Source organism: Tardiphaga sp. 215_C5_N2_1, from assembly GCF_052076055.1.
In the GTDB taxonomy this organism is placed as follows: Bacteria; Pseudomonadota; Alphaproteobacteria; order Rhizobiales; family Xanthobacteraceae; genus Tardiphaga; species Tardiphaga robiniae.
In genome coordinates this window covers 2,207,315-2,261,955 of the sequence record NZ_CP197240.1, presented here as the reverse complement: position 1 = coordinate 2,261,955, position 54,641 = coordinate 2,207,315, and the positions used below count along the sequence as shown (strand labels likewise).

Below are 54,641 nucleotides of genomic sequence, written 5' to 3'. Positions count from 1 at the left end.
GCAGGAACTGGACGAGATCGATGGAACGCTAGCCCGCCTGAGGTACGAATTGTGCGGGCTCAAATTGGAATTGAAGTTTCGAAGGTTGATCAATCGGAAAGCTGGATTCGACGCCGGTCAGCCGCGGGACGCCCTTGGCATGTGGACCGATGGTAGTGGAGGTGCGTCAGTCGACGAGACGGGCGAAAATCAGGTATCTGCAACATTCGCAGATCTGGCAAGCGTCCCGCGGTTCGAGGAATTTCTCGGCGGAAATGGCAGTAATACGACTGAAGAATTCCTTCAAAATATAGCGGCCACGATTACGCAGGATACCGCACGAACAGGAATCCCGACTATCGACGAAACAACCGAGAAGCTATCGGCCGATTTAATCCGAGTTATGGATGGACTAGAATTTATCCCCGATCAAACGCCGCAAGCATACGGGATTGCGGTGCATGTCGCGTTTGCCACAAGGGTCAGGGCCGCCGACTATCCCGGGATTGGCGAGGACGGAGTTGAACAAAGCTTCCTTTTCAAGGAGGTCGTCGAATATGGCATTGCCGGCAGTATACGAACCGACGTAGCTTTGAGGGATGTAGGCGGTGACGTGATCGCGATCTACGACTTAAAGACCGGAGGCGCGGTACTGAGCGCATCAAGGGCCGATGAACTGAGAGCGCATACAGGGGCGTTGCCAAATACACCGGTTATTGAATTGAACTTTTTTCGTGGATCACGGCTAAAGCATGAGCAGATCGCGGAAAATTTTCGAGTTGATCCAGCCCCGCGCAACGGGGACGGTTGTGTGCGGGAATTATCTGATTATCAAGCCGAGCGTCTACGTCGCTCGCGGCTTTTTTCTCGACACCACGCCGCATAAGAATCAGATGAAGCTCTTCCGGGTGGTTATGCCATTGTATCGCCCGGGAGAATATTTCTCGCTCAATTATAGTAATACGATTTCTGGCGAACACGCCGGGTTATTTCTTGTCGACAGAAAAGCCTACGCTGAGTCTGCGTCAATCGTGCTCGATAAAATCAACCCGCATATCGAACCCCTAAGGAATCTTCACGGCCCCCGAGAGTTTCTTGGTTATATCTCCTGGATGGCGAGCAACCGCATGATGCCCGTTCGTCTCGATTTCGGGTTGACGCATTATTTGCTCGGCAACTTGCAGCAAGCGACCGACATCTTTCGCGGCATGGAACGGGATCTCGCCGACTACAAGCCGCAAAGACAGGACAGGTATCGGTCGGTGATTACGCAGGTTTTGGATCTGCTGGAAAACGACCCCGCAGCATTGCAACCACTGCTCGACACCTGGCGCGATGAGCAAATCGAGAAACTTGGACTGTCAGCAAGCGTAGTGCCGCCGCGGCTCCGACTGGTGCCTTGATCGGTCCGCGGCATTCTTTGCGCGATCCGCAGCGTCGGGAACCATCCTGGTCGTTCTGTCCGGGACCGAGTCATTCCGGAAAGTTGTTTCTCTCAGTCAGAATACAAGTGCCGACCTTTCATCCGTCATTCCGGGGCGCTCTTGCGCGGGCCCGGAATCCATAGACACGATGTCAGTTGTTGAGTGGGGCGTCTGGCCGTCGGCGCGATCGCCAAGATAGCAATGCTCGCGTAGCATCTGAAACAAGGCGATCCCAAAGCAGGAATGCTATTTCAGCGGCAACTTCGCCGTCACCGCCATGAACCGCCGGTTCGGCCCGGCGTGAAATTCATGCGCGTCCACGGTCTCCACGAGCACCGCAAGCGTCTGCGTGCCGTCCTTGGCCAGGTGATGGTAGACCTCGGCGATCCCATAGGCGGTGACGCAGCGCCGGCGCTTCGGCAATTGTTTGTCCTGCGCCAATGTAACGGGTACGGCGCCGTCGATGCTCAGTTGCAGCTTCATGCCGGCGACGATGACGCTGCCAAAGGTGCCGCGGCCGCCGGCGCCGTAACATGACGCCTTGCCGAGGGCCTGATCGGAGATCGTCAACGCCAGCTTGCGGCCGTCGGACAAGATGATGGCCTGCGTGGTGGCGAGCGGCTTCGGGTCCATCTGATAGATGCCGATCTCGTCCAGATCCATCGATGGCTTGCCGGCGAAGCGCGTGCCGGGCTCAGTGATACCAAGCTTGCCCAGCAGCGGCTTGGCCCTGGCCATCAACTCGGCGCGCACGGCATCCACTTCGCGCTCGTCATCGTCTTTGGTGCGAATGGAGAAGGGCGTGCCCTTCGCAAAGTCGTCGGTGCGCGTGTCGATCACCTGGATCTCGGCGACGATCTCGGTCGCATCATAGAGCTGCGTATAGTGCTCGAAGGCGAAATGCGCGCCGTCCGGCGAGAAGCCGATCACTTTGCGCGCGGCGGCATCCCCGGCCTGCGCCGTGCCGAGCAAGGCGAGCGAGAGCAGGGGAGCGAGCAGGAAGCGGCGAAAGCCGGCGATTGAATGCTGTGTCATCCCGATTGGTCGCGCGACGTGTCGCGAAGTTCATGGCTATATGGGTCTTCGCAGGTATTGACAACATTCCTTTAAGGATTATTATCCGAATTGTCCGGTTCGCGAGGGGCGCTTCTAGAGGCGTCTTGAGGTGGAACAGGGATGCGGCGCCTGCGGGCGGGAGGGAGACGTTCCCTCACGCACTCGGGAGGCCTTGGGTCACCGTCCGGCCTCACTACGGGGGTCTGCCACTCATGCTGGCTGGACGTGGCATTGGTGAACGGCGGGAAACCGTCGGGATCAGCGGAGTGCGGAGCTCTGCGCCTTTGCCCGGAAGAACGGTCCCGGGGACAGAAATCGCCGCGGTGGCGCGCCGTGAGGCGTTGCGCGGTTGCAGCTTGCCGGCGTTCCGGCGGGGTGGATCGCGACAGAAACCACCCCTTGCGCCTCACGGCGCGCTGCCACCCCTCATCGTTTGAGGGGAGACTATCCAAACAACTCGGGCTCATTGAGCCGCGAGACTGCGGAAGCGTGGCTGTTTGATATTTGAATCCGGAGAGCGCTACACCATCTCGCCGCGGGCATTCGCTGCTGCCGCGCGGATGCCGTCGATATTCGCCTTGTAGCTTTCCACCGTGCCGCCCTTGAATACGGCCGAGCCGGCAACGAAGGCATTGGCACCTGCTGCGGCGAGTTGTCCGGCGACTGCAGCGGACACGCCGCCATCGACTTCAATGTCGATCGGACGGCCCGCGGTCATCGCGCGCAGGTCCGAGATCTTGCCGAGCGCGGACGGAATGAAGGCCTGACCGCCGAAGCCGGGATTGACCGACATCACCAGCACGAGATCGACGAGATCGATCACATATTCGATGGCGGAGATCGGCGTGCCGGGATTGAGCGAGACGCCGGCCTTCTTGCCGAGATTGCGGATCGCCTGCAGCGAGCGATGCAGATGCGGGCCCGCCTCGGCATGGACGGTGATGTGATCGCAGCCGGCCTTGGCGAAGGCTTCGAGATAGGGATCGCATGGCGCGATCATCAGATGCGCGTCGAAGATCTTTGTCGTGTGCGGGCGCATCGCCTTGATGACGTCGGGGCCGTAGGAAATGTTCGGCACGAAATGGCCGTCCATGACGTCGAGATGCATCCAGTCGGCGCCGGCGGTATCCACGGCGCGGACCTCTTCGCCAAGCCTCGCGAAATCAGCCGCCAGGATGGACGGGGCGATCACCAGCGGGCGGGGCGTGAAGCTCTGGGACATCGGGTTTCCTGAACGTTTTTGGGCGGCAGCGAATGGACCGCCTCGCGTAACATGGGGCCGGGGGACGGGCAACGCGCCAGCCACGGCCGCGCCATCGACGCGCTGCAGCAGGATAGTCCCGGCACATTCTGCCGCAAGGGCACGATTTGCCGGGAAACGCGCGCGGCCCGTGCGACCAAGGCCGTTGTTTTATCGAGCTTTTTTCGCTGGCATGGGGCTTGCTCCGTACTCCCCAGGGAATTCACGCCGCACGCTGCGGCATGATCAGGAATTTGACGATGCTGCCAGCCCTTGCTGCCGCCACCACCGCGATCGATGCGCTGCAGGCACTCACCAAGTCGAAGTCGAAGGCCGCGACCACCGCGACCGGTGTCACCCAGAAGACCGCCAGCCCGTTCGATGTCGCCAGCACGTCGACGGCGGCGAGCGCCACGTCATCGACGGCAACCTCCGCCACCAGCAGTACGAACAGCTCCTACAAGCTGGCCCCGGGCACCATGAGCACGCTGCTCGATGCCCAGAGTCAGCCCGCGACGGCAGCCTCTTCGGCGAAACGATCTGAAGCGCTGAGCAGACTGATGGGGATGCTCGACAGCGACGGCAGCGGCGGCATCAGCAAGGCGGAGTTCGAGAAGAAACTTGGCGCCGGCGGCACCAACACCGCCAATGCCGACAAGGTATTCGCCGAGCTCGACAAGAACGGTGACGGCTCGGTCAATATCGATGAACTGAGCCCGGCGCTGAATGGCGGCAAGGCACATCACGCCGGCGGCGGCGGTATGGGCGGTGGATCTGGTGGTGGCTCTGACACTGCTGGTTCGACCACAACGACCACGGTAAATGCTGATGGCAGCACCACGACGTCTATCGCCTATGCGGACGGATCGACGGTGAGTTCGACCACGGCCGTCCCCACGTCGTCCACGTCATCAACCGCAAGCTCGTCCTATAACGCAATCGAGAAGATGATCGCGCGTCAGGCGCAGCAGATCTCAAATGCGAAGTCGACGCTGGCGATCAGCGCCTGATCTGCGTTCCGATCCCGAACGCGGCAGTTCGCGATAGGCGAAGCGATCACGAATACGGTGATTGAAGAACGCGCCGCGTGACGCGGCGCTGCTGAAGGCCGCGTGAACTTCCGGCGGCACCTGCGCATAAGCATACCGGCGGCCGCTGGTGAAGGTGATGCGTAGTTCGCGGCTCACCGGATCATAAGTGACATGTCGAATCGCAGTCGACGGCATCGCAATCCTCCGAATGTCTCCCGGATAGAAACGATTACCGGCGCGATTGGTTGCGGAGCGATGACCTAGTTCCGGTCGCGAAACGCTGGAAGCGCGCCCGCAAACGGCAGCGCCGTCGCTTCATACACGCCACGCGCGATGGCGCGGGCGATCACATTGCCCGCGATCATGCCGAGCTCGGTCAAGCCCACCAGCGGATCGATCGGCTTCTCGCCCGTCGCGGCCGCAAACACGATGTCGCCGTCGAGCGGCGCATGCACCGGATAGATCGCGCGCGCAAATCCGGTCTGCGCCATCATGGCGAGACGCCGGGCCTGCGCCTTGGTCAGGATCGCATCGGTAACAACGACGGCAAGTGTCGTATTCTCAATCGAGGTTGCCGCCGGTCCGCCCTTGATACGCATCGCAAGCACCTCGGGCTTCAACTTGTTCGGCATGCCGTGTCCGCCGAACTCATTGCCGACTTCGAATGGCGCCGCCCAGAAGTGTGGGCCATCGTCGATGGTGACGCTGCCGACCGCATTGACTGCCGCGAGTGCGGCGACGCGCACGCCCGATGGCGTGACGGCGGAGGCCGAGCCGAGGCCGCCCTTGTAGTTGACTGTCGTGGCGCCCAGTCCTGCGCCGACGCTGCCGAGCTTGAAGTCATCGCTGGCTCCCGCCGCGGCGGCATAGCCGAGATCGCGATAGGGCGGAAAGCGGCCCCAGGCCTTGTCGCCGCCATTGAGCAGGTCGAACAGGATCGCGCCCGGCACGATGGGGATGACGGCATTGCCGATCTGGTAGCCGCGGCCTTGTTCGGCGAGCCAGGCCTGCACGCCGCCGCCGGCTTCGAGCCCGAAGGCCGAGCCGCCGGCCAGCGCGAGGCCGTGGATGGCATCCACGGTGTTCACAGGATCGAGCAGGGCGCTTTCGCGCGTGCCCGGTCCGCCGCCGCGGATGTCGACGGAGGCCACGGCCGGCCTGTCGAACAGGATGGCGGTGACGCCGGAGGCCAGTTGGGCGTCGTCCGCGTGGCCGACGCGAACGCCGGCGATATCGGTGAGCAGGTTCTTCATGGCGGTTCCCTCTTGGCCCGACCAGACCGCAGCAAGGCTGCCCGGTCAACCGATCACACATGATCACAACAGCCGGAAGTGGCGGGCATTTGATCCATCCCGCTTGCATCCCGTCATGTCAGCGGTGCATCTAGCCGCATGATCTCCGATGTCACGATCCCCGCCGCATTGATTGCTGGCATTGTCTCATTCCTGTCGCCCTGCGTGCTGCCGCTGGTGCCGCCCTATCTCATCTATCTCACGGGCGCGACCATCGAGCACGTCGCCAATGACGAGCAGGAAGCGGCCTCCCGGCGCGCGGTGATGATCTCGGCGGCCGTGTTCGTGCTGGGCTTCTCCACGGTGTTCGTGGCGCTCGGTGCCAGCGCCAGCCTGGTCGGCAGCGTGGTCCGCTCCTATGCGGCGGAACTGTCAATCGTTGCCGGCATCCTGATCATCCTGATGGGCCTGCATTTCCTCGGGCTCACGCGCATCGGGCTGCTGATGCGCGAGGGACGCCTGAGCATGCCCAGGCCGGTTGGCCTGTGGGGCGCCTATGTGATGGGGCTGGCTTTTGCGTTTGGCTGGACGCCGTGCATCGGTCCGATCCTCGCGGCGATCCTGTCGGTGGCGGCGGCGGAAGCAACGGTGACCAAGGGCGCGGGATTGCTCGCGGTTTATTCCCTCGGCCTCGGCATCCCGTTCCTGATCGCGGCCTTCATGGTTGAGCAGTTCTCCAGCGTGTTTGCGCGCATGAAGAAGCATCTCGTCCATGTCGAGCGCGCCATGGGCGTGTTGATGGTGATCACCGGTATCGCGTTTCTCACCGGCGCCGTGTCGAATGCCAGCATCTGGCTGCTGGAGACGTTTCCCGCGCTGCAGAATTTCGGGTGAGGGGCTCCCTCTTAACCTCGCCCCGCACTTGCGGGGAGAGGTCGGCGCGCAGCGCCGGGTGAGGGGCCTCACGCTGGAGATGACATAACCGATATCTATCGGGTCGGCAGATCAACAAAGTTAGCAACCCGCCCGGACAATATTCGATCCGATAGTCCGAGATGGGGCAGGTGCATACCATGCCCCTCACCCGGTCAGCTTCGCCGCCCGACCTCTCCCCGCAAAGAGCGGGAAGAGGTTAAGGGAAGCGCTCGCGGCGCCGCCTCAGGTTCCCTTCGCGTCGATCTGGGTGTAGTTGCCCTTGGCGTCCCACTTGTAGACGACATAGTCGATCGCCTTGATGTCGCCCTTGGCGTCGAACGCCATCTTGCCGAGCACGGTGTCCCATTCGCCGGCCTTGATCACATCCATCACCTTCTTGGTGTCGGTGGAGCCGGCCTTGGCAACGGCCTGCGACCAGACCTGGAACGCCGCATAGGTGTAGAGCGTGTAGCCTTCCGGATCGATGTTCTTGGCCTTGAACTTCTCGACGATCGCCTTCGCGGTCGGCTTGTTGCGCGGATCGGGGCCGAAGGTGAACAGCGTGCCTTCTGCCGCGGGGCCGGTGATGGAGGCGAATTCCTTGTCGTTCATGGCGTCGCCGGCCATCAATATGGTCTTGAGGCCCTGGTCGCGCATCTGGCGCAGGATCAGACCGGCTTCCTGATGATAGCCGCCGACATAAACCAGATCGATATTGTCGCGCTTCAGACGCGACACGATCGAGTTGAAGTCCTTGTCGCCCTTGTTGTAGCTCTCGAACATCTTTTCGGTGAAGCCGGCCTTGTTGAGCGCCTTCTTGGTCTCGTCGGCGAGACCCTTGCCGTAAGTGGTCTTGTCGTTGAGGATCGCGACGTTCTTGCCCTTGAAGTTCTTGGCAATGTAGTCGGCGGCGACAAGGCCCTGCTGGTCGTCACGGCCGCAGACGCGCAGCACATTGGCGAGCTTGCGTTCGGTGAACAGTGGGTTGGTCGAGGCAGGGGTGATCTGCAGCACGTTGCCGTCGGCATAGGCTTCGGAGGCCGGGATCGACGATGACGAGCAGAAGTGGCCGGCGACGAACGGCACCTTGGAGCTTGCGAACTTCTCGGCGATCGAGCGGGCCTGTTTGGGATCGCAGGCATCGTCACCAACCTGCAACGCCAGCTTCTTGCCGAGCACGCCGCCAGCGGCATTGAGATCGGCCACAGCCTGGTCCGCGCCGTTCTTCATCTGGCGGCCGAAGGCCGATTCGCCGCCCGTCATCGGGCCGGCGACCGCGACGTTGATGTCCTGTGCAAAAGCTGCGGTTGAGAGCAGCGACGCGGCAAAGGCCAGGCCGATTACATTCAATGGTTTCATGGGGATGATCCTCGCAAAGAGTTTTCGGCCACAAACGCAATCCGGCCGCCCGAACGATAGGATCATTCTCAACTTATTTTGATGCCGAGTCATCGGCAATTTTCGGCCGCAAACAGCCAGCCTGTGAGTCCGGCTGCGGCAGGTCGTCGCAAGAGCTTTCGCTGTGCGAGTCCGCTCCGGCGGATCAAAAAAGATGCCGAAACCGCCCTGGTGTGGGCAGTCGCGTCACGTCGGCTCCGCATCGACATCATGACGTGAGGCGAGCCGCACCTCTCGCTATGCGGGAGAGGTGCGGCCGGCAGGCTTACTGCTTCAGTTCGGCGTAGTCGCCCTTGGCGTCCCACTTGTAGACGACATAGTCGATCGCCTTGATGTCGCCCTTGGCGTCGAAGGCCAGCTTGCCGAGCACGGTGTCCCATTCGCCGGCCTTGATCGTGTCCATCACCTTCTTGGTGTCGGTGGTGCCGGCCTTAGCGACGGCCTGCGACCAGACCTGGAATGCCGCATAGGTGTAGAGCGTGTAGCCCTCGGGATCAATGTTCTTGGCCTTGAAGCGGTCGACGATCGCCTTGGCGGTCGGCTTGTTGCGCGGGTCGGGGCCGAAGGTGAACAGCGTGCCTTCCGCAGCCGGGCCGGTGATCGAGGCGAACTCCTTGTCGTTGATGGCGTCGCCCGCCATCAGCACCGTCTTGAGGCCCTGATCGCGCATCTGGCGCACGATGAGGCCGGCTTCCTGGTGATAGCCGCCCACGTAAACCAGATCGATATTGTCGCGCTTCAGGCGCGAGACGATCGCATTAAAATCCTTGTCGCCCTTGTTGTAGCTCTCGAACATCTTCTCGGTGACGCCGGCCTTGTTCAGCGCCTTCCTGGTCTCGTCGGCGAGGCCTTTTCCATAGGTCGTCTTGTCGTTCAGGATCGCGATATTCTTGCCCTTATAGTTCTTGGCAATGTACTCGCCGGCGACAAAACCCTGCTGGTCGTCGCGGCCGCAGACGCGCAGCACATTGGCGAGCTTGCGCTCGGTGAATAGCGGATTGGTCGAGCCCGGCGAGATCTGCAGCACATTGCCATCGGCATAGGCTTCCGATGCCGGGATCGACGACGACGAACAATAGTGACCGGCGACGAACGGAATGCGCGCGCTGGCGAATTTCTCGGCAATCGAGCGGGCCTGCTTGGGATCGCAGGCATCATCGCCGACCTGTAGCGCCAGCTTCTTGTTCAGCAGACCACCAGCGGCGTTGATATCGGCGACGGCGAGTTCGGCGCCATTCTTGAACTGGCGGCCGAAGGCGGATTCGCTGCCGGTCATCGATGATGCGACGGCGACAGGAATATCCTGCGCCGGTGCAACGGACGCCAGCGCAATCGAAGCACCCGCCGTCAGGCCGATGAGTTTGATGAATTTCATAGGAAGTCCCCGTGTTCCGTTCGAATGCAGACAAACGCGACGCCGTGACGGAATCGCGATTGGCGCATCATTCTACCTTCAAAATAGTGTCGATTGTTTGCATCGCTGTGCGTGTTCGATCGTCATGCGATGAAGCATATCGATCCGTCAGCCGTGCCGGCCGCCTTCGAGATAGGCGGAGCGGATTTCCGGGGCCTTCAGCAATTCGGCGCCGGTGCCTGACAGGGTGATCAACCCGTTGACCATGACGTAGCCGCGATGGGCTAGACGCAGCGCGTGATTGGCGTTCTGTTCGACGATCAGCACGGTCAGGCCGTCCTGCTTGTTGAGCACGCGGATCGCATCGAAAATCTGCTTGGCGATCAGCGGTGCCAGACCCAGCGACGGCTCGTCGAGCAGCAGCAGGCGCGGGCGGCTCATCAGTGCGCGGCCGATGGCCAGCATCTGCTGCTCGCCGCCGGACAGCGTGCCGCCGCGCTGGGTCATGCGCTCCTTGAGGCGCGGAAACAGCGTCAACACCTTGTCGAGGCTGACGGCGCGCTCGGCAGGACTGCTCTCATTGACGTCGGCGCCCATCTGCAGATTTTCCGCCACGCTCATACGCGGGAAAATCCGGCGGCCTTCCGGCGACTGCGCGATGCGCATCCGCGCGATCTCGTGGGTCGGTAGGTCGGTAATGTCCGTCCCGTCATAGGTGATCACGCCCGAGCGCGCCCGCGGCTTGCCGAAGATGGTCATCATCAGCGTCGACTTGCCGGCGCCGTTGGCGCCGATCAGTGCAACGATCTCGCCGTGCTTGATATCGAGATCGACACCTTTCAGCGCTTCGATCTTGCCATAGGATGCGTGCAGGCCGGCGATGGCGAGCATGGGGGCAGCGCTCACGTCTCGCCCTCCATCACCGCAATGGCTTCCTCTTCATCCGCGCCGAGATAGGCGGCGATGACTTTGGGATTGTCGCGGATCTGCTGCGGCGTTCCGTCGGCGATCTTCACACCGTAATCGAGCACGTTGATATGGTCGGAGATTTGCATCACGACGGACATGTCATGCTCGATGAGCAGGATCGATGTGCCATGTTCGGCGCGGATCTTGAGCAATAGCTCATTGAGTGCCGCGCTCTCGCGGGCATTGAGGCCGGCGGCGGGTTCATCGAGGCAGAGCAGTGCGGGTTCGGTACACATCGCACGCGCGATTTCGAGGCGGCGCTGGTCGCCATAAGGCAGGTTGCCGGCGGCATCGTCGGCGCGCTCCAGCAGGCCGATCTGATCGAGCCAGTAGCGCGCGAGGTCGATCGCAGCCTTCTCGGCGGCGCGATAGCTGGGCACGCCGAACAGGCCGAGAAGAGTGAAGCCCGAAGCGCGCATCAGCGTGTTGTGCTGCGCCACCATCAGGTTTTCCAGCGCGGTCATGCCGGGAAACAGCCGGATATTCTGGAAGGTGCGCGCGACCTTGGCGATCTTCGAGATGCGGAAGTCGTTCAGCCGCTCCAGCCGCCATTCACCATCGCTGTGGCGCAGCTTGATGGTGCCGGATGTCGGCTTGTAGAAGCCGGTGATGCAATTGAAGACGGTGGTCTTGCCGGCACCGTTGGGGCCGATCAGCGCTGTGATCTTGCCACGCTCGGCGGTGAAGGAGAGATCGTTGACGGCCACGATGCCGCCGAACCGCATCGTCAGATTCTCGACGCTGAGGATGTCGTTGATGTTCATCCGTGCCCCTCTTTGACGAGGTCGGACGAGATCACCGTGTTGCGTTCGAGAAAGACGGTTGGCGCGCGGTGGCCGATCAGGCCGCGCGGGCGCCAGATCATTAGCAGCACCATGGCGCCGCCGAACACCAGCATGCGGAATTGCTCAAGGCCTCTGAACAGTTCGAAGCCGCCGATCATCGCGAGCGCTGCGAGGGCCACGCCGAGTTGTGAGCCCATGCCGCCGAGCACGACGATGGCCAGCACCAGTGCGGATTCGTGGAAAGTGAAGGATTCCGGGCTGATGAAACCCTGACGGGTCGCAAAGAACGCGCCGGCGAAGCCGCCGAACATGGCGCCGGTGGCGAAGGCGGTGAGCTTCGTCGTCGTCGTATTGATGCCGAGCGCGCGGCAGGCGACTTCGTCTTCGCGCAGCGCCTCCCAGGCCCGGCCAATGGGTAGGCGGCGCAGGCGGATGGTGACCCAGTTGGTGAGCAGTGCGAGCGCGAGGATCAGATAGAACAGGAAGACGATGCGGTGGGTCGGCGAGAACTCGATGCCAAGGCGGTCAGCGAGGCCGCCATCGCCCGGCGTCAGCGGAATGCCGAACATGGTTGGACGCGGAATGCCGGAGATGCCGTTGGGACCACCGGTGAGAGTCTGCCAGTTGATGATGACGAGGCGGATGATCTCGCCAAAGGCCAGTGTAACGATGGCGAGGTAGTCGCCGCGCAGCCGCAGGACTGGAAAGCCGAGCAGCACACCGAAGAACGCCGCGAGGATACCGGCGAGTGGCAGGCAGATCCAGAACGACAGGCCGAAATTGGTGGCCAGCAGCGCGTAGGAATAGGCGCCGACGGCATAGAAGGCGACATAGCCGAGATCGAGAAGACCGGCGAGGCCGACCACCACATTCAGACCCCAGCCAAGCATCACGTAGGTCAGCACGAGAATGCCGAGATCGAGGATGTAACGCTCGTCGTAGAAGATCACCGGGACGAGAAAGGTGAAGATCAACAGCGCCGGCACCAGCGCACGGCCGGCGAAGGAAAATACTTTCTGCGCCGATGGCGGCACGACGCGCACGGTGTCCACCGGTCCCCACCAGTGGCGCAGCAACTCCATGACGATACTGCCGCCGAACACCACGGCGACCATGGCGGCGAGATCGCCGAAGCGCGTCCACCAGGTCAGTTGCCCGTCGGAGCCGGCCTCGGTGCGGATGCCGATCATCAGCGAGAACAGCACCAGCGCGACCAGTGCGGAGATCACGGCCTTCTTCAGGATGAATGCGGCGTCCGGCCCGCGGGCAGTCTTAGCTTGTGATGCGTTTGCTGCCACTTGGATCCCGTCAGACTTTTTCGACTTCGGGACGGCCGAGCAGGCCGGTCGGCAGGAAGATCAGCACCACGATCAGAATCGAAAAGGCGGCGACATCTTTGTATTCGGTGGAGAAGTAGGCGGCCCACAATGTCTCGATCAGGCCGATCAGCAAGCCGCCGAGCATGGCGCCAGGTAGCGAGCCGATGCCGCCGAGCACGGCGGCCGTGAAGGCCTTGATGCCGGCGACGAAGCCCATGAAGAAATCCACGAGGCCGTAATAGAGCAGGTACATCATGCCCGCGACCGCAGCCAAGGCTGCGCCGATCACGAAGGTCATGGAGATGGTGCGGTCCACATCGACGCCGAGCAGCGAGGCCATGGTCTGGTCCTGCTCGCAGGCGCGCATGTCGCGGCCGAGGCGCGTGCGCGCGACCAGCCAGGTGAACAGCGCCAGCAGCACGATGGTGGTGATGACGACGATGATCTGGATGTTGGACAAGCGTACGGCGAAACCGTCGGCGCCTTCATGCAGTGTGTAGCCGCCGGTGATGATCGGTGGCACCGGCTTGACGCGGGCGCCCTGTGCGACCTGCGAGAAATTGGTCAGCACAAAAGACATGCCGATCGCTGACAGCATCGGCGCTAGGCGGAAGGAATGGCGCAGGGGACGGTAGGCGATGCGCTCGATGGTCCAGCCATAGAGCGAGGTGATCGCCATCGAGACCAGGAGCACCAGCAGCAGGATCACCGGCACCGCGGTAAGGCCGATCGACACCAGGATGAGAAAAGTGATCAGCGCGATGAAGCCGCCGATCATGAAGATATCGCCATGGGCGAAATTGATCATGCCGACGATGCCGTAGACCATCGTGTAGCCGATCGCGATCAGGCCATAGATGGAGCCGAGCACGAGACCGTTGATCAGTTGCTGGGCGAAATAATCCATGCGCTGCCGAATTCGAGTGAGGCGCCACCATGATCCGGCAGCCGGATCATTGCGTCGTTGTATCGTTTTCTAACAGCGGCCATTGGAGGCGGCAACAGGGGCCGGTGCGGCTAAAGTAGCCTGTACATGCTGTTTTTCGCGGCGATTGGCGTCCGTTCACTTGCGCCGCAGCGCACACAAATCCCCGCCTTATTTGCGGCTGTTCCGGTGTCACAGTTGCGCCGTGCAACGGCCTTGCAATCATCACGCGGGAACCGAAACGAAGATCGGGGCTGCACGTTATCGGGCGTTGAATGGTTCAACACAGGAGATTGAAGAATGTCCAATCAGAACCAGCAAAAGCCCGGTCAGCAGAAGCCAGGCCAGCAGAGCCAGAACCCCGGGCAGCAGGGCCAGAAGCCCGGTCAGCAGCAGGGCGGTGGAATGAAGCCCGACCACGAGCAGGACCCGGGCCGGCAGGGCCAGAGATAGGCCGTCAGGCAGACATCAATCGAGATTTGGGTCGTTCTCAGCGACCCATGTGGAAGGCCCCGACGAAAGGCGGGGCTTTTCGTTTGGCAAGTCCCGATCGTATTTCCCCGCCGTTATCCCGGCAATTTTCGAATTAAGGTTACCAATTGGTTTACGTTGTCCGTCTGATTGAACGGGCGTTACGTCGGTGCAGGCGTGCGACTCCTGCGAGTCGCCGGCAGAGCGGTGGACGACGTGATGGATCAGAGCAGCGCAGACCAGACCGGAGCCCATCAGGGTGGAACTCTGCAGGCTGGCACGTTTCAGACTGGTACGTTTCAGACTTGGCGGATCAGCACGTTCACGGGCGCGCTGATCGCCTGCTATTTCATCCCGACCTGGACGATCTTCGCGTTCCGCATCATGGTCTCGCCGATCCAGGGCTTCTATGAGCGCCCCAATATTTCACTGGCGCTGTTTCTCAGCGACTACATGCAATTTTCCAGCATGGGCACGGTGCGCTATGCGTGGCTGCTCGCCGTCGGCAAGCTGACGGTGGTTGCTTTCTTCACGGTATTCCTGGTGTTCATCACACGCCCGAAAATCCGCAAGACGGGCGGCTGCGACGAAGCGTTGATGATGGCGCTTGGCATCGGCGGCGTGATCTCGTTCGCCAGCATGATGATGGCATCGAAGGTCGGCGAGATCGCCGCGATGCGGCTGCACATCACAGAATTGCTGTTGATGCTCGGCGCTGCAGTGCTGCTGGCGATCGAGCCGCCGCTGCGCCGCGCGGCGGCGCAGGAGCTTGATCCCGGGCAGCCGGGCAAGGCAGCCAACGACGCGGAGCTTTTACAGAAGGTCGCCTAAATAAAAGGTCGCCTAAATGGCCAGCCCGAGCTCTTTGATGATCGCGCCGGCTTCCTTGGTGGCGTGATTGGCCGCCGGGACGCCGCAATAGATCGCCTGCTGCAGCAGGATTTCCTTGATGTCATCCGGTGTGAAGCCGCCTTCGGTGAGGGCGGCGCGCACGTGCATGCGGAATTCGTCCCACTGGCCGAGCGCGAGCATGGTGCCGATCACCAATACGCGGCGCGTGCGGTCGTCGAAATGCGGCCGCGTCCAGATCTCGCCCCAGGCGTAGCGGCTGATCAGGTCGAGAAAATCCGTATTGAATGCGTTCTTCCCGGCGGCCGATTTGTCGACCCAGGCATTGCCGAGAACCTTGCGGCGTTTTGCGGTGCCTTCGGCGGCGCGCTGTTGCTCGTCCATCTTAGGTCTCCGTTCAGCGCTGTGTCAGGAAGCCAACGACGGCGTCAGTGAAGGCGTAGGGCTGTTCGACGTTCGAGATGTGTGCGGCGTCCAGGAGCGTCATGCTCGCGCCGGGGATGCTGCTGCGGATCAGTTCACCAGCCGCAACCGGTGTTGCGTTGTCCTGACGGCCGGCGATGACCAGCGTTGGGCTTTTGATCTTGGGGAGCAGCGCGCGCTGATCGAGCGTGCTCAGCGCCTCGCAGGCAGCAAGATAGCCTTCGACCGGTGAGGCGATCAGCATCGCCTTCATCTTCGCGGTGGTCTCGGGCTCGCGCTCACGAAAGTCAGCGGTCAGCCAGCCGCCGATGACGGCATCGGCCACCGCTTTGAGGCCACCCTCGCGCACCGCCTTGATGCGGTTGTGCCAGTTGGTCGGATCCGGGTAGTAGCAGCTGGTGTTGGCCAGGATGATCTTGTTGAAACGCTCAGGCGCGTTGGCGCCGAGCCATTGGCCGACCATGCCGCCCATCGACAACCCGCACCAATGCACCTTATCGATGTTGAGGTCGTCGAGGATCGCCAGCACGTCCTTGCCGTAGCGCTCCATCGAGGTCGGGCCGTTCATGCCGGACTTACCGTGGCCGCGCCGATCGTAGCGGATCACACGAAACAGCTTTGTCAGCGCCGGCATCTGCGGCTCCCACATCGCCATGGTACAGCCGAGTGAATTCGACATCATCAGCGTCGGCCCGCTGTCGCGGCCCTCCACGGAGACATTCAGTAGGCAGCCGTCGGCGTCGATCATGGGCATGGTGTGTCTCCCGAGTTTCTTCTTAACGGAGTGAGGCGAGCTGGCGGTCGATCAGGGCTTGCGAGATGCCCTGATAATCCATCGGTTCGAACAGTTTGGCGATCGCGGCAGCGCTAAGCTGCGCGCTGACCTTGGGATCGGCCGTGAGCACATCGCGCAGATGTTTCTTCTCGGCAACGGCGCGCTTGGTGGCGGCCTCGACCAGATGATGGGCGTCGCTCTTGCCGAGCTTTTCGGCGAGCGCAAAGGTCACGGCTTCCGCCATGATGAGGCCGTGGGTTTCATCGAGATTGAGGCGCATCCGCTCAACGTCGACCTCGAGCCCTTCGGCGATATCGACGATGGCGGCAAGGGCGCCCGATGTCACCAGCAGCAGCGTCGGCAGCGTCGGCCATTCGGCGTGCCACGGTCCGGCACTGCGTTCGTGATCCTGGATCTGAGCGGCAAAGATCGTTGCAGCGAGATTTGGCGCCATAGTCGCGGCGCCAAGCGCAGAGGCTGATGCCACAGGGTTACGCTTGTGCGGCATTGTCGAGGAGCCGCCTCGGCCTTCGCCAGAGGGCTCGAACGCCTCGCCGACATCGGTCTGCATCATCAGCGAGACGTCACGGGCGATCTTGCCGCAACTGCCGGACAGGATCGCCAGCACGGAAGCCACTTCGGCGATACGGTCGCGATGGGTGTGCCATGGCGCATCGGGCAGCGGCAGCTGCAATTCCTTGGCGAGTTGCTCTGCAACGACGAGCCCCTTGTCGCCGAGCGCAGCAAGCGTGCCGGCGGCGCCGCCAAATTGCAGTGCGAGACCTTCGGCGCGCAATCGCTTCAGGCGCAGGCGCGAGCGGTGCAGTGCCGAGGCATATTCGGCGAGCTTCAGCCCGAATGGCATCGGCAGCGCGTGCTGCAGCCAGGTGCGGGCGACCACAGCGGTGTTGCGGTGCTTGACCGCAAGGGCTGCAAAGCCGGCGATGGCGCGGTCGAGATCCGCGAGCAGAGAGTCAATGGCGGCGCGCAGGCCGAGCATGGTGGCGCTGTCGATGACGTCCTGACTGGTGGCGCCCCAATGCACGTAGCGCGCAGCCTCGGTATCGGCCTTCGCCACTTTGGCGGTGAGCGTCTTGACCAGCGGGATGGCGAGATTGCCGGAACGCGTGGCTGCATCGGCCAGGGCAGCCAGATCGAATTGGTCGGCTTTGCAGGCGGCCTCAATGGCCGTCACCGCGCTGGCGGGAATCACCCCGACTGCGGCCTCGGCCCGCGCCAGTGCGGCTTCGAAGTCCAGCATATGCTGCAAATGGGTGGTATCATCGCAAACCGCACGCATCGCGGGGCTCGACAACAAGGGTGCCAGCAGAGGGGACAGGGATGTGCTCATCTGTGCGGGACCTAACCATTCCGGCGAGAGTCTGCCAATCCCCCGCAATCTTCTTGTCGCCGTCCCCTGTTGCACTGCGAATAGGCATCGCCTCATCCCGCCGGACGGTCTTTCCTTTGCGCCGTCCGTGCATTACTTGGGATTGGGGGTTCAATCCCTTGGGGATGACAGCCTCAATTCCGGACGGCGACAAATTCAGGAGACAGACCCATGGCCATGACGATGAGCGGTGAAGTCCAGCTTGCCGCGCCCCGCGAAGTGGTATGGGGAAAGCTCAACGACCCCGCGGTGCTGAAGGCCTGCATCCCGGGCTGCGAAGAGCTCGAGACCACAGAGGAGGGCGGCTTCCGCGCCACGGCCAAGATCAAGGTCGGCCCGGTCTCCGCCCGCTTCAAGGGCAAGGTCACGCTGAGCGATCTCGATCCACCCAACGGCTACAAGATCACCGGTGAAGGCGAGGGCGGCGTGGCCGGCTTCGCCAAGGGCGGCGCTGTCGTCGGCCTGACCGACAAGGATGGTGGCACGCTGCTGACCTACAATGTGGAAGCCCAGATCGGCGGCAAGCTGGCCCAGCTCGGTCAGCGCCTGATCAACGGTTCAGCCAAGAAGATCGCCGACGAGTTCTTCGCAAACTTCGCCAAAGCCGTTCAAGGCTAAAGTGCGGAGCGTCTGATAGCGGCGATCAAGTGTGCTTGATACCGCAGAAAAACACACCAGAGACCGTCCCGACTTGAGGTTGCTCATTGCCGGGATGGGCCATATTATGCATTTGGAATGATTTTAATGACCGTGTCGCCACGCAATGGGACGCGGACCAAGAGAGTGCATATGGCCAAAATCTCGATGATCGTGAACGGCAATCCCGTCACCGGCAATATCGATCCGCGCACATTGCTGGTGCAGTTTCTGCGTGAGAATCTGCGGCTCACCGGCACCCATGTGGGTTGCGACACGTCGCAATGCGGCGCCTGCGTTGTGCATCTCGACGGCAAGGCCGTGAAGTCCTGCACCACGCTCGCTGTCATGGCCGACGGTCACGAGGTGAAGACCATCGAAGGCCTCGCAGCCGATGGAGCGCCGCTGCATCCGATGCAGGAAGCATTTCGCGAGCATCACGGTCTGCAGTGCGGCTTTTGCACCCCCGGCATGATCATGACCGCAGTGGACCTCGTGCATCGCAAGGGACATGATCTCAGCGATCACCTGATCCGCGAAGAACTCGAAGGCAATCTCTGTCGCTGCACCGGTTATCAGAACATCGTAGCGTCGATCGCAGCCGGCGCCAAGGCGATGGCGAAGTCCGATCTCGCATAACGACGCACAACGATAATCGCGCACCGCGAATCAGGGATCCCCACCCATGTACGAATTCAAATATCATCGTCCGTCGACCGTGCGGCAGGCCGCCAATCTCCTCATCAAGAACGAGGACGCCAAGCTGATTGCCGGCGGTCACACGCTGGTGCCGGTCATGAAGCAGCGTTTGGCGGCACCGCCGCATATCATCGATCTCTCGCACATCGAGGGTGTCGACGGCATCGAAATGAAGGGCCGTTCGCTGGTGATCGGCGCACTGGCCAAGCATGCCGCCGTCGCGGCATCGCTGATCGTTGGTGAAGCCATCCCGGCGCTGGCCGAGCTCGCCGGCCTGATCGGCGATCCCGCTGTGCGCCACAAGGGCACCATAGGTGGTTCGCTCGCCAATAACGATCCGACCGCGGACTATCCCGCAGCCGTGATGGCCCTCGGTGCCACCATCACCACCAACAAGCGCAAGCTGAAGCCAGAAGAATTTTTCCAGGGCTTGTTCACGACCGCGCTGGAGGCCGACGAGATCATTACCAAGGTCTCCTTCCCCGTGCCGAAGAAGGCCGCCTATATCAAGTTCCGCAACCAGGCCTCGCGCTACGCGCTGGTCGGGGTGTTCGTGGCGCGTCTGCCCTCGGGCGTGCGGGTCACGGTCACCGGTGCGGGCTCGGATGGCGTGTTCCGCGTCGAGGAGTTCGAGGCTGCGTTGCAGAAGCGGTTCTCGCCAAAGGCGCTGGACGGGCTTACGGTGCCGGCCGAGGGCCTCAACAGCGATCTCCATGGCAGCGCTGAATATCGGGCGCATCTGATCGGCGTGCTGGCCAAGCGTGCGGTCGAAGCTGCCAACAACCGGGCCTGATATTTGTCAGGTCCGCACTTTTCCGGATTGGTTCTCTCATGACTAAGCCATCGGCGCTCCCCACTTCCGTCGATGGCATGCTGGAATTGCTGACATCGCGCGGCTATCTCGCTGAGCGTTCGCTGGCGACAGTCACCTATCTCTCGCTGAAAATGGGCCGGCCGCTGTTTCTCGAAGGCGAGGCCGGCGTCGGCAAGACCGAGATCGCCAAGGTGCTATCGGCAGCACTCGGCCGCAAGCTGATCCGGCTGCAGTGCTACGAAGGCCTCGACGTGTCTTCCGCGGTCTATGAGTGGAACAGCGCCTCGCAGATGATCGCGATCCGTCTGGCGGAAGCGGCCGGCGATACCGACCGCGATCAGCTGGCCAGCGACATCTTCGCCGAGCGCTACCTGATCAAGCGTCCGCTGCTGCAGGCGCTCGAGCCGGACGTCAACGGCGCGCCGGTGCTCCTGATCGACGAACTCGACCGTGCGGACGAGGCGTTCGAAGCCTATCTCCTCGAAATCCTCAGCGACTTTCAGGTGACCATTCCTGAACTCGGCACCGTGAAGGCGCCGGCGCCGCCCATCGTCATCGTCACATCGAACCGCACCCGCGAGATTCACGACGCGCTGAAGCGGCGCTGTCTGTATCACTGGGTCGACTATCCCAACGCCGAGCGCGAACTCGCCATCGTCAAGTCGCGGGTGCCAGGCATCTCCGCAAAGCTCTCGCAGCAGGTGGTGAGATTCGTGCAGGCACTGCGCGATCAGGATTTCTACAAGTCGCCGGGCGTTGCCGAGACTCTGGACTGGGCGACCGCGCTGACCGAACTCGACGCCCGCTCGCTAACGCCGCAGGTGGTGGGCGATACGCTGGGCGCGCTGTTGAAGTATCAGGACGATATCCAGCGCATGCAGGGCGATGCGCTGGCGAAGGTGATCAAGGAAGCGACGAGCGATTAACACTCGTCATTCCGGGGCGCGGGCGGCGATAGCCGAACGCTAACCCGGAATCCCGAAGTAGTTGAACACATCGAGGTTCCCCACCACTCCAATTGGAGTGGCTGAGGTTCGGTCGCGCAAGTGGCGCGCCCGCCCCGGAACGACGGAGTTAGGTTTGCCCATCGACCATCTCAACCCACCGACTGGCCAGATGGCAGATAATGTCATCGGCTTTGCGCGTGCGCTCCGCGCCGCCGGGCTTCCGGTCGGGCCGGGGGCGGTGATCGATGCGCTCAATGCGTTGCAGATGATCGAGATCGGCAAGCGCGCCGACGTATTCACGACTCTGGAAGCGATCTTCGTCAAACGCCACGAGCACGCGTTGGTGTTTGCCCAGGCCTTTGATCTGTTCTTCCGCGCGGCCGACGAATGGAAACAGATGCTGGATTCGGTGCCGCTGCCCGACGATGCCAAGCGCAAGCCGCCGCCGGCCTCGCGCCGCGTGCAGGAGGCGATGGCGCAGCCGGCGCAGGGCCAAGAGCGCGAGGCGCCGCAGGAGCAGGAAATCAGGCTGTCGGTCTCCGACCGCGAGGTTTTGCAGAAGAAGGACTTTGCGCAGATGAGCGCAGCGGAGATCGCCGAGGTCACGCGCGCGATCGCCAATATGCGGCTGCCGCAAGCTGAACTGCGCACGCGCCGCACCCAGCCGGACAAGCACGGCGCGCGGCTCGATCTGCGGCGCACGCTGCGCGGCAGCCTGCGCACGGGCGGCGACATCATCGATATCCGCAGACTAGGCCTGATCGATAAGCCGGCGCCGATTGTCGCATTGCTCGATATCTCCGGCTCGATGAGTGAATATACCCGGCTGTTTCTGCACTTCCTTCATGCCATTACGGACGCCCGCAAGCGCGTCTCGGTTTTTCTGTTTGGCACCCGGCTGACCAATGTGACGCGGGCGCTGCGCTCGCGCGATCCCGACGAGGCGCTGGCCTCGTGCTCGGCCTCGGTGGAAGACTGGGCCGGCGGCACGCGCATCTCCGCGTCGCTGCACAACTTCAACAAGCTCTGGGGACGCCGCGTACTCGGCCAGGGCGCCATCGTGCTGCTAATTTCCGACGGTTTGGAGCGGGAGGCGGATTCCCAACTGGCCTTCGAGATGGACCGGCTGCATCGCTCCTGCCGGCGGCTGATCTGGCTCAACCCGTTGTTGCGCTTCGATGGGTTCGAGCCGAAAGCTCAGGGCATCAAAATGATGCTCCCGCACGTTGACGAATTCCGCCCGGTGCATAATTTGAGTTCGATCGACGGACTGATCAAGGCGCTGTCATCGGCGCCCCCGGTCCATCACCGCAGCCTGATCCGGCCCGCAGCTTAAGAGAGGCTTCCATGCTCAATCGCGATGAAGACATCCTGCAGGCCGCCGAGGCGTGGCAGAAGGCCGGGCACGGCGTGGCGCTGGCCACCGTGGTTGAGACCTGGGGTTCGGCGCCGCGCCCCGCAGGCTCGAATCTCGTCATCAACGACGACGGCACCTTCCTGGGCTCAGTCTCCGGCGGCTGCGTTGAAGGCGCCGTGGTCACCGAGGCGTTGGATGTGATTGCGAGTGGCGAGCCCAAATTGCTCGAATTCGGCGTGGCTGACGAGACCGCGTGGAATGTCGGCCTGTCTTGCGGCGGCACGATCCGTGTGTTCGTCGAGAAGGTCGGTCAGTCGTGAAAGCCGAGACACTTGCCACCCTGAACACGGAACGCGCCGCTCGGCGCCCCGTTATTTTGATCACCGATATATCCGACGGAACACAACGCCTGGTGAAGGCCGCCGATTTCGGTGCCGATCCGCTGCATGCCGAGCTTGAGAAGCAGCTCCGCATGGGCAAGAGCGCGATGGTTGAGTTCGACGGCAAGAAGCTGTTTCTCAACGTCTATGCGCCCACTGCACGGCTCGTGATCATCGGCGCCGTCCATATCAGCCAGGCTTTGGCGCCGCTGGCGCGGTCGCTGGATTACGATGTGACGGTGGTCGATCCGCGCACAGCCTTTGCCAGCGCAGAGCGTTTTCCGGACGTGAAGCTGATCGCTGAATGGCCCGAAGAGGCGCTGCCGGGCCTCAACATCGATCACTACACGGCCTTCGTTGCGGTGACCCATGATCCGAAGATCGACGATCCAGCGCTGCTGCACGCGTTCGAGAAGAACTGCTTCTATATCGGCGCGCTGGGCTCGCGAAAGACTCACGCCAAGCGCGGCGACCGGATGAAGGCGCAGGGCGTCAGCGAGGCTGACTTCGCGCGGATCAAGGCGCCGATCGGTCTCAATATCGGTGCTGTTTCGCCATCGGAGATCGCGGTCTCGATCATGGCCGAGATCACCGCCGAACTGCGCACGCCCAAGACGATACCCGCGGAATTGTCCAAAGTGAGCAACCCATGAAGTTCGGTCCCGCCAGTCCGGCGGATGCACTTGGCGGCGTGACCGTCCATACGCTGCGTCAGGGTTCGCTCGTTCTCAAGAAGGGCACCACTATCGGTCCCGATGAAGTCGCCGCGCTGACCGGCGCGGGGGTCAAGGACGTGGTCGTCGTGCGTCTCGAGGAAGGTGATGTGTCCGAAGACGTCGCTGCAGCCAGTATCGCGCAGTCAGTGGCGGGCGAGGGCGTCAATGTCGAGCGAGCCTTCACGGGCCGCGCCAATCTGTTTGCGGGCACGCCGGGCGTGCTGGTCGTCGATCGCGCCATCGTCGATCGCATCAATGCCGTCGATGAAGCCATCACCTTCGCAACGCTGGCGGCCTACAAGCCGGTTGTCGAAGGCGAAATGATCGCGACCGTCAAGCTGATCCCGTTTGGTGTCGCCGGTACGCTGTGCGACGCGGCCGTCCAGGCTGCCTCGGGCGGCGCAATGAGAATCGCGCCTTACACGGTCAAGAAAGTCGGCATCGTCTCGACGCTGTTGCCGGGGCTGTCGCCGAAGGTGATCGACAAGACACTGCGTGTGACCGAAGAGCGCCTTGCGCCTGCTGGTGCGAAGATCATCGCCGAGCGCCGCGTGCCACACGACGAGAAGGTGCTCGCGAAAACAATCAAGGAATTGCTCGGGCTCGGCGCCGAGCTGGTGATCGTGTTCGGCGCGTCGGCCATTGCCGACCGCCGTGACGTCATTCCGTCGGCGATCGAACAGATCGGCGGCGCCATCGAGCATTTCGGCATGCCGGTCGATCCCGGCAATCTGCTGCTGATCGGCAGGGCCGGCAACGTGCCGGTGCTGGGTGCGCCGGGCTGTGCGCGATCCCCAGTCGAGAACGGCTTCGATTGGGTGTTGATGCGGCTGCTGGCCGGTCTCAAGGTCACGCGTTCGGATCTCACAGGCATGGGCGTCGGCGGTTTGCTGATGGAAATCGTCACCCGGCCGCAACCGCGCGTGCCCGTCGGCAGCGATGGCAACAGCAACGTCGCCGCCGTTATTCTGGCCGCCGGTCGTTCGACCCGGATGGGGGGGCCCAACAAGTTGCTCGCCGAACTCAACGGCAAGGCATTGGTCCGGATAGTCGCCGAACAGGCGGTCGCATCGAAAGCGTCGAGCGTAACGGTGGTGACAGGTCATCAGGCGCCGGAGGTCGAGAAGGCGCTGGCCGGACTCAAAGTCACGTTCGTCTACAACCCTGATTTTGCTGATGGCCTTGCCAGTTCGGTGAAAGCCGGCATCGCGGCGGTCCCGGCCGATGCCAATGGAGCCGTGGTCTGTCTCGGCGACATGCCGCTGATCGATGCCCGCTTGATCGACCGGTTGATCGAAGCCTTCGCGCCGGATCGCGGCAACCTCATCGTCGTCCCTGTAAGCGAGGGCCGTCGCGGTAATCCCGTGTTGTGGTCTCGGCGCTTCTTCAATGAGTTGATGACGTTGGACGGCGATATCGGTGGCCGGCACCTGATCATGAAGCACGCCGAAGCCGTTGCCGATGTGGCCGTGGAAGGCCACGGCGCCTTCCTCGATATCGATACACCGCAGGCGCTGGAAGACGCGCGGAGCGGCTAACACATGGCGCATGCGGCGGGCCGCCGCATTGCACTTTCGTTCACCAAGTTGAAACGCCCTTCCTTTAGCGTCTGCCTCGATCGACCTCGGGGGAGGGGAAATTGTCACTGTTTGTTGCCGCGCGTCGTCGCGCGATTCTCGCCGTTGCCTTGTTGATGAGCGTCGGTGCCATGGACGTGGCTTCGGCCGCTGGTGCCCTCGCCGTGGGCAAGTGCGGTGCCTATGGCCAGGCCTTCGACTACCCGGCACAGGGGGCGGCGCTGGCGGCCGCTAAAAAGCAGTGCAAGGGCGAATGCACGACCGTAACGATGAACCGCGCCTGTGCAGCCTTCGCCGTGGATATGAAGAATCCCTGCGGCGCACACGGCTATGCCGTGGCGCCTCGTATTTCGAGTTCGCTGAATCAGGCGACCAAGAAATGCTATGACTACGGCGGTAAGGAATGCGTCATCCGCGCATGGGCCTGCGACGCCAAGGGCTAGAGCTCCCCGACAAATATCTCGTTCAATGCGCCTGCGGCAGCTAGACTGCTGCAATGATTCAATTTTTCCGGACACTTCTGAAGTCTGCCGCCGACGCCGATCCGTCCGTTCGCGAATTTCGCAAGGCGCTGAGCCGCGAGATGCTGTTGACCGAACGGTTGCGGGTCAAGACGGTCATTGGCACCGTGGTGATCGTGACGCTGTCGCTGTCCATTGCCTATCTGCTGGCGCCGTCGAGCTTCGCGCGCATATCCAATGGCCAGTTCGATCTCGCATCGTCTTTTATGATCACGGGCCCGCTGCTGCTGTTCGAATTCTTCGTTCTTTACAAGATCAATCAGCGCATCGCCGCAGGGCAGGATATTGCGCAGGGGCGACGCTATCTGAGCGCACTCATCGAGACCAGCATTCCAACGGCTGCACTGCATCTCCATATGGGCTGGATGGGGCCGGCGGCGGCGTTGGCATTTGCGGCGCCTTTGTCCTATTTCATCTTCATCATTCTATCCACGCTTCGGCTCGATTTCTGGCTGTCGACGTTTACCGGCTTTGTCGCGGCCGCCCAGATGCTTGCGCTGGCCATGCTGTATCATCCGGTGCAATTCGCCTCGGAACCGGCACCGGATTTTGCGTTTCAGCTTATCCGCAGCGCCATGGTCCTGCTCTGCGGTATTCTTGCAGGCGCCGTTGGCTTGCAACTCCGTCGCCAGTTCGAGGCGAGCATCGCGGCAACTTCGGCGCGCGATCGTGTCACCAATCTGTTCGGTCAGCATGTCTCGCCGCAGGTTGTGGAACGGTTGTTGGCGTCGGGAACGAGCTCCACGACCGAGATGCGTCACGTCGCGGTGATGTTCGTCGATATCCGTAACTTCACCGCAGCGACCCGTGTGCATTCGCCCCGCCAGGTGGTGGATCGGCTCGACGAGACCTTTGCTCTATTGGTCGACGTGCTGGATCGCCATTCGGGGATCGTAAACAAGTTTCTCGGGGACGGATTTCTCGCGCTGTTCGGAGCGCCCATTGAGGATCCGAATGCGGCGCATTGCGCCGTACAAGCGGCACGCGAGATGCTCATAGCTGTCGAGAAAAGCAATCGGGACAGTGAATGGCCCCTGCGCATCGGCATCGGGCTTCATATTGGGGCCGTGATTGCCGGCAACGTTGGCTCCCCGCGCCGCAAGGAATACACCGTCATCGGCGATACCGTGAACTTCGCGGCTCGGCTTGAGGCGCTCAACAAACAGTTCGGCTCGCAACTGCTGATCTCTGCCTCCATACGTGATGCCTTGGGCGACACTTGCAGCGATGCTGAGCTGCTCGGTGATGTGCCGATCCGCGGCTATGACCTGCCGCAGGCTATCTGGCGCTTGGGCTGAGTGCTGCCTCAGTTCTCGAAGAATGGCGCGCGGGGCGGTCGCATGACCATGCCGAAGCGTGCATAGACCCCCTGGCGCTCGAAATTGTCTCGCACATGTCCCGCGGCGAATGACCATTCGTAGGGGCCGGTGCGCAAGCCAGTCAGATGGCCGCCGATCCGGGTCTGCTGGCTGAAATAGTCGTTCGACAGTGCTGCCTCCGGGCCGATCCAGAACAAATCGAACAGGCGCCAGCCGGCTGCAATGCGCGTGGTATAGCCAGTATCGATGGTCGTGCCTGAGATGGCATATTGCAGCATCAGCTCGCGTGTCGGCTCCCACCAGACGTCCATCGTGCCCCGCGCGCCGAGCATCGCGCGAAGCCGAGAGCGGCGCTGATCGTGGTAGAAATAGTCGGCTTCCATATCGAGACCAGCCAAGAGCTGAACTTCCAGATTGCCGGTTCGGATGAGGTAGCCCGGCAGGATCGCCGCGCGGCTGATCTGGGTGTAGTCGGAGCGCGTGCCTGTCGTGTAGCGTTCGAGGTTTTCCGACAGAAAGAAACGCAGAATGAAACCGTCCTTGTTCAGGCCGGCGGGGGCCCATTGCAGGCCGCCATAGGCGCCGAGGCTCCAATGCGACGCATCGACACCGCCGAAATACATCAGACGGTCCGGCATGCCGCCGGAGAGAAAATCGAAGGCACGCCGTTTTTTGATACGCATGTCGAACAGGGGCGACCAGAAGCTCGATGAGCCGGATGCCGGTTCGATCGTGGCGTCGATCTCACCGATATCCTGAGCCGAGGCCATGCCGCAGGAATATGCGGCCGCCGCAACGCATAAAGCGCGTAACGCCAGTCCCCAACGCATCGAGCCCCCACCCAACGCAACAGAAACACAACAAAATAATACAATTCAAGGTAGATTATATTGGGGATAAGCCGCCGTCCAGTGTGGATAAGTAATAATCTGAAAAAAAAACTGCTGTGAGATCGTCGCGCGGCTTCAAAGCTGCGAAGGCAGCAGGTTCTGAACCTTGGCACCTTCGCGCTCCTCGATGATCTCGGCGATCCAGCGCCGATGACAGTGTTCGTGGTCGCGCTCGTAGCAGAGGATGCAGACCGGTCCGGACTTCGTCACCAGCGCCGCCAGCTCATCCATCGCCTCGCGTGCCTGCGGTGTCTTGAGATGAGCCATATAGATCTTCTCGAGCGCTGCGAGCTTGCCGCTACGTGCGGCTTCGCGGCCGTCCTTGGGCGTGCCCAGTCCGCGCAGATGGATGTAGCCGATGCCGCGCTCGTCGAGGCCGGCAGCGAGCTGATTCTTGGAGAAGCCCGGTCGCCGCGATGCGGCGACGGCACGCACATCGACCAGCAGCTTGACGCCGGCATTTTGCAGTTCATCGAGCACGGCTTTCGCTGGCGTCTGCTCGTAACCGACGGTGAAGAGGCGAGGTATCTTGCGGGCCATGTGAGCACCCCGTGATCGACAGATGATTGGCACAATGTCGCGGCCAGCCGCGAGGCGTTGCTCCCATTTGCAACATGGCACATAGTCAACTCAACAAACTCCGCCAGTTCAATGGCCGATATCACCGGGGGAATGATGGCTCGCATGGTTGGTGCGTTAGGCGCAATCGCGCTCGCGCTTGTGTCGTTTCAGTCCACATCTCTGGCGCAAGGCGCATATCCGGATCGTCCGGTCAGAATTATCGTGCCGATCGCGCCCGGCGGCAGCTACGATCTGGTCGGGCGGCATCTCGCCGATGCGCTGGCGAAGCGAACGGGGCAGGCGTTCTTTGTCGAGAACAAGCCAGGAGCGGGCACCGTCGTAGGCACGCAGGCTGCGGCCCAGAGCGAGGCCGACGGCTATACGCTGATGGTCGGCGGCCTTTCCAACATGGCCTTCAACTCCGCGCTCTACGCCAAGCTCGCCTATGACCCGCTGAAGGATTTCGTGCCGGTCGCGCTGGTCTACAAGTTCGGCTACGTGATGGTCGGCCGTAAGGATCTGCCGCAGCAGACCCCAAAGGAAATCGTTGCCGCAGCACTGGACAAGCCGGGGTCGATCACCGTGGCGACCGCCGGCGTCGGGACCGGACAGCAACTGGTGGCCGCAGCCTTTATGAGGTCCGCCGGCGTCAAGCTGCAGGAAGTGCCTTACCGGGGATCTCCACCGGCCTTCGCCGATGTGCTGGCAGGCCGCATCGACCTGTTCTTCGACTCGATCGCCGCCGGGCTGCCTTATGTGCAGACGGGGCAGGTGCGGGGTATCGCGGTGCTGTCGTCGAAGCGGAGCCCGCTGGCGCCTGACGTTCCGACCATGGCGGAAGCGGGCGTGCCCGGCCTCGATGTCGATTCATGGCTTGGCATCTTCGTGCCGGCGAAGACGCCGCCGGCGGTGATCGCAAAACTCCGTCAGGATATTCGAGCGGTGTTGCCCGATCTGAAGGAGCGCTTCGAGAAGAGCGGCGGTGAGCCCTGGGATATGCCCGACGATAAGCTCGACGGCTTCATCGCATCAGAACACGCCACCTGGACAAAACTGATCCGCGAGGCCGGCATCAAGCTCGATTGAGCAACGCGCGTGGGTGCTACGTCACCCGCTCGATCAACGCCATGGCACCGTGTGGTGCGCGTACCTTGGCCTCGTGGATGACATAGGCAAACACGTCGCGTGGCTGTTTCTTGATCTTGGCGTCATCGACGCGCGGCAGGTCGGTCGGCTCGCCGCCGCTGGCCCAGGTCTCGAAGCGTTTGGCCCAGGCATCCAGTGCCTTTGGCGGATAAGCGGTCTTGATGCTGTCCTCGCCCTTCTGCAAACGCAGATAGACGAAATCGCCGGTGACGTCGGCGATGGCCGGGTAGGTGGCGTGTTCGGAGAAAACCACGGGGATCTTGAACTGTCGTAGCAGCGCAATGAAGGCCGGCACGCAGAAGCTGTCGTGGCGGACCTCGACCACATGGCGCAGCTTGCGCCCACCGAGCTCGGTCGGCAGCAATTCGAGAAACTTCCCGAAATCGGCTTCGTCGAATTTCTTGGTCGGCGCGAATTGCCACAGAACGGGTCCGAGCTTGTCACCGAGTTCGAGCACGCCGGAATCGTAGAAACGGTTCACGCTTTCGCCGGCTTCGGCGAGCACCCGGCGATTGGTTGCGAAGCGGGGGCCCTTGAGCGAGAATACGAAATCTTCCGGCACTTCGCGCGCCCATTTGCGAAAGCTCTCCGGCTTCTGCGAGCCGTAGAAGGTCCCGTTGATCTCGATCGAGGTCAGCTTGGACGCGGCATAGCTGAGCTCCTTCGCTTGCGTGAGTTTCTCCGGATAGAACACCCCGCGCCACGGCGCGAAAGTCCAACCGCCGATGCCGATACGGATTTGTCCGGATTTCGCAACCATTGTGAGGCCGATCCTTTTAGTATTCGTCGTTTTACTCAGTGCCGCGCCAGCAGCACCGGCTTGGTTACGCCCTCCACGCCGGTCAGCACCAGCATCGTCAGCAGTGCATTTTGCGGCCCGATATAAGCGTCGACGGGCTTGTACCATTCATTGCGCGAATGCCAGTTGCCGCCCTGGCCGCCGCCGCCGATGGTCACCGCGGGGATGCCGAGCGACATCGCGAGATTGGAGTCCGTGCTGGAGCCGGCAAAGGTGACATGGGGCGCACGGGTCAGCGCGGTCACGGCACGCGCGGTCGCCTGCACGAGGGGAGAGTCTTCTGCGACAACGCCCGCCGGGCGGTCGCCAATCAGTTTGATCTCGACAGTGATCTTGTCCGATCCCCAGCGTTTGTTTTCTTCACCGACTGCGTCCTTCACCTGATCGAGAAGCCTTGCTTCGAGTTTCAACAGCTCTTCGGTCGAATTTGATCGCATATCGATCGTCATGCGGGCTTCCGCTGCGATGGCGTTGACGGATGTGCCGCCACTTACCGTTCCGACCGTGAAGGTGGTTTTTGGATCCGCGGGTGTCTGCAGCTCCGAGATTTTCGCGACCGCGCGACCCAGCGCATGGGTCGCGCTCGGCAGGCCGAATTCCTGAAAACTGTGACCGCCCGGACCTTTGAAGATCATCTCGTAGCGGTGGCTTCCGGTTCCCTGATTGACGATGCGCGTGACACCGAGGCCGTCGATCGAGATGAAGCCGTCGATGTCCTTGTTGTCGCGAAACAGGGCTTTGACGCCGCGCAGATTGCCCAGCTCTTCTTCGCCGACGCTGGCGACGAACATGACGTCCCCGACCGTCGCGATCTGCTGGGTGTTGAGGGTCTGCATTAAAGACAACAGGGCCGCGAGCCCACGGGCATCGTCACCGATCCCCGGCGCCAAATAGACGCCGTCCTTTTCCTTCACCGTGACGTCGGTCCCCTCGGGAAAGACAGTGTCCTGATGTGCGGAGATGACCAGCTTCGGCGTTCCGGTGGTTCCCTTGCGCCGGGCGATCACATTGCCCTCGGCGTCGATCACGGCGTCCTTGAAGCCCAGTTCCTGAAACCGTGACAGAATGTAGTTGCCGCGCACGTTCTCCTTGAACGGAGGCGCGGGAATTTCGGTGATCCGGATCTGCTCTTTCAGGGCGCGAGTATCGTCGGCCTTGATGGCATCGAGCGCGGCCATGACGCGCGAATCGGACAGCAGCGTCGTCGTGACGGTATCAATCGTCTGCGCGGTGACATGGCTGGCGCCGAAGGATGCCAGCGTCAGCGATGCAGCGAATAGGCATGGTCCGAGCGAACGTCGCATGGCATCTCCGATTATCACGCGGAGACGATTGTGGTCGCGGTTCAGGCGGGGCTTCCGCCTCGAGAAAACCGCGCGAACGCGCCGCTGTTGACTGGGGCAAGGTAGCGGGCACCCGGAGGACTGGCTATAGCTCGCCAGCAACAGAATGGTGCCAGGGTGCGGTGTTTACGGCCGGAATGTGGCGTTGAACGCAGTCCCGGGACACCCCTTGCGGAATCTCTCCAGCGTCCCTATTTTGTTTCCAACGGCGACGATGATGCTTCATAGCTCCGGCGCTGGAACGACCTTGAATAGCTCGGTGCGCCGGATGTACGTGCGCCTGTTGTTCGGGGTCGTTGGCATTTTTGGGCCACTTTTGGCCATTCCCCCTCTGATGGCTTGTTCCGGCACCAGTTAAGGGCTCGCCGTTCCCTGTCCGCCTTGGCATGGTCCAGCGCGGCAGATATATGCTGGCGCCATGAACGAAGCCATCAGACCGGGGCCCGGACAGATATTGCAGGCGGGCGCTCCGCTGCAGCTGTCCGTCGTCGTCCCCACTTTCAACGAACGCGGCAATGTCGCCACCCTGGTGCAGCGGCTGGACGCGGCGCTGGTCGGCATTTCCTGGGAAGTCATTTTCGTCGACGACAATTCGCCGGACGGCACCGCCGACGCGGTACGTGAGCTGGCGCGGGGTGACTCGCGTGTCCGCTGCATCCGCCGCATCGGCCGGCGCGGCCTGTCAGGCGCCTGTATCGAAGGTATGCTGGCCTCCAGCGCGCCCTGCGCGGCGGTGATCGACGGCGACTTGCAACACGATGAGACTCAGCTCGGCAAGATGCTCGGTCTGATCGAAAGTGGCGCTGCCGAACTGGTGATCGGCAGCCGCTATATCGAGGGCGGCAGTGCCGACAGTTTCAACCAGCAGCGCCTTGGCGCCAGCAAGTTCGCGACCGCGGTCGCGCAGCGGGTGCTGAAGGTCGAGATCGCCGATCCGATGAGCGGCTTCTTCATGATCCGCCGCGATCGCTTCGAACAATTGGCGCCGAAACTCTCAACGCAGGGCTTCAAAATTTTGCTCGATGTCGTCGCGACGGCAGAAGGCGATCTGCGCGTTATCGAGGTACCCTACACATTCGGCTCGCGGCTGCATGGTGAAAGCAAGCTCGATTCCATGGTGGCGCTCGACTTCCTGGGCCTGGTGCTGGCGAAGCTGACCAACGATACCGTGTCGCTGCGCTTCCTACTGTTTGCTATGGTCGGCTCGATCGGCCTGTTCGTGCATTTCGCCGTGTTGTTCGTCACGCTGGAAGTTTTCGATCCGCCATTCGCAGAGGCGCAGGCCATTGCGGCGTTTTGCGCGATGACCGGCAACTTCCTGCTCAACAATTTCCTGACCTATCGCGACCAGCGTTTGAAAGGTTTCGGTATCCTGCGTGGTCTGGCGATCTTCTACGTGGTCTGCAGCGTGGGTCTGCTCGCCAATGTCGGCGTGGCTTGGTCGGTCTTCGACCAGGAGCCGATCTGGTGGCTGGCGGGTGCTTCCGGCGCGCTGATGGGCGTGGTCTGGAACTACGCGATGTCGGGCCTGTTCGTGTGGCGGAAACGGTGATCGCTGGATGACCGCGCAGGAACTGCGGCTGGTTCGCGGCACCGCGGCCGTGGTCGTCGGTCTGGTGCTGCTGCGGCTCGCGGCGGCCGCATGGACGCCGCTGACCTTCGATGAAGCCTATTACTGGATGTGGTCGAAGCATCTGGCCGGCGGTTACTACGATCACCCGCCGATGGTCGCGGTGGTGATCCGGCTCGGCACCATGATTGCCGGCGATACCGAATTCGGTGTACGCGTCGTCTCGGTCCTGCTGGCGTTGCCGATGAGCTGGGCGGTGTATCGCACGGCCGAATTACTGTTCGGCGGTCAGCGGATCGCGTCAACGGCGGTGATCCTGCTCAATGCGACGATGATCACGTCGGTCGGGTTAATGATCGTCACGCCGGACGCGCCGGTGCTCGTCGCCTCAAGTTTCGTGTTGTTGGCGCTGGCCCAGGTGCTGGCCACCGGGCAGGGCGCGTGGTGGCTCGCGGTGGGCGTGGCCGTCGGCGTAGCGCTGCTATCGAAATATACCGCACTGTTTTTCGGGCCGGCGATCCTGATCTGGCTCATTGCCGTACCGAAGATGCGGCGCTGGCTGATCTCGCCATGGCCCTATCTCGGCGGTCTGGTAGCGCTCGCGGTGTTCTCGCCGGTGCTGTTCTGGAATGCCGAACATGGCTGGGTGTCTTTCATCAAGCAGCTCGGACGCGCCCGGATTGATCACTTCAATCCAGCCTTCATCGCCGAGTTGATCCCGACCCAATTCGCCTTCGCGACACCGCTGGTGTTCATTCTCGGCGTGATGGGTCTCTATGCCTTGGCGGTCCGCAGGCCCGGAGCGTGGCCGGCGCGGGTGCTGCTGAATGCGATGTTCTGGGTCATCGTGCTGTATTTCGGCTGGCATGCGCTGCACAGCCGCGTCGAAGCCAACTGGTTCGCGCCAGTCTATCCGACGCTGGCCATCATTGCTGCCGTCGCGGCAACCATCGTGCAATGGAAGCCGCGCGAGCAGCGCACGGTGGATTTCTGCCTGCGCTGGGCGGGGCCGACCGGCGTCGTCATGTTCACGGCACTGGTGGTGCAGGCCAATACGGGTCTGCTGTCTGGCTACAAGCGTGATGCGACAGTACGCAGCATCGGCGTGGGTTTTGTCGAACTGGCGGCCGACGTCGAGGCGGTTCGCGCCCGTGTCGGGGCCACATGCGTGGTGGCGCCCGATTACGGCACCACGGGATGGCTGACCTTCTATCTGCCGAAGGGGACCTGTGTCTTCCAGCGCACCCAGCGGATTCGCTGGGTGAACATGCCGGAGCCGAGTGCAGAGCAGCTATCCGGCAAGCTTTTGCTGGTGGGTGAGCAAAATGCTGCGGCCAATCCGGAATGGGGGGCGGCTTTTGCGAATATCGAGAAAGTGGCTGACCTCAAACGCAAACGCGGCCCGCTGGTCGTGGAGAATGTCGAGCTGAATCTGCTGGAAGGCGCGAAAGGCGATGTACTGGACCGTTCGCCGCCACCCGAGATGTTACCGCGCTAGGAGGCGCGACCACCATGCGCTTGATAGCGCGATGGTGGTCGGCTGTCGCGTTTATGGCGCAAAGTGATAGTTCACGCCGATCTTGCCGAGCTGCATGGTCTGGGCAATATCGGCATTCAGATAATAAGGGCCGACCATCGGAGGGGCATTGATCACGCCTTCGAGGCTCGCATTGTCGTGGCCGAAGCCGATGTAGTTGTACTCGGCCTTGACGGACCAGTTTGGCGCGAAGCCGTATTCCACGCCGGCACCGACCACGTAACCGGTGTGAAGGCGGGATCCGTCGAGATTTGCGTATTGCGGGCCCGACGACAGCGATATGGCGTGATGATCCCCGGCGAGGGCGACGCCGCCCTTGAGATAGGTCAGCCAGCGCTCGTTGGTCACCATGCCGATACGTGCGGTGGCCATTGCGAGCCATTCGGTGCGCGAGCGCATCTCGAGATTGTTATCAAAGTTGGTGCGGGTGCCGCCGCCGATATCGCCGCCGACCAGTTCGCCTTCGACGCCCATGACGATCACGCCGAGCTGCACATTGGCGCCGATCTGGCCGCCGCCAAAGCCTCCGGTCATCGAGAACTTCCCATCGGGTGTGTAGTCGCGCCAGTCGCCGTGTCCCGATCCGTAGCCTGCCTGCGCACCGAGATATAGCCCGGTCCAATTGAATCCTGACTGTGCGTATTGCAGCGGCGGGATCGGTTTGGCGGCATCGGGAGCGCCGAACTGATAATTCGCGCCGAGCTTGATGAGATGCAGCGTCTGCTTGGTCGAAGCCGTGGAGGCGATCGGCCCGGTGGCGGCCCGCGTGCCGCTGAAATCGAAGTCGTGGTCGGGGAAGTTGACGAAATTATACTCGCCGCGCAGCGACCAGTTGTTGGCAAGCGCATATTCCATGCCGGCGCCGACGATCCAACCCCGCCGTGTCTCGCTGCCGGACAGTGTAAGCCGGTCCGGCCCCGGCACCGAAACCTGAACGTCGTAGCCGTGATCTTCATTGGCCCAGGCGAAGCCGCCCTTGGCGTAAGTGAGCCAGCGGCCATTGGCGAAGCCAACGCGTCCGGTCACGGTCGACAGCCAGTTGATTTGCGACGTCTGGGACAGGGTGGCCTGGTTCAGAATGCTCACCGTGCGATTGCCCTTGATGCCGCTAAAGCTGATGTCGGCCTCGATGCCGAGCAGCAGATTGCCGATCTGTTGATTGTAGCCGGCCTGAATGCCGCCCAGCGCGCCGTCGGTCCGGATATTCAGGATCTGCCATTCGGTCCCGCCGAGACCGTAACCGGCATGAACGCCGGCATAAAAGCCGGTCCAGTTATAGGCGGGATCGATGGCGGAGGCCTTGGTATAGGCGCGGGCCGGCACGTCTGCGGCGATGGCGGCATTGCCGAGGCTGAGGATGCCGATGGTGCCGAGGAGAAGCTGTTTCATGTCGTTTCCTTGCAGGTGCGCTGGCAGCCCTCGAGGAATCGGAGCTGCTTCGCGCGTCATTTCGGCAGCGACCATGTATAAAAATACCGCTCTCGTCGTGGTCGTAAGCGCGTGACTTGTGCTGGATCGCGCTCTTGGCGTCGCATTGTGAGCGGCTGTCGCCGCTTGGTCTCACCTGGAAGTACTACTGGGGAACGCGATCTTGGGACCACACGACGACCACCGGCCAACGACTTATGGGTCACCATCGGGGCGCAGTGCGCCGCTATGGTTTCGAAAGACGATAAATTATCGTCGTCGGCGTTGAACCAAAGTCAGGGGTCCGGACGACCTATCTCCGCACACATTGAAATGGGCGGTGATTGGGAACATGGAAAACACAAATCTCGCATTCAGCAGCCACTCCGACTTTGGATCCGACCGTGCCAAGGTGCACAGCATCGAAAAGCCGGACCCCGTGAACCTCACCGAGGTCGGCGGCCTGCGCGGAGCGCGGATCGCCAGCGTGATCAACCAGATCAATGAGAGCTTTGCCGACCAGCAGTTCTCGACCCGGGTGGTCGCCGAGAAGCTCGGCCTGTCTGTCCGCTACGTTCAGGATTTGCTGCAGGGTTCCGGCCTCAGCATCACCGATCGCATCATGGAGCTGAGGCTTGAAAAGGCCCGCAGCATGCTGACCGGCGATCGGCAGTGCAGCCTGAAGATCAGTGAAGTCGCGGCCGCCTGCGGCTTCAACGAACTATCCTATTTCCACCGCAGCTTCCGTCGTCGCTTCGGCGCGTCGCCGGCTAAATTCCGCATCCAGTCAATGAATGGCTGACGCGCGCTTGCGCTTGAAATAGTCCAGCGTCCCGCGGCTGATGATGTGATCCTCAGGGGTCACCTCGTCGGCCGCGATGTCGTCTGCTTTGGCCAGGCGGGTATAGAGTGCGCCAAAATCCTGATAGCTGTCCTGCAGCAGTTTCTCAAAGCTCTCAATGACGAAATAGCTCTGCTGGAAATCGTCGATGATGTAGTTCGTCCGCATCACGCGCTCGAGGTCGAACCTGATCCGGTTCGGCGAGCCATCTTCCAGCGCGAAGACCGACTCTGTTGCTGACGACAGAATGCCGGCGCCGAAGATGCGCAACCCGTCCGCGCTGTTCATCAGTCCGAACTCCACCGTGTACCAATATAATCGTGCCAGGTTTTTCAACTGGCCGAGCGCCATCGCGCGCTGGCCGCCTTTTCCATAGGCCTCCATGAAGTCGGCATAGACCGGGTTCGCCAATAGCGGAACGTGCCCGAAGACGTCATGGAAGATGTCTGGCTCCTGCAGGTAGTCCATTTCGTGTTCGGGGCGGATGAAGGCGCCGGCCGGGAAGCGGCGATTGGCAAGATGATCGAAGAAGATCTCGTCGGGCACCAGTTCGGCGACCGGCACGACCTGCCAACCGGTGAGCGGCGTCAGACGGGCACTCAGTTTCTCCAGATCGGGAATGCCGGATTCGGACAGCTGTAGCGTGTTCAGTGCGGTGAGGAATTCATCGCAGGCTCGGCCTTTCAGGACAGTCTGCGCGCGGGCGAACAGGCGGTCCCAGCGATCGTGCTCGGCGGCGGAGTAGGAGCCCCAGTCCTGGTCCAGCGTGAAGTCAGGGCGTTTCGGGGCGCTGAGGTAGCGGCTCTTCTCGGTCGACTGGTTCAGCTCGGTCATGACGCTCTCCGACTCCGACGGTCCGATCAGAGCATAAGGTTCCGCTGCCGAATAGTTCCGTCAAAAGAAGCAACTTCTCGCATCCGCCCGTCCGACGATAGCAATCCACCATCGTCCGGATCTTATTTGCAAAGGCGTTTCCTTGTCGGAAACCCGTCTCGATGACATTTTCAGTGGTAACAAACGTGCTCCCACATCGCTGAAATGATTGCGAAATCTCCGCGAAACCTCCGCGAAACCTCGCGGGAGCCACGGGCAAAACACTCTCATTATCGATCATAAGGAATACGACCGTGCGGTCCGTCATGTCTTTTCGCTTCCTCTCAGGTGCTTTCGCGGCAGTGCTGCTGGTTTCCGGCGCGACGGGGGCGCTCGCTGACAGCTGGCCGAGCCGGACGATCAAGCTGATCGTTCCGTTCCCGCCGGGCGGCGCTGCGGACATCACGGCGCGGGTCTATGCCGACAAGCTCGGCGAGGCGCTGAAGCAAACCATTGTGGTCGAGAACAAGGCTGGTGCCGGTACGGCTATTGCTGCCGATGCTGTCGCCAAGGCCGATCCGGATGGCTACACGCTGTCGCTGGCGCCTGCTGGACAGCTCACGATCCTGCCGCATATCAACAAGACCATCTCTTACGACCCCTTCAAGAGCTTCACGCCGGTGGCCATGCTGACGTCGGTGCCTTACGTGCTCGCGGCTAGCCCCGATACGCCGGTGTCATCAGTGAAGGAGCTCGTTGCTGCTGCGAAACGCGAGCCGGGGAAATTCACCTACTCGTCGTGCGGACCCGGCACGCTCTGCCATCTGAGCGGCGAGCTGTTCAAGAGCCTGACCGAGACGGATCTGCTGCATGTGCCGTTCAAGGGCAGCGCTCCCGCCGTGAATGCGCTGCTCGGAAATCAGGTGAACCTGTCTTTCGACACGCTGACGGTGCTGGCGCCGCAGATCCGCGACGGCAAGGTCAAGGGTCTCGTGATCACCAGCCGCGAGCGCTCGTCGCAGCTTCCCGATGTGCCGACGCCGGCGGAAGCAGGCGTGGCTGACTTTGTCGTCGACTCCTGGTTCGGCCTCGTCGTGCCTGCAGGGACGCCCGATGCCATTGTTGATCGCCTGAACGCCGAAGTGGTGCGCATCGGCGCGCTGCCGGATGTTCGCGAGCGTCTCGAAAAGCAGGGCCTCAGCATCACGACCTCGACGCCTCAGGCCTTCGCCAAGACGATCAAGGACGATTACGCCCGTTGGGGACGCGTCGTCGATGCGTCTGGCGCGAAGCTTTTCTGACTACTAGCCATATTGCCTGACACATCGGTCGGGCCAAGCTGAAACCAAGAAAGGCCGGGTTGATGTTTCAACCCGGCCTTTTGCTTGTCGATTATCTGCTGAAGCCTGTGTTCAGGCAGCAGCCTTCGGCTTCTCGATCGGATGCGGAATGCGGAAGCCGACGGCAAGACGGTTCCAGACATTGATGGCGCCGATCGCAACCGTGATCTTGAGGCATTCCTCTTCCGAGAAATGCGCGCGCAGCGCCTCATAATCGGCATCGGGCGCGCGAGTCTGCGCGATCAGCGTGACGGCATCGACCCAGCCGAGGAGAGCGCGCTCGCGTGGCGTATAGACCGTGGATTCGTGCCAGACCGACATCATGTTGATCCACTGCTCGCTAAGACCGTCGTGGCGAGATTCCTTCACATGCATGTCGACGCAGAAGGCGCAGCCATTGATGATCGACGAGCGAAGCTTGATGAGGTGGACGATCGCAGGCTCGAGGCCGCTTTCCTTGACAACATATTGATCGAGCGCAGCGACGGCCTTGTAGGCGTCGGGGGCGGCCTTGGCGATGTTGAGGCGGGCTTGCATGGTCTTTCTCCTTGGTGTGCGGTTTCAGGTTTCAGTTGGCGTTACGGCGTCGTTCGTTGAGTTCCAGAAAGGCGCAGCCGCGGGCGGCGATGGCGCCGTCGGTGTCCTTGGCGCGGAGATCGCCGAGCACATCGGCGATGCTCACCTTGGCCAGCTCATCGCGATAGACGCGCTCGGCTCGCAGCATCGCGGCATTGATGCCGCAGGGCGCCGTCGGTTTGCCGGGCAGGGGATTGGGGCCGCGCTGGCGGATTTCACTGCAGCGGAAGGCGGGCGCATCGCCCTCAACGGCAAGGACGACATCGAGCAGGGTGATCTGGTCTGGCGTCCGGGCAAGGCGATAGCCGCCGGTCGGGCCAGGCTGTGCGATGAGCAAGCCGGCGCCCGAAAGCGCCTGCAGGTGTTTCAGGAGATAGCTGGTGGACACGCCATGAAATTCGGCGAGGGCGCCGGCGGACAACACGCCGTTCGATTGCAGGCCTGCGAGCATCGCCACGCTGTGGATCGCCTGCTCAACCCCGTCGCTCATCTTCATGGCTGTATTTCACCTCTATCGTGGATAATTATTATCCGTGATTAAGGATGTCGTCAAGTGTCTGGTCCTGAGGTGGTTCGCTGGTGGGCAGCGCAACAGAATCTAAATCCCGATGCCGGTATCACCCGACCTAGGTACTGTGATCCGAAGCCGGGGGCCGGGTCAGTTCAGGGAACTCGACATGGCATTGCGTGACTTGCTGGCGCCGCAGGCGCGGCGGACGACTTTCGTTGCCGCAGCCATTCTCGGAGCCGGCCTCGCCGCGACATTCGCCATTCGCGAATTCTCGGAGCGTCTGATTGCGGCCGATATGCAGCGTCGCTTCGCAGTCGACGCGGTTGATATTTCCAATGCGATCAGCGAACGGCTGCGCACCCACGCCGAAGTACTGGTCAGCATGCAGGGGTTGTACGCCTCGATCGGCCGTGTCGATCGCGCCCAGTTCCGACGCTACATCGATGTGCTCGATCTCGGCCGCCGCTATCCCGGCTTCCAGGCCTTGCAGTCGCTGCGTCATGTGACGCCGGATCATCTAGATGCCTTCATTGCGGAAGTTCGTGCCGACAAGAGCATCGAGCATTCCGGACAGCCGGATTTCGCCGTGCGTCCGCCGGGGCCACGATCAATTTACAACGTAGTCGAATTCGTCGAGCCGATGCGTGGCAACGAAAATGCGCTGGGCTTCGATGCCGGTGCCAATCCTGCGCAACTGGACTCGCTGCGGCGTTCCGCGGAGACCGGCCGGATTGTCGCGACGCCGCCGGTCAAACTGGTGCAGGACACCTCGGGTGGCCTCGGTTTCATTATCCGTGCGCCGATCTACCGGGCCGGCGAGCCCACGCAGACCGTCTCGCAGCGAAACGCAGCGCTCCACGGTTTTGTTGCATCGGTCTATCGCACCAATGACCTGATGCGCGGCATCCTCGATCCGCGCACGCTGCAGCAGATGCATATCCAGGTGGTTGATCGCGGTTATGCCAAGCCGACGCAGGAAGGCGTCATGATTGGCGAGCCGGAAGATGCGACCGTCACTCCGACCCTCATGTATGACAGTCTTGAGCCCAATCTCGGTCTCGTGACGCAAATGGTGATGTCGGCCGGGATCTCGGCGGATCGTTCGCTGGTTGTCGGCGAGCGCGTCTGGCGCGTGCTGTTCACCACCAATCCCGGCTCGATCTACGAAGTCAGCCATACAGTGCCGAACGTCGTCCTCGCCAGCGGCACCGCCATCAGCCTCCTGATGATGCTGCTCGCCGTGATCACGATGAGATCGCGCCGGTTGTCCGGCAATCTCAGCACGCTCGATGCCGAGCAGCGCGCGCTGGTCGACAATCCGCTGGCAGGCATCCTGTTTACGGCCGGCCACCGGATCCTGCGCGGCAATCGCCGGATCGCTGAACTCTGCGGTCGCAGCTCCGCTGCGCTTCTCGGCAACACGATCGACGAGCTGGTTGCGACGAAGGAGGACGGGGAGGCGTTCGATGCCGCGTTGGATCGTATTCGTGACAGCGCCATGGCGACGGAAGTCGAACTGCATCTGCGCCGCAGCGACGGTTCCACGCTGCTGGTCGATGCCTATGGCAAGCCGCTGGCGACCGGCGATATCCTCTGGGTGATCCAGGACAAGACCGACGCACTCGCTGTCGAGGCGGAGCGGCGCGCGCATGCGCACGCTATGGAGGAGGCCAACGAACGGCTGACGACCTCGCTGCAACTGGCGGAAATCCGCGCCAAGGAAATCGTCCTGCTCACTGAACTCTCGGGCGTGCTGCAGTCGTGTCAGTCGCGCGAAGAGATTTTCGCGGCGGTTCAGACCTATGCAGGCTACCTGTTCACGGAGGAGGCGGGCGCGCTGTACTATCTGAATAAAGCGCGTAACGCAGTTCAGCGCGGCGCCCATTGGGGCGCACTACAGGCCGATGCGGTGTCGTTTCCGGTCGATGACTGCTGGGCGCTGCGTCGTGGCACGACATTCCCGATTTCCGAGGCGAGTCAGGGACTGGTCTGCAATCATGCCGGTCCGTGCGGTGCCACCGGTACGGGATTTATTTGTCAGCCGCTGATCGCGCAGAACAACCTGCTTGGTCTGCTGTACCGCGAGCATACCTCTGTGTTCGGTGAGGGGGCGGATCAATTGGCGACGATGCTGGCCGAACAGGTGTCGCTGGCGATGGCCAATCTCGAACTCCGCGAGTTGCTGCGTCAACAGGCGGTGCGGGATCCGCTGACGGATCTTCACAACCGCCGCTACCTCGAAGATGCCCTTGTGCGCGAGACCACGCGCAGCCAGCAGGACGGCAAGCCGCTCGCGCTGGCGATGCTCGACATCGATCACTTCAAGGGTATCAATGACAGTCACGGCCACGAGGCCGGCGATGCCGTGCTGCGCGGCCTCGGCAGGATATTGCGCGAGACGACGCGCGCCTCGGATATCATTGGCCGTTTCGGCGGCGAGGAGTTCCTGATGCTGATGCCGGGCGTCACGGTCGAGGTTGCCGCGCAGCGTGCGCAGCAGGTGCTCGATGCCGTGCATCGCATGCAGGTGACGTTGCCAACGGCCATGCTCGACGGCGTCACGCTGTCGATCGGTCTGGCGGTGATGCCGGTGCACGTCGCCGAGGGCGATGACCTGCTCGCGGCCGCCGACGCCGCGCTTTACGAGGCGAAGCGCGAGGGCCGCAACCGCGTCGTGGTCAGTCATCGCCGTACGAAGGCGGATACAGCGGCCTGAGCTCGTGGGTCATTACAGGATGGGTGGAACGTAGGCGCATCGCGCCGGAGCGATACCCCTCACATATCGTGACAACGAGCGATGAATGTCGCGAAGATGCTACGATCCTACGGCTCCTGAACGTCCGGGCATGCTTTGTCGTTTTAAGGCAGCTCGATCGGTCCGTCCCATGCATTGCGGAGGCGAATGCCGCTGACATGCAGCGATGTCTCCCACAAGGGCGCCAGCGTCTTCAGGGATGGCAGGACGCGCAATTCGACGCCGGCGACTTCCAGTGCCTTTTCGATGTTGTCGATCCGCTCCATGTTCAGCGGCATGGACGGCGTGCGCGAAATCCACATACCCGCATCGTCCAGCGATTCAAACCCGTCCGGCGAAAGCTCGTAGCGATAGATGGTGGTGTGGGAGAGTCGGTCCAGCCAGCTGAGTTCGATATGCGCAACCATGCGGCAGGTGGTCATCTTCTTGTAGGCCGTGAGGTATTCCGGCGTTGTCGTCGCTGTCGGCCAGACAAAAATGCGCGGGCAGTCGCGCGGGAACAGATACATCGGCGCATGCCAGTCATCGATCGCCCAGACCAAGGGGCCGTTGAGCCACTCCTGTCCCTGGGCGCGAGGCGTCGCAACCTCCGCCTGCCGCGGCATGAAGACTTCGATGTTGTTCTCTTCGCTGAAATGAAACAGGCGCATGGCGCACTCATGTGCGTCCATGCTCGGCGCGTCAATAACCGTCATGCGTGTTCTGGCCGTTCACGAAGCTGCGCATGATGAATTTGTGGATCGTCATGTAGGATAGGCCGGTCCCGGAACGTCTTTCAGACGGAACACGTTGAAATTCACCAAGGGAGGATCATGTCATGACCGGTTCCAGCCTGACGCCTGCGCCCGAACTCGCGAAGAAGGCCAGTTTTCGCTATCCCAATGAGAGCCGTGAATACCGCGATGCGCGTAACGCGTTGCTTGTCGAGGAGATCGAACTGCGGCGTCAGATCGAACGCGTCGCGGAGCGGCGTCGTGCGCTGCCAGATGGCGGCGAGGTGACCAAGGACTACGGCTTCATCGGCGAGAAGGGCCCCGTGAGTTTCGCGGGGCTGTTCGGCGACAAGCAGACGCTCGTCGTTTACTCCTACATGTACGGGCCGCAGCGCGAGAAGCCGTGCCCGATGTGCACATCGCTGCTGTCGGCCTGGGACGGCGAGGTGCCTGACATTACGCAGCGCGTGGCGCTGGCCGTTGTGGCGCGCTCGCCGATCGAGCGGCTGGTCGCTTTCAAGAAGCAGCGTGGCTGGCATTACCTGCCTTTGTTCTCGGACACCTCCGGCGCGTTCAGCCGTGACTATCATGGGCTGACCAAGGACGGTGGCGACGACGCTGCCTTCAACGTCTTCACCCGCCGCAGCGGCAAGATTCGCCATTTCTGGAGCGGCGAGATGGATGGGTCTACGGCCGATCCCGGCCAGGACCCGCGTGGGGCGCCGGATCTGATGCCGCTCTGGACGGTTCTGGATGTCACGCCGGAGGGGCGGGGCACCGACTGGTATCCGAAGCTGAACTACTGAGGTCGTGATCATTTGACGCCTTAGCCGGTACAAATTGATCGTTGTGATTACCTAAATACCGCAAAAGGAAATGTGGTTCCCCGCGCACCAGCCTCGCACTAGGCCAATGGCCTAATCACAGCGCGCCAATAGTTCGGGCCGGGCGTGACCCAAAACCCCAGCGCGCCTGAGACCGGCCTGCGAGAGCCTCAGAAAGCTCTCGCAGGTTCCCCGAATTCGTCCTGTCGGTTACTCAAAAAGGCCATGATTGGCAGGCCTTTAGGTAGGTATCGGTGGGGGACCTCCAATTAATCCGCATTTAACTAAAACTCGCCTTAATGGCGTTTCGCATCCCTGCGCGGTGCTTTTCGAGACCTGTGTGTCTCGTCAGGCACAACGGGCAGGGAGCTTAGTAAACGTGTGTTGGACGTCAGGCGTATGAGCAGCAGTAAACGTGCGTTGAACCATTCTGCACCCTCACGCCGAGGCCAGCATCAAGTGTCGAAATCCAGTTCACGCATGTTCGTGACCGGCGCTGCTCTTGCCGCCGTCGCATTGACCGGTGGATGGACGCTCGCCGGCAAGCTTTTCCAGAACGGCGTGCAGCCTGCGATGGTCTCCGCCAATCTCGGCAATGATGCAGGCATTGGCCAGTCGTCCTTCGCCGAGCGCTTCGACAGCCGCTTCTCACGCACCGAACACCGCACATCCTTCTCCGAGCGTTTCGAGCCGGCCGTTAATGCGCCGCTCGCTGCCGCACAGCCCGAGCCGAAGCGCCAAGTCGCCTGGTTCGACCCGACTTATTCGATGGGCGCTGCGCCCGAGCGCTTCGTCAGGCGCACGCCAGCTTCCGAGTCCGTAGTCCCCGCACCGGCTGCAAAGCCGCAGGAAGTCGCGCTGATGCAGCCGGCACCGACGGTGCGCCAGCTCGTCGACAGCATTCCGATGCCGGCCGCACGGCCCTCCGATGCCCGTACGCCGTCCGCGCCGCAGCAGGCAACACAAGCGCCGTCGCAGCCGGTCGCACAGGCCAGCGCCGCCAGGGGCGGTGCCTATGGCCACGACTCACTGGTTCAGAAGGCGCGGTTGGCGCTGGCTGCGCAGCCCAAGTCCGGCAATTTCAACGTCTTCGAGAAACTGTTCGGCGGCAACGCTCCGCAGTCCGGCCCCGTGCTCGCTTATGCCGGCTCCGACGGCGGCGTGCTGAGCAATGGCACCGATGCGGCGGCCAGCAACGAGCCCACCCTGAGCGATCGCACCACCGCGGTTTACGACATCTCCGCGCGTAAAGTGTACATGCCCGACGGCACCAAGCTGGAAGCGCATTCCGGCCTCGGCAGCCGTCTCGACAATCCCGCTTATGCCCATGAGAAGATGCGCGGCGTGACACCGCCGCACATCTATGATCTGAAGCCGCGCGAGGCTCTGTTCCATGGTGTGGCCGCGTTGCGCCTGACGCCGGTGGGCGGCGAGGGCGCGATCCATGGCCGCACGGGTCTGCTCGCGCATACCTACATGCTCGGTCCTAATGGCGATTCCAATGGCTGCGTCTCGTTCCGGGACTACAACAAGTTCCTGCAGGCCTATCGCAACGGCGAAGTGAAGCGCCTCATCGTGGTTGCCAAACTCGACTGATCGATATGACCGACGTGTCACCCTTGAGGGCGATGCGTGTTCAGTCATTATGAGCCGACCTTCGGATCGATCTTCCGTGCGCTGGCGACATCTGCTGCGCCGCCCGTAATGTCGCCCATTTCAAGCCGTGTCATGCCGCGCAGATAGAGCGCCTTGGCGTATTTCGGATTGATGCGCAGCGCCGCATTGAAATCGGCCATCGCGCGGTCGTTGTCGCCCTTGTCGGACCACACGCTGCCACGATTGGTCAGCGCCGCCACATAGGTCGGTGCGATGCGGATTGCCTCGTTGTAGTCGGCGATGGCGCGATCGTTGTCTCCCTTCAGGCTGAAGGCGAAGCCGCGGTTGAACACCGGGCAGGGGTCGTTCGGATTGATTCGGATCGCTTCGCCGAAATCGGCGATGGCGCGTGCATGATCGCCCTTCACCAGCCAGGCGCCGCCGCGATTGCTATAGGCGCCGCCTTCCTGCGGATTGAGACGGATCGCCATGTCGTAATCGGCAATGGCGCGGTCGTTATCGTCCTTGGCGTACCAGGCGACACCGCGATTGACATAGGCATCGGTGTTGTTGGGATCGAGACCGAGCGCCACGCTGAAGTCGCTGATGGCGCGGTCGTTGTCGCCGCGGGCGAGCCAGAGATTGCCGCGCATGAAATAGGCGCGGGCATAATCCGGGTTCAGGCGGATGGCTTCGTCGAAGGCAGCCATGGCAGGGCCGCTCTCGTGCCGTTCATTATATTCGAAGGCACGGTTGAAATGCAGCTCAGCAAGCTGGCGGCCGCGGTAGTTGCCTGACGCGATGGCGCGGTCGCAGGCCGCGATCGCCAGGACGCCGGAGGCATCGGTACATTGCTGTGCATCGTCGGCGGCAGCTCGCGCGATCGGCATTGCTGCGCTCGCCAGCATGGCAGCGAACAGGACGCGGATGGCGCAACGGTTCAGGCTTGGAAAGTGGCGCATGGCTCGACCTCTCGCGTGTGACAGGCGTTGGTCACACCGCGAGGAGGAAGGGTTCAATGGTGGAACAGGCTACCGGAAATCGATGCTGCGGAGCACGATGCCCGGTGGCCTTCCCTCAAATTCGGAATTAGCGAATTTGCGTGCCGCGCAGGCCTCGATGCGATCGCGCAACCGGATGAATTGCTCCTCGCGCTGCTCGGGCTTGGTGCGTGTCGCCTTTTCGAGCTCGTCCATCGCACTGGTGCTGATCGCGCAGGTGACTTCGGTTGCGTCATTCATCATCGAGAACAGGACGACCATGCGATTATATTCGAAGCTTTGGAAAACACCGTGTGTAAGCGCCATCGTCGTCTTCCCGCGTTAGGCCTTGCGCTTCGGCACGACAGGGTTGAGTTCAGCGATCTTGCGCAAGCATTCGGCCTCGGTGGGATGTGGGCCCGTAACAAAGGTTCCGCTGATCTTGGTGCTGTACCAGCCGGACTCCACGCCGAGGCGGAGAGATTCTGCGACTTGAACGTGACGGTGCAAGAGGTTCTGCATGAGGATGCTTTCGGTTGAGCGCTGGCTGCTGCGGGATCGCTGCGACCTGCGTAATGATGGGATCAGTCGTTGGCGGCAAGCCGCGTGAAGTCGTCCAGCACGATCGCGATCAGATCGCGGTGCTGGGTATCCTGTGCGCTGAGCGATGCGCCGTAGAGATTGAGGACGTAGCGCGCCTTTGCTGCAGCCTCAGGCCATGTGGTGGCCGGCGTGGTCAGTAACTGCTCTTCGAGTGCCAGCTGCCGCTCACGCAGTGCTGCGGCATTGGATTCGACTTCGGCGAGACTGCGCCGGATATCGGTGGCTTTCTGTGCCGCCATGCCGCGGCGGCTATCCAGCTCGACGGGAGTGTCAGTCATGGTGCGCTCGCATCGATGCGCTGCACATCTGCCAGCTCAAGCGACCCAATGGAGATCATCTCCATGGAACTTGTATGGGGTGGTGCACCGGGCACGATCATCATGGTCGCCGTGCGCCGATAGCTGGCGAAGGACAGTCCCTCGATCATCTCCTCATCGGTGATGACGTCATACGACCCTGCCGGGATCAAACGACCAAGGCCCTTCAACTGGAAAGGATGCTTGAAAGTAACGGTCTCACGGCGCGATCTCGTGGTCACGCGCGCATGTCGCTGCTGAGATCCGGCATCCGCTCAGCGTGCGCCTATTCACAGACATTAGCCATCGATTTCTTTAAGCGATCCGGTGTTTCGTCGAATTTCGCTATGATTGTCTTGTTATTGGACGTTTTGTCGCCATTTCGAGGATGTATCTGACATCGATGACATTCTGGCCGACGCTTGCGCTGGGTTTTTCTCGCAAGATCGTCGCGCAATGTGCAACGCTTGCGGTGTCTCGCTTTTGAAATCAACGATTTGCCGGGATGAGGTGTTTTGCATGAAGATCCGTGTTGGCTACGAGATGATCTATGATTTCCCGCAGCCGACGCCTGTCATGATCGTGATGGGCATGCACTTCACGCGTGCCTCCGACGTGGTGGTGCCGGACTATCTCACGATAAATCCCTCAGTTCCGATCACGCCGTATCGCGATGGCTTTGGCAACTGGTGCAGCCGCATCGTCGCGCCGACGGGCCGCATCACGTTCAAAGCCGACGGGATCGTCAACGATAGCGGCAAGCCGGATATCATCGTGCCGTCAGCCATCCAGCATGCGGTAGAGGATCTGCCGGCCGAGACGATCGTCTATCTGCTCGGCAGCCGTTACTGCGAGACGGATCGGCTGTCGGACGTCGCTTGGCAGCTGTTTGAGAAGACTGTGCCTGGCTGGGCGCGCGTGCAGGCAATCTGCGATTTCGTGCATAACCATATCCAGTTCGGTTACGAGCACGCACGCGCGACCAAGACCGCCTGGGACGCTTACAACGAGGGGAAGGGCGTCTGCCGCGACTACGCGCATCTGGCCATCACCTTCTGCCGCTGCATGAATATTCCCGCGCGCTACTGCACCGGCTATCTCGGTGACATCGGCATGCCGAAGCCATGGGCCGACGGCGATTTCGCCGGCTGGTTCGAAGCCTATATCGGCGGCCGCTGGTATACGTTTGATGCCCGCAACAATATCCCCCGCATCGGCCGCGTGTTGATCGCGCAGGGCCGCGATGCCGCGGATGTGCCGATCACGCAAACTTTTGGGCCGAATACGCTGGTGAGTTTCAAGGTGTGGACCGACGAGATCGACGAAAGCACGCAGGCGGTCAACTGAATCGCTTTGTCGGTTCTGTCATTACGCTCGCTTAAGCCTGCATTTTCAGCAGCATGTGAGCGGCCAGGAAGGAACCGGGCGCGCCGCTGAGAATTTCACCTGTCATAACTTCGTAAGGACAGGACTGATGGCAAACACTCTGACAAGCCTGACGACCGCCGTGGCATTGATTGCGGGTTCCAGCGTCGCGGCTTTGGGCAGCGGCACGGAGGCACAGCGCGAAGCCTGCACGCCCGATGCGTTTCGCCTCTGTACATCGGCAATGCCGGATGAGGGGCGGGTAGAAAATTGCTTGCGCAGCGCAGGACCGCGATTGAGCCGCGCTTGCTATGATGTGTTCTTTCCGCAGATCGAGCACGATCAGGCTCAGATGATGCGTGGGCAAGCTCCGTCACGCGAACGCATGAAGCCATCAGCGGCGGATCGCATGCAGACACCGTCTATGCCGCAGATGCCGCCGGCCGGCGGTGATGATGATGATTGAGGCAAGGAGAGATCTGGCCTCGCGATAACAAGCAAAGGCGGTGCTGATTGCACCGCCCTTGGCCTATGTCGGATAGACTGTTGAGCAGAGCGCGTGGGCTACCTGAAGCCGCCGGTGGCGTGCAGCGTTTCGCCCGTCACGTAAGATGCAGCATCGGAAGCGAGGAATGCGACGACGGAAGCTATTTCCTCGACCTTGCCGATGCGGCCCATCGGCGTGGCAGATTCGATCCACTTGCGCATGTCGCCTTCATGGAATCCGGCTGACACCACGCCCTCGGTCGCGATCATGCCGGGATTGACGGCGTTGACGCGGATCTTGCGCGGCGCGAGCTCCTTCGCCAGTACCGACGTGATCGCATCGACGGAAGCCTTGGTCGCGGTGTAGACCGCCGAACCCGGTGGGGTGATGGTCGAGACGCCCGATGAGATGTTGATGATGCTGCCGCCATTTGGGTTGAAGTGTCTGGCCGCTTCCTGCGAAGCGAGCAGCAGCCCGAGCACGTTCAGATCGAAATGCCTGTGAAAGTGCTCCGGCGTGATGCTGTCGAGAGGGGCGAATTCATAGACGCCCGCATTGTTGACGAGAACGTCGATCGGCCCGAACGCCTTGACGGTCTCGGCCACCACGGATTTGGCGCCGTCCGGCTCGGCGAGATTGCCGTGCACGGCGATGGCCTTGCCGCCCTTGGCAGTGATCTTCGCGACAACCTCGTCGGCGCCCTTCTTGCTGGATGCGTAATTGACGGCGACGGCAGCGCCCTCGGCGGCGAGCTGAATAGCGATTTCAGCACCGATGCCCTTGGAGCCGCCGGTCACCAGCGCAACTTTGCCTTCGAATGTCTTGGTCATGGTCGTAATCCCTCTTGGATGCTTCAATAGTTCGGAAGTATGGGACTATTGAACCAGCGCAAGGGGGCGCCTATATCTTTTTTATGGTTCAGTTCGTTCACCCCGCGACCAAGGACATCACGCTGGCCGGCGTGCTCTCGGCGCTGGCTGATCCGGCGAGGTTGCAGATGGTCAAGGCGATGATCGGCCAGCACGACTGCATGTCGTGCGCGGCGGCGGCACCCTGCACCATGGCCAAGTCGACGGTCTCCAATCACTTTCGCATCCTGCGCGAGGCTGGCGTGGTGCAGACCACCAAGCGCGGCGTCGAGCATCGCAACGTTGTCCGCGAGGCCGACATTGACGCGCGGTTTCCGGGATTGCTGAAGCTGATCCTGACGCACGCGGAGGCGGGTTAGCCGATCGCCGCGATGCAATCGATTTCGATATCGAAATCGGCAAACCATGTCGGCACGCAGACGAAGATGCGGGCAGGCGGGTCGTTGGGAAAATAACGCGCGTAGATCGCGTTCACGGCGGGGAAGTGTTCGGCCGAGGTGCAATAGACGTTGCATTTGAGCACTTGGTCCAGCGATGAGCCCGCGGTCTCGACGCAAAGTTTCAGCTGATCAAGCACGATCTCGGTCTGGCGCTCCACCGACGCGCCGACCGCGATCTCACCCGTGGCTGGATCGAACGGCGGAAAACCCGACACATAGAGCGTGTCGCCGTGGCGGGTCACGGCGGACACCGGCGCCCGCCGCCGCTCCATGTAGGTCGATAGCGGCTCGATGCGGATAACCTGTTTCATGATCCATGCTCCCTAGGCGATGGTCACGTCGTACAGGATCGCCAACGGCGATGTTTCGGCGGAGGTCGAAGTGTGTCGGATGGGTGAGCGCAGCGATACCCATCTTTCGGATTGCGATGGGTTCAAGGAAATCCTCGGGCCGGTGTGCTTTGGCAGCGAGATAATTGTCAGCGGATTAATAGGCGAGAGGCCGTCGAACTAATCAATCAAATCACGAGCCTTCAAGAGCTTCTCGAGGCTGTACTGGAAAAACTGCCGACGAAAAGTGAAAGAGTCTAACTTTATCAGACATGAAGATCAAAAGACTTGAGTATCAGCCAAACAAAAACCCCGGCATCGCTGCCGGGGTTCTGCATTCTGATAGTTGCTTGAAGCGTTGGACTCAGAAGTCCATGCCGCCCATGCCGCCGCCTGGAGGCATGCCGCCGCCGCCTGCGCCGCCCTTCTTGGGCAGTTCGGCAACCATGGCTTCCGTGGTGATCAGGAGGCCGGCAACCGAAGCTGCGTTCTGGATCGCTGCACGGACAACCTTGGTCGGATCGATAATGCCCTTCTTGAGCATGTCGCCGTAGGTGCCGGTCTGCGAGTCGAAGCCGTAGCTGTAGGTCGCGGTCTCGAGGACCTTGCCGACGATGACCGAACCGTCTTCGCCTGCGTTGATGGCGATCTGGCGAGCCGGAGCCGACAGGGCCTTGCGGACGATCTCGACGCCGGTCTTCTGGTCGTCGTTCGCGGTCTTGATCTTCTTCAGCTGTTCCGAAGCGCGGAGCAGAGCGACGCCGCCGCCGGGGACGATGCCTTCTTCAACCGCAGCGCGGGTCGCATGCATCGCGTCATCAACGCGGTCCTTGCGCTCCTTCACTTCGACTTCGGTCGCGCCGCCGACGCGGATGACGGCAACGCCGCCAGCCAGCTTGGCGAGACGCTCCTGCAGCTTCTCACGGTCGTAGTCCGAAGTGGTTTCTTCGATCTGCGCCTTGATCTGCGCCACGCGTGCTTCGATGTCGGCCTTCTTGCCGGCGCCGTTGACGATGGTGGAGTTTTCCTTGTCGATCATCACCTTCTTGGCGCGGCCGAGCATGGCGAGCGTGACGTTCTCGAGCTTGATGCCGAGATCTTCCGAGATCGCCTGGCCGCCGGTCAGGATCGCGATGTCCTGCAGCATGGCCTTGCGGCGATCGCCGAAGCCCGGTGCCTTGACGGCAGCGACCTTGAGGCCGCCACGCAGACGGTTGACGACGAGGGTGGCGAGAGCTTCGCCTTCGACGTCTTCCGCGACGATGACGAGCGGCTTGCCGGTCTGCACGACAGCTTCGAGCAGCGGCAGCATCTCGTTCAGCGAGGAGAGCTTCTTCTCGTTGATCAGGATGTAGGCGTCGTCGAATTCAACGCGCATCTTGTCGGCGTTGGTGACGAAGTAGGGCGAGATGTAGCCGCGGTCGAACTGCATGCCTTCGACGACGTCGAGTTCGGTTTCGAGCGACTTGGCTTCTTCAACCGTGATGACGCCCTCGTTGCCGACCTTCTTCATGGCGTCGGCGAGGAACTTGCCGATTTCTGCGTCGCCGTTGGCCGAGATCGTGCCGACCTGGGCGATTTCGTCGTTCGAGGTGACCTTCTTGGAGTTCTTGACGAGGTCAGCAACCACGGCTTCCACAGCCAGGTCGATGCCGCGCTTCAGATCCATCGGGTTCATGCCGGCAGCAACCGACTTGGCGCCTTCACGGACGATCGCCTGGGCGAGCACGGTAGCAGTGGTGGTGCCGTCGCCGGCTGCGTCGGCCGACTTCGAGGCCACTTCGCGCACCATCTGGGCGCCCATGTTCTCGAACTTGTCGTCGAGTTCGATTTCCTTGGCGACGGTGACGCCGTCCTTGGTGATGCGGGGCGCGCCGAACGACTTGTCGATGACGACGTTGCGGCCCTTCGGACCGAGCGTCACCTTCACGGCGTTGGCGAGAATGTCGACGCCGCGCAGCATCTTGTCGCGGGCATCAACGCCGAATTTCACTTCTTTAGCTGACATGTTTTGCTTCCTTGAAAATCAGGATGGGTGGGAAAGGCGCTTAAGCGGCCTTCTTCTTGGCGGGAGCGGCACCTTCGAGGACGCCCATGATGTCGCTTTCCTTCATGATCAGCAGGTCCTGACCATCGATCTTGACCTCGGTGCCCGACCACTTGCCGAACAGCACGCGCTCGCCGACCTTCAGATCGATCGGGATCAGCTTGCCGGCTTCGTCGCGGCCGCCCGGGCCGACGGAGACGATCTCGCCCTGGGAGGGCTTCTCTTTGGCGCTATCCGGAATGATGATGCCGCCAGCGGACTTCTCTTCGGCGTCGATACGCTTGACCACAACGCGATCGTGAAGCGGACGGAATTTCATGCAGTCCTCCTAAGTTTCTGTAGATGCTTGAGAAATTTAAATTGGCAGTCTGAGCCAACAAGTGCCAGCGCAGCTGGTCCGGACATAGGCCGAACGTTCCTCACCGGCAAGGGTCTGTATCAAATATTTTGGCACTCAAATATGACGGGTGCCAGAATTGGTTAAGACCCTCCGATACCGGCTCTCGAATCCGTTAGCATCCACGGTAAGTGGCTGCTAACACTCGGCTTTCAATACATTATTAAACTTTTAAGCTTGTGATGAAGACGTTGCTTGCGTCACATTTCATGCATCGTGTTGTCATGGGCGAAGTGGAAGCCGGTTCGCTGCAGTCAGCACGGTCACAGGAGAGCAGAGCGAAGTTCGACGCCAAACCGGAATCCACTTAGCCGAATGCGCTCTGTCCATGGAGGTTGAACATGGTCTCGAGAAATGCAGCTTCTGACGATTTCAGGAAGCAGGTGCTTGGCTACGGACTGACGACGGCGCAGATTCTCTACCGCATGCCGGACCATCCATCGCTGCTGCAGACCTATGTCTGGCAGAACTACGATCTGTTTCCGAAGTTTCCCGCGCTGAAGGATTTCCTGGATTTCTGGCAGGAGAAGCTCGATGGCCCGCTCTTTGCGGTCACCGTCGCGCATTCGAAACTGATCAAGCCGGCCGAGCTTCGTGCCGTGGATGGCGTCTTCCGGTTGCACTAGTCCGCGCCTCTCAACGCGCCGGATGAATTGCCGCTGTGCTGAACTACAGCTAGGTTCCCGGACGCGCTGGCCGTTTGTTCGGCATTGCGCCGGGTGGGAAACACGACATGGCGAAGCTGAAGCGAACGTCAAAGAGCGCAGCGAAAGCGGCTGCGACGAAGAAGCCTGCGACACAGGCGGTAGCGAAAGCGGCAAAGAAGTTCGCGGTTGGCAAGCCGGCCAAGGCGAGTACGAAAGCTGTCGCCAAGGCCGCGGCGAAACCCGGCCCGCGCCGCAAGCAGCGCGTCGCGATCAGTCACTATCAGGAAGAAGCATTTCTCGGCGACGGTCTGCGTGCCTATGCGAAGTATCGCGATCTCGGCGTCGCCGCTGCGACCGGCGGTTTGGCGCACGCGCATGTCATCCGGCTGATCGGACCTTGCGATCCGAAAGAGGTCTCCAAGCTTCACTATCACGATGCCGAGTTTCAGCTGGTCTAT

At 61.8% G+C, this 54,641-nt stretch carries 60 protein-coding genes (2 of these 60 running past the window's edge); 29 read left to right on the top strand and 31 right to left on the bottom strand.

Features of this window, described 5'->3' with window-relative positions:
- Both AB7828_RS10950 and AB7828_RS10945 read left to right on the top strand, forming a co-directional pair.
- On the top strand, window positions 1-865 hold the 3' portion of the coding sequence (locus AB7828_RS10950; RefSeq protein ID WP_441230140.1) for a hypothetical protein. It extends 11 nt beyond the left edge of the window; 865 of the gene's 876 nt are visible here — the last part of the coding sequence; the start codon falls outside the window, past its left edge; it ends in the stop codon at window positions 863-865.
- 7 nt (window positions 866-872) lie between these two features.
- Window positions 873-1,382 (top strand): hypothetical protein, encoded by a 510-nt coding sequence (locus AB7828_RS10945; RefSeq protein WP_120292740.1) that lies wholly within the window; start codon window positions 873-875, stop codon window positions 1,380-1,382.
- 267 nt (window positions 1,383-1,649) lie between these two features.
- On the opposite strand, the gene AB7828_RS10940 is transcribed toward AB7828_RS10945, so the two are convergent.
- The gene (locus AB7828_RS10940; protein ID WP_231080056.1) at window positions 1,650-2,438 is read right to left on the bottom strand and encodes a DUF2259 domain-containing protein; all 789 of its coding nucleotides are present in this window, start codon (window positions 2,436-2,438) and stop codon (window positions 1,650-1,652) included.
- A 541-nt stretch (window positions 2,439-2,979) separates the two neighbouring features.
- Window positions 2,980-3,681, bottom strand: coding sequence for a ribulose-phosphate 3-epimerase (rpe, locus tag AB7828_RS10935; protein ID WP_093756461.1), 702 nt, complete (start codon window positions 3,679-3,681; stop codon window positions 2,980-2,982).
- A gap of 278 nt (window positions 3,682-3,959) precedes the next feature.
- Between rpe and AB7828_RS10930 the strand changes: the two genes are divergently transcribed.
- Entirely contained in the window at window positions 3,960-4,709 is a 750-nt protein-coding gene (locus AB7828_RS10930; RefSeq protein WP_441230139.1) for an EF-hand domain-containing protein, read from the top strand.
- Here the strand turns inward: AB7828_RS10930 and AB7828_RS10925 are convergent.
- Together AB7828_RS10925 and AB7828_RS10920 are read right to left on the bottom strand one after the other, a co-directional pair.
- Window positions 4,674-4,925 carry a KTSC domain-containing protein gene (locus AB7828_RS10925; RefSeq protein WP_441230138.1) on the bottom strand — a complete coding sequence of 84 codons (252 nt, stop codon included), beginning with the start codon at window positions 4,923-4,925 and terminating at the stop codon, window positions 4,674-4,676. The genes AB7828_RS10930 and AB7828_RS10925 overlap by 36 nt on opposite strands.
- 65 nt (window positions 4,926-4,990) lie before the next feature.
- Complete coding sequence (locus AB7828_RS10920; protein ID WP_175365827.1) at window positions 4,991-5,983, bottom strand: P1 family peptidase; 993 nt, start codon at window positions 5,981-5,983, stop codon at window positions 4,991-4,993.
- A gap of 138 nt (window positions 5,984-6,121) precedes the next feature.
- Between AB7828_RS10920 and AB7828_RS10915 the strand changes: the two genes are divergently transcribed.
- On the top strand, window positions 6,122-6,856 hold the full coding sequence (locus tag AB7828_RS10915) for a cytochrome c biogenesis CcdA family protein (RefSeq protein WP_175365826.1): 735 nt from the start codon (window positions 6,122-6,124) through the stop codon (window positions 6,854-6,856).
- A 264-nt stretch (window positions 6,857-7,120) separates the two neighbouring features.
- Here the strand turns inward: AB7828_RS10915 and AB7828_RS10910 are convergent, their stop codons facing one another.
- From AB7828_RS10910 to AB7828_RS10885, 6 genes are all read right to left on the bottom strand, one after another.
- Window positions 7,121-8,236: a branched-chain amino acid ABC transporter substrate-binding protein gene (locus AB7828_RS10910; RefSeq protein ID WP_089265000.1), complete on the bottom strand. Its 1,116-nt coding sequence runs from the start codon at window positions 8,234-8,236 to the stop codon at window positions 7,121-7,123.
- Window positions 8,237-8,540: 304 nt separating this feature from the next.
- Entirely contained in the window at window positions 8,541-9,650 is a 1,110-nt protein-coding gene (locus AB7828_RS10905; RefSeq protein WP_441230137.1) for a branched-chain amino acid ABC transporter substrate-binding protein, read from the bottom strand.
- A gap of 147 nt (window positions 9,651-9,797) precedes the next feature.
- Window positions 9,798-10,520 carry an ABC transporter ATP-binding protein gene (locus AB7828_RS10900; RefSeq protein ID WP_439064656.1) on the bottom strand — a complete coding sequence of 241 codons (723 nt, stop codon included), beginning with the start codon at window positions 10,518-10,520 and terminating at the stop codon, window positions 9,798-9,800.
- A gap of 11 nt (window positions 10,521-10,531) precedes the next feature.
- On the bottom strand, window positions 10,532-11,362 hold the full coding sequence (locus tag AB7828_RS10895) for an ABC transporter ATP-binding protein (RefSeq protein ID WP_089264997.1): 831 nt from the start codon (window positions 11,360-11,362) through the stop codon (window positions 10,532-10,534).
- Window positions 11,359-12,681, bottom strand: coding sequence for a high-affinity branched-chain amino acid ABC transporter permease LivM (livM, locus tag AB7828_RS10890; RefSeq protein ID WP_175365824.1), 1,323 nt, complete (start codon window positions 12,679-12,681; stop codon window positions 11,359-11,361). Before livM ends, AB7828_RS10895 begins: the two co-directional genes overlap by 4 nt.
- Before the next feature lie 10 nt (window positions 12,682-12,691).
- On the bottom strand, window positions 12,692-13,609 hold the full coding sequence (locus tag AB7828_RS10885) for an ABC transporter permease subunit (protein WP_089264995.1): 918 nt from the start codon (window positions 13,607-13,609) through the stop codon (window positions 12,692-12,694).
- Between the two features lie 318 nt (window positions 13,610-13,927).
- Between AB7828_RS10885 and AB7828_RS10880 the strand changes: the two genes are divergently transcribed.
- Together AB7828_RS10880 and AB7828_RS10875 are read left to right on the top strand one after the other, a co-directional pair.
- On the top strand, window positions 13,928-14,080 hold the full coding sequence (locus AB7828_RS10880) for a hypothetical protein (protein ID WP_170849538.1): 153 nt from the start codon (window positions 13,928-13,930) through the stop codon (window positions 14,078-14,080).
- A gap of 237 nt (window positions 14,081-14,317) precedes the next feature.
- A complete protein-coding gene (locus tag AB7828_RS10875; protein ID WP_210185291.1) occupies window positions 14,318-14,929 on the top strand; it encodes a hypothetical protein in 612 nt (203 codons plus the stop codon).
- A gap of 12 nt (window positions 14,930-14,941) precedes the next feature.
- Here the strand turns inward: AB7828_RS10875 and AB7828_RS10870 are convergent, their stop codons facing one another.
- Genes AB7828_RS10870 through AB7828_RS10860 form a run of 3 tightly spaced genes read right to left on the bottom strand, consistent with a single transcriptional unit; the run spans window position 14,942 to window position 17,496 of the window.
- Window positions 14,942-15,331, bottom strand: a complete 390-nt coding sequence (locus AB7828_RS10870) for a carboxymuconolactone decarboxylase family protein (RefSeq protein WP_441230136.1) — start codon at window positions 15,329-15,331, stop codon at window positions 14,942-14,944.
- Window positions 15,332-15,344: 13 nt separating this feature from the next.
- A complete protein-coding gene (gene pcaD / locus AB7828_RS10865; RefSeq protein WP_441230135.1) occupies window positions 15,345-16,124 on the bottom strand; it encodes a 3-oxoadipate enol-lactonase in 780 nt (259 codons plus the stop codon).
- A 22-nt stretch (window positions 16,125-16,146) separates the two neighbouring features.
- The gene (locus AB7828_RS10860; RefSeq protein ID WP_441230134.1) at window positions 16,147-17,496 is read right to left on the bottom strand and encodes a 3-carboxy-cis,cis-muconate cycloisomerase; all 1,350 of its coding nucleotides are present in this window, start codon (window positions 17,494-17,496) and stop codon (window positions 16,147-16,149) included.
- Between the two features lie 210 nt (window positions 17,497-17,706).
- Between AB7828_RS10860 and AB7828_RS10855 the strand changes: the two genes are divergently transcribed.
- The 10 genes from AB7828_RS10855 to AB7828_RS10810 all read left to right on the top strand — a co-directional run bounded on the left by AB7828_RS10855 (window position 17,707) and on the right by AB7828_RS10810 (window position 26,480).
- Window positions 17,707-18,153: an SRPBCC family protein gene (locus tag AB7828_RS10855; protein WP_089264991.1), complete on the top strand. Its 447-nt coding sequence runs from the start codon at window positions 17,707-17,709 to the stop codon at window positions 18,151-18,153.
- Window positions 18,154-18,324: 171 nt separating this feature from the next.
- Window positions 18,325-18,810 carry a (2Fe-2S)-binding protein gene (locus tag AB7828_RS10850; protein ID WP_089264990.1) on the top strand — a complete coding sequence of 162 codons (486 nt, stop codon included), beginning with the start codon at window positions 18,325-18,327 and terminating at the stop codon, window positions 18,808-18,810.
- A gap of 46 nt (window positions 18,811-18,856) precedes the next feature.
- A complete protein-coding gene (locus AB7828_RS10845) occupies window positions 18,857-19,663 on the top strand; it encodes an FAD binding domain-containing protein (protein WP_441230133.1) in 807 nt (268 codons plus the stop codon).
- A gap of 38 nt (window positions 19,664-19,701) precedes the next feature.
- Window positions 19,702-20,610, top strand: coding sequence for an AAA family ATPase (locus tag AB7828_RS10840; protein WP_320444863.1), 909 nt, complete (start codon window positions 19,702-19,704; stop codon window positions 20,608-20,610).
- A gap of 190 nt (window positions 20,611-20,800) precedes the next feature.
- The gene (locus tag AB7828_RS10835) at window positions 20,801-21,967 is read left to right on the top strand and encodes a vWA domain-containing protein (protein ID WP_120292714.1); all 1,167 of its coding nucleotides are present in this window, start codon (window positions 20,801-20,803) and stop codon (window positions 21,965-21,967) included.
- An 11-nt stretch (window positions 21,968-21,978) separates the two neighbouring features.
- Window positions 21,979-22,308, top strand: coding sequence for an XdhC family protein (locus AB7828_RS10830; RefSeq protein ID WP_068736040.1), 330 nt, complete (start codon window positions 21,979-21,981; stop codon window positions 22,306-22,308).
- Window positions 22,305-23,021: an XdhC family protein gene (locus AB7828_RS10825; protein ID WP_441230132.1), complete on the top strand. Its 717-nt coding sequence runs from the start codon at window positions 22,305-22,307 to the stop codon at window positions 23,019-23,021. The genes AB7828_RS10830 and AB7828_RS10825 overlap by 4 nt, the downstream gene beginning before the upstream one ends.
- Window positions 23,018-24,622, top strand: coding sequence for an NTP transferase domain-containing protein (locus AB7828_RS10820; protein WP_441230131.1), 1,605 nt, complete (start codon window positions 23,018-23,020; stop codon window positions 24,620-24,622). The genes AB7828_RS10825 and AB7828_RS10820 overlap by 4 nt, the downstream gene beginning before the upstream one ends.
- A gap of 155 nt (window positions 24,623-24,777) precedes the next feature.
- Window positions 24,778-25,104 carry a DUF4189 domain-containing protein gene (locus tag AB7828_RS10815; RefSeq protein ID WP_315844185.1) on the top strand — a complete coding sequence of 109 codons (327 nt, stop codon included), beginning with the start codon at window positions 24,778-24,780 and terminating at the stop codon, window positions 25,102-25,104.
- A gap of 53 nt (window positions 25,105-25,157) precedes the next feature.
- Window positions 25,158-26,480, top strand: a complete 1,323-nt coding sequence (locus AB7828_RS10810; RefSeq protein ID WP_441230130.1) for an adenylate/guanylate cyclase domain-containing protein — start codon at window positions 25,158-25,160, stop codon at window positions 26,478-26,480.
- 8 nt (window positions 26,481-26,488) lie between these two features.
- Here AB7828_RS10810 and bcsS read toward each other — a convergent pair whose 3' ends face one another.
- Both bcsS and AB7828_RS10800 read right to left on the bottom strand, forming a co-directional pair.
- Complete coding sequence (gene bcsS, locus AB7828_RS10805; protein ID WP_441230129.1) at window positions 26,489-27,271, bottom strand: cellulose biosynthesis protein BcsS; 783 nt, start codon at window positions 27,269-27,271, stop codon at window positions 26,489-26,491.
- A 195-nt stretch (window positions 27,272-27,466) separates the two neighbouring features.
- Entirely contained in the window at window positions 27,467-27,931 is a 465-nt protein-coding gene (locus AB7828_RS10800; RefSeq protein WP_439064349.1) for a DUF488 domain-containing protein, read from the bottom strand.
- Between the two features lie 144 nt (window positions 27,932-28,075).
- Between AB7828_RS10800 and AB7828_RS10795 the strand changes: the two genes are divergently transcribed.
- Entirely contained in the window at window positions 28,076-29,038 is a 963-nt protein-coding gene (locus AB7828_RS10795; RefSeq protein ID WP_441230128.1) for a Bug family tripartite tricarboxylate transporter substrate binding protein, read from the top strand.
- Between the two features lie 16 nt (window positions 29,039-29,054).
- Here AB7828_RS10795 and AB7828_RS10790 read toward each other — a convergent pair whose 3' ends face one another.
- The gene (locus AB7828_RS10790; protein ID WP_184518293.1) at window positions 29,055-29,858 is read right to left on the bottom strand and encodes a DUF72 domain-containing protein; all 804 of its coding nucleotides are present in this window, start codon (window positions 29,856-29,858) and stop codon (window positions 29,055-29,057) included.
- Between the two features lie 35 nt (window positions 29,859-29,893).
- Window positions 29,894-31,201 carry a M20/M25/M40 family metallo-hydrolase gene (locus AB7828_RS10785; RefSeq protein WP_441230127.1) on the bottom strand — a complete coding sequence of 436 codons (1,308 nt, stop codon included), beginning with the start codon at window positions 31,199-31,201 and terminating at the stop codon, window positions 29,894-29,896.
- 457 nt (window positions 31,202-31,658) lie between these two features.
- Here AB7828_RS10785 and AB7828_RS10780 point away from each other — a divergent pair, with 457 nt between their 5' ends.
- Window positions 31,659-32,792 (top strand): glycosyltransferase, encoded by a 1,134-nt coding sequence (locus AB7828_RS10780; protein WP_089264978.1) that lies wholly within the window; start codon window positions 31,659-31,661, stop codon window positions 32,790-32,792.
- 7 nt (window positions 32,793-32,799) lie between these two features.
- The gene (locus AB7828_RS10775) at window positions 32,800-34,308 is read left to right on the top strand and encodes a glycosyltransferase family 39 protein (RefSeq protein WP_441230126.1); all 1,509 of its coding nucleotides are present in this window, start codon (window positions 32,800-32,802) and stop codon (window positions 34,306-34,308) included.
- Between the two features lie 51 nt (window positions 34,309-34,359).
- On the opposite strand, the gene AB7828_RS10770 is transcribed toward AB7828_RS10775, so the two are convergent.
- Window positions 34,360-35,736 (bottom strand): outer membrane protein, encoded by a 1,377-nt coding sequence (locus AB7828_RS10770; protein ID WP_441230125.1) that lies wholly within the window; start codon window positions 35,734-35,736, stop codon window positions 34,360-34,362.
- A gap of 370 nt (window positions 35,737-36,106) precedes the next feature.
- Between AB7828_RS10770 and AB7828_RS10765 the strand changes: the two genes are divergently transcribed.
- Window positions 36,107-36,556: a helix-turn-helix transcriptional regulator gene (locus AB7828_RS10765; RefSeq protein WP_068736063.1), complete on the top strand. Its 450-nt coding sequence runs from the start codon at window positions 36,107-36,109 to the stop codon at window positions 36,554-36,556.
- Here the strand turns inward: AB7828_RS10765 and phhA are convergent.
- Window positions 36,542-37,429, bottom strand: coding sequence for a phenylalanine 4-monooxygenase (phhA, locus tag AB7828_RS10760; protein WP_175365806.1), 888 nt, complete (start codon window positions 37,427-37,429; stop codon window positions 36,542-36,544). The genes AB7828_RS10765 and phhA overlap by 15 nt on opposite strands.
- A gap of 305 nt (window positions 37,430-37,734) precedes the next feature.
- Between phhA and AB7828_RS10755 the strand changes: the two genes are divergently transcribed.
- The gene (locus tag AB7828_RS10755) at window positions 37,735-38,709 is read left to right on the top strand and encodes a Bug family tripartite tricarboxylate transporter substrate binding protein (protein ID WP_175365805.1); all 975 of its coding nucleotides are present in this window, start codon (window positions 37,735-37,737) and stop codon (window positions 38,707-38,709) included.
- 111 nt (window positions 38,710-38,820) lie between these two features.
- On the opposite strand, the gene AB7828_RS10750 is transcribed toward AB7828_RS10755, so the two are convergent.
- Together AB7828_RS10750 and AB7828_RS10745 are read right to left on the bottom strand one after the other, a co-directional pair.
- On the bottom strand, window positions 38,821-39,285 hold the full coding sequence (locus tag AB7828_RS10750; RefSeq protein ID WP_441230124.1) for a carboxymuconolactone decarboxylase family protein: 465 nt from the start codon (window positions 39,283-39,285) through the stop codon (window positions 38,821-38,823).
- Between the two features lie 31 nt (window positions 39,286-39,316).
- A complete protein-coding gene (locus tag AB7828_RS10745) occupies window positions 39,317-39,820 on the bottom strand; it encodes an RrF2 family transcriptional regulator (protein WP_089264972.1) in 504 nt (167 codons plus the stop codon).
- A 181-nt stretch (window positions 39,821-40,001) separates the two neighbouring features.
- Between AB7828_RS10745 and AB7828_RS10740 the strand changes: the two genes are divergently transcribed.
- The gene (locus tag AB7828_RS10740; protein WP_441230123.1) at window positions 40,002-42,551 is read left to right on the top strand and encodes a diguanylate cyclase; all 2,550 of its coding nucleotides are present in this window, start codon (window positions 40,002-40,004) and stop codon (window positions 42,549-42,551) included.
- Between the two features lie 143 nt (window positions 42,552-42,694).
- Here AB7828_RS10740 and AB7828_RS10735 read toward each other — a convergent pair whose 3' ends face one another.
- Entirely contained in the window at window positions 42,695-43,240 is a 546-nt protein-coding gene (locus tag AB7828_RS10735) for a DUF6886 family protein (RefSeq protein ID WP_441232222.1), read from the bottom strand.
- Between the two features lie 167 nt (window positions 43,241-43,407).
- Here AB7828_RS10735 and AB7828_RS10730 point away from each other — a divergent pair, with 167 nt between their 5' ends.
- Both AB7828_RS10730 and AB7828_RS10725 read left to right on the top strand, forming a co-directional pair.
- A complete protein-coding gene (locus AB7828_RS10730; RefSeq protein ID WP_441230122.1) occupies window positions 43,408-44,109 on the top strand; it encodes a DUF899 family protein in 702 nt (233 codons plus the stop codon).
- Between the two features lie 477 nt (window positions 44,110-44,586).
- Entirely contained in the window at window positions 44,587-45,723 is a 1,137-nt protein-coding gene (locus AB7828_RS10725; protein ID WP_441230121.1) for a tlde1 domain-containing protein, read from the top strand.
- 47 nt (window positions 45,724-45,770) lie between these two features.
- Here AB7828_RS10725 and AB7828_RS10720 read toward each other — a convergent pair whose 3' ends face one another.
- From AB7828_RS10720 to AB7828_RS10700, 5 genes are all read right to left on the bottom strand, one after another.
- Complete coding sequence (locus AB7828_RS10720) at window positions 45,771-46,685, bottom strand: tetratricopeptide repeat protein (protein WP_441230120.1); 915 nt, start codon at window positions 46,683-46,685, stop codon at window positions 45,771-45,773.
- A gap of 69 nt (window positions 46,686-46,754) precedes the next feature.
- Window positions 46,755-47,030 (bottom strand): DUF1488 domain-containing protein, encoded by a 276-nt coding sequence (locus AB7828_RS10715; protein ID WP_068736082.1) that lies wholly within the window; start codon window positions 47,028-47,030, stop codon window positions 46,755-46,757.
- Between the two features lie 15 nt (window positions 47,031-47,045).
- Window positions 47,046-47,225 carry a hypothetical protein gene (locus AB7828_RS10710; RefSeq protein ID WP_068736084.1) on the bottom strand — a complete coding sequence of 60 codons (180 nt, stop codon included), beginning with the start codon at window positions 47,223-47,225 and terminating at the stop codon, window positions 47,046-47,048.
- Window positions 47,226-47,287: 62 nt separating this feature from the next.
- On the bottom strand, window positions 47,288-47,584 hold the full coding sequence (locus AB7828_RS10705) for a hypothetical protein (protein ID WP_068736086.1): 297 nt from the start codon (window positions 47,582-47,584) through the stop codon (window positions 47,288-47,290).
- A complete protein-coding gene (locus AB7828_RS10700; protein ID WP_068736091.1) occupies window positions 47,581-47,844 on the bottom strand; it encodes a hypothetical protein in 264 nt (87 codons plus the stop codon). Before AB7828_RS10700 ends, AB7828_RS10705 begins: the two co-directional genes overlap by 4 nt.
- 277 nt (window positions 47,845-48,121) lie before the next feature.
- Between AB7828_RS10700 and AB7828_RS10695 the strand changes: the two genes are divergently transcribed.
- Both AB7828_RS10695 and AB7828_RS10690 read left to right on the top strand, forming a co-directional pair.
- Complete coding sequence (locus tag AB7828_RS10695; RefSeq protein WP_120292670.1) at window positions 48,122-48,949, top strand: transglutaminase domain-containing protein; 828 nt, start codon at window positions 48,122-48,124, stop codon at window positions 48,947-48,949.
- Window positions 48,950-49,004: 55 nt separating this feature from the next.
- Window positions 49,005-49,433 (top strand): hypothetical protein, encoded by a 429-nt coding sequence (locus AB7828_RS10690; RefSeq protein ID WP_441230119.1) that lies wholly within the window; start codon window positions 49,005-49,007, stop codon window positions 49,431-49,433.
- 98 nt (window positions 49,434-49,531) lie between these two features.
- Here AB7828_RS10690 and AB7828_RS10685 read toward each other — a convergent pair whose 3' ends face one another.
- Window positions 49,532-50,284 (bottom strand): SDR family NAD(P)-dependent oxidoreductase, encoded by a 753-nt coding sequence (locus tag AB7828_RS10685; protein ID WP_441230118.1) that lies wholly within the window; start codon window positions 50,282-50,284, stop codon window positions 49,532-49,534.
- 83 nt (window positions 50,285-50,367) lie between these two features.
- Here AB7828_RS10685 and AB7828_RS10680 point away from each other — a divergent pair, with 83 nt between their 5' ends.
- Window positions 50,368-50,682, top strand: a complete 315-nt coding sequence (locus tag AB7828_RS10680; protein ID WP_116664309.1) for an ArsR/SmtB family transcription factor — start codon at window positions 50,368-50,370, stop codon at window positions 50,680-50,682.
- Here AB7828_RS10680 and AB7828_RS10675 read toward each other — a convergent pair.
- The 3 genes from AB7828_RS10675 to AB7828_RS10665 form a co-directional block, all read right to left on the bottom strand.
- Window positions 50,679-51,074, bottom strand: a complete 396-nt coding sequence (locus AB7828_RS10675; RefSeq protein WP_441230117.1) for a RidA family protein — start codon at window positions 51,072-51,074, stop codon at window positions 50,679-50,681. The genes AB7828_RS10680 and AB7828_RS10675 overlap by 4 nt on opposite strands.
- Before the next feature lie 382 nt (window positions 51,075-51,456).
- Entirely contained in the window at window positions 51,457-53,100 is a 1,644-nt protein-coding gene (gene groL / locus AB7828_RS10670; RefSeq protein ID WP_089264961.1) for a chaperonin GroEL, read from the bottom strand.
- A 40-nt stretch (window positions 53,101-53,140) separates the two neighbouring features.
- Window positions 53,141-53,458, bottom strand: coding sequence for a co-chaperone GroES (locus AB7828_RS10665; protein WP_089264960.1), 318 nt, complete (start codon window positions 53,456-53,458; stop codon window positions 53,141-53,143).
- A 419-nt stretch (window positions 53,459-53,877) separates the two neighbouring features.
- On the opposite strand from AB7828_RS10665, the gene AB7828_RS10660 reads away from it, so the two are divergent.
- Entirely contained in the window at window positions 53,878-54,162 is a 285-nt protein-coding gene (locus tag AB7828_RS10660) for an usg protein (protein ID WP_068736319.1), read from the top strand.
- Between the two features lie 107 nt (window positions 54,163-54,269).
- Window positions 54,270-54,641: the 5' portion of a cupin domain-containing protein gene (locus AB7828_RS10655; RefSeq protein WP_441230116.1), read on the top strand. 177 nt of this gene lie beyond the right edge of the window; the window shows 372 of its 549 coding nt (coding positions 1-372); its start codon is at window positions 54,270-54,272; its stop codon lies beyond the right edge, outside the window.

Coding starts and splice junctions, on each gene's coding strand:
- AB7828_RS10775 (WP_441230126.1), top strand. CDS start 32,800: ATGACCGCGCAGGAACTGCGGCTGGTTCGCGGCACCGCGGCCGTGGTC.
- AB7828_RS10930 (WP_441230139.1), top strand. CDS start 3,960: ATGCTGCCAGCCCTTGCTGCCGCCACCACCGCGATCGATGCGCTGCAG.
- AB7828_RS10730 (WP_441230122.1), top strand. CDS start 43,408: ATGACCGGTTCCAGCCTGACGCCTGCGCCCGAACTCGCGAAGAAGGCC.
- AB7828_RS10735 (WP_441232222.1), bottom strand. CDS start 43,240: ATGCGCCTGTTTCATTTCAGCGAAGAGAACAACATCGAAGTCTTCATG.
- AB7828_RS10715 (WP_068736082.1), bottom strand. CDS start 47,030: ATGGCGCTTACACACGGTGTTTTCCAAAGCTTCGAATATAATCGCATG.
- AB7828_RS10770 (WP_441230125.1), bottom strand. CDS start 35,736: ATGAAACAGCTTCTCCTCGGCACCATCGGCATCCTCAGCCTCGGCAAT.
- AB7828_RS10815 (WP_315844185.1), top strand. CDS start 24,778: ATGAGCGTCGGTGCCATGGACGTGGCTTCGGCCGCTGGTGCCCTCGCC.
- AB7828_RS10860 (WP_441230134.1), bottom strand. CDS start 17,496: ATGAGCACATCCCTGTCCCCTCTGCTGGCACCCTTGTTGTCGAGCCCC.
- AB7828_RS10695 (WP_120292670.1), top strand. CDS start 48,122: ATGAAGATCCGTGTTGGCTACGAGATGATCTATGATTTCCCGCAGCCG.
- AB7828_RS10710 (WP_068736084.1), bottom strand. CDS start 47,225: ATGCAGAACCTCTTGCACCGTCACGTTCAAGTCGCAGAATCTCTCCGC.
- AB7828_RS10820 (WP_441230131.1), top strand. CDS start 23,018: ATGAAGTTCGGTCCCGCCAGTCCGGCGGATGCACTTGGCGGCGTGACC.
- AB7828_RS10895 (WP_089264997.1), bottom strand. CDS start 11,362: ATGAACATCAACGACATCCTCAGCGTCGAGAATCTGACGATGCGGTTC.
- AB7828_RS10785 (WP_441230127.1), bottom strand. CDS start 31,201: ATGCGACGTTCGCTCGGACCATGCCTATTCGCTGCATCGCTGACGCTG.
- AB7828_RS10840 (WP_320444863.1), top strand. CDS start 19,702: ATGACTAAGCCATCGGCGCTCCCCACTTCCGTCGATGGCATGCTGGAA.
- AB7828_RS10880 (WP_170849538.1), top strand. CDS start 13,928: ATGTCCAATCAGAACCAGCAAAAGCCCGGTCAGCAGAAGCCAGGCCAG.
- AB7828_RS10870 (WP_441230136.1), bottom strand. CDS start 15,331: ATGGACGAGCAACAGCGCGCCGCCGAAGGCACCGCAAAACGCCGCAAG.
- AB7828_RS10665 (WP_089264960.1), bottom strand. CDS start 53,458: ATGAAATTCCGTCCGCTTCACGATCGCGTTGTGGTCAAGCGTATCGAC.
- AB7828_RS10675 (WP_441230117.1), bottom strand. CDS start 51,074: ATGAAACAGGTTATCCGCATCGAGCCGCTATCGACCTACATGGAGCGG.
- AB7828_RS10855 (WP_089264991.1), top strand. CDS start 17,707: ATGGCCATGACGATGAGCGGTGAAGTCCAGCTTGCCGCGCCCCGCGAA.
- groL (WP_089264961.1), bottom strand. CDS start 53,100: ATGTCAGCTAAAGAAGTGAAATTCGGCGTTGATGCCCGCGACAAGATG.
- pcaD (WP_441230135.1), bottom strand. CDS start 16,124: ATGCCCATGATCGACGCCGACGGCTGCCTACTGAATGTCTCCGTGGAG.
- AB7828_RS10925 (WP_441230138.1), bottom strand. CDS start 4,925: ATGCCGTCGACTGCGATTCGACATGTCACTTATGATCCGGTGAGCCGC.
- AB7828_RS10845 (WP_441230133.1), top strand. CDS start 18,857: ATGTACGAATTCAAATATCATCGTCCGTCGACCGTGCGGCAGGCCGCC.
- AB7828_RS10800 (WP_439064349.1), bottom strand. CDS start 27,931: ATGGCCCGCAAGATACCTCGCCTCTTCACCGTCGGTTACGAGCAGACG.
- AB7828_RS10920 (WP_175365827.1), bottom strand. CDS start 5,983: ATGAAGAACCTGCTCACCGATATCGCCGGCGTTCGCGTCGGCCACGCG.
- AB7828_RS10810 (WP_441230130.1), top strand. CDS start 25,158: ATGATTCAATTTTTCCGGACACTTCTGAAGTCTGCCGCCGACGCCGAT.
- AB7828_RS10740 (WP_441230123.1), top strand. CDS start 40,002: ATGGCATTGCGTGACTTGCTGGCGCCGCAGGCGCGGCGGACGACTTTC.
- AB7828_RS10750 (WP_441230124.1), bottom strand. CDS start 39,285: ATGCAAGCCCGCCTCAACATCGCCAAGGCCGCCCCCGACGCCTACAAG.
- AB7828_RS10875 (WP_210185291.1), top strand. CDS start 14,318: ATGGATCAGAGCAGCGCAGACCAGACCGGAGCCCATCAGGGTGGAACT.
- AB7828_RS10660 (WP_068736319.1), top strand. CDS start 53,878: ATGGTCTCGAGAAATGCAGCTTCTGACGATTTCAGGAAGCAGGTGCTT.
- AB7828_RS10940 (WP_231080056.1), bottom strand. CDS start 2,438: ATGACACAGCATTCAATCGCCGGCTTTCGCCGCTTCCTGCTCGCTCCC.
- AB7828_RS10835 (WP_120292714.1), top strand. CDS start 20,801: ATGGCAGATAATGTCATCGGCTTTGCGCGTGCGCTCCGCGCCGCCGGG.
- phhA (WP_175365806.1), bottom strand. CDS start 37,429: ATGACCGAGCTGAACCAGTCGACCGAGAAGAGCCGCTACCTCAGCGCC.
- AB7828_RS10910 (WP_089265000.1), bottom strand. CDS start 8,236: ATGAAACCATTGAATGTAATCGGCCTGGCCTTTGCCGCGTCGCTGCTC.
- rpe (WP_093756461.1), bottom strand. CDS start 3,681: ATGTCCCAGAGCTTCACGCCCCGCCCGCTGGTGATCGCCCCGTCCATC.
- AB7828_RS10685 (WP_441230118.1), bottom strand. CDS start 50,284: ATGACCAAGACATTCGAAGGCAAAGTTGCGCTGGTGACCGGCGGCTCC.
- AB7828_RS10790 (WP_184518293.1), bottom strand. CDS start 29,858: ATGGTTGCGAAATCCGGACAAATCCGTATCGGCATCGGCGGTTGGACT.
- AB7828_RS10720 (WP_441230120.1), bottom strand. CDS start 46,685: ATGCGCCACTTTCCAAGCCTGAACCGTTGCGCCATCCGCGTCCTGTTC.
- AB7828_RS10795 (WP_441230128.1), top strand. CDS start 28,076: ATGGTTGGTGCGTTAGGCGCAATCGCGCTCGCGCTTGTGTCGTTTCAG.
- AB7828_RS10945 (WP_120292740.1), top strand. CDS start 873: ATGAAGCTCTTCCGGGTGGTTATGCCATTGTATCGCCCGGGAGAATAT.
- AB7828_RS10705 (WP_068736086.1), bottom strand. CDS start 47,584: ATGACTGACACTCCCGTCGAGCTGGATAGCCGCCGCGGCATGGCGGCA.
- AB7828_RS10850 (WP_089264990.1), top strand. CDS start 18,325: ATGGCCAAAATCTCGATGATCGTGAACGGCAATCCCGTCACCGGCAAT.
- AB7828_RS10780 (WP_089264978.1), top strand. CDS start 31,659: ATGAACGAAGCCATCAGACCGGGGCCCGGACAGATATTGCAGGCGGGC.
- bcsS (WP_441230129.1), bottom strand. CDS start 27,271: ATGGCCTCGGCTCAGGATATCGGTGAGATCGACGCCACGATCGAACCG.
- AB7828_RS10765 (WP_068736063.1), top strand. CDS start 36,107: ATGGAAAACACAAATCTCGCATTCAGCAGCCACTCCGACTTTGGATCC.
- AB7828_RS10885 (WP_089264995.1), bottom strand. CDS start 13,609: ATGGATTATTTCGCCCAGCAACTGATCAACGGTCTCGTGCTCGGCTCC.
- AB7828_RS10830 (WP_068736040.1), top strand. CDS start 21,979: ATGCTCAATCGCGATGAAGACATCCTGCAGGCCGCCGAGGCGTGGCAG.
- AB7828_RS10905 (WP_441230137.1), bottom strand. CDS start 9,650: ATGAAATTCATCAAACTCATCGGCCTGACGGCGGGTGCTTCGATTGCG.
- AB7828_RS10755 (WP_175365805.1), top strand. CDS start 37,735: ATGTCTTTTCGCTTCCTCTCAGGTGCTTTCGCGGCAGTGCTGCTGGTT.
- AB7828_RS10745 (WP_089264972.1), bottom strand. CDS start 39,820: ATGAAGATGAGCGACGGGGTTGAGCAGGCGATCCACAGCGTGGCGATG.
- AB7828_RS10680 (WP_116664309.1), top strand. CDS start 50,368: ATGGTTCAGTTCGTTCACCCCGCGACCAAGGACATCACGCTGGCCGGC.
- AB7828_RS10915 (WP_175365826.1), top strand. CDS start 6,122: ATGATCTCCGATGTCACGATCCCCGCCGCATTGATTGCTGGCATTGTC.
- AB7828_RS10900 (WP_439064656.1), bottom strand. CDS start 10,520: ATGCTCGCCATCGCCGGCCTGCACGCATCCTATGGCAAGATCGAAGCG.